Origin of the sequence: Alistipes sp. HGB5 (assembly GCF_000183485.2) — a bacterium.
Taxonomy (GTDB): Bacteria; Bacteroidota; Bacteroidia; order Bacteroidales; family Rikenellaceae; genus Alistipes; species Alistipes finegoldii.
In genome coordinates this window covers 1-51464 of sequence record NZ_AENZ01000064.1, presented here as the reverse complement: position 1 = coordinate 51464, position 51464 = coordinate 1, and the positions used below count along the sequence as shown (strand labels likewise).

The following is a 51464-nucleotide window of genomic DNA, read 5'->3' as shown; positions in this document are numbered from 1 at the left end:
CACGGGGGCCGCTTTTCGTATCGGATTGCGGAACAGCGTCCGCGCAGGTTCAGTTCACCGGTTTGCGGTGCGGTCTCAACGCAGTTCCAGCTTATAGGGGTAGTACATGACGACTCCCTGCTGTTTGGTCGCCTCCTGCACCTGCTTGTACTCCTTCATCAGCAGTCCCAGTTCCGAACGGGTCATGGCCTCGCGGACGCTGACGTTGAGCGACGCGATGAAGGCGGCGAATCCCGTCGGTTCCTCGATCACCTCGGTCACCCGGTAGCTGTCGCCCAGACCGGCCTTGTCCACGGCGATGGCGATGGCCGTTTTCAGACCTCCGTAGGTGTCGATCAGACCGATGCCCAGCGCATCTTCGCCCGACCAGACGCGGCCCCCGGCGATGTCGAGCACCTTTTCGACCGGCAGGTTGCGCCCTTCGGCCACATGGGTCGTGAAGGTCGTGTAGACCTTGTCCACGCCGCGCATGATCGAAGCCCGCTCGGCGGCGGTCAGCGGCGAGGTCGCCCCCATTCCGGCCGAGGTGTTGCTCTTCACGGCGTCGAACGTGATTCCCAGCTTGTTTTTAAAGGCGTCGATGGTGTTGAGGTACATGCCGAAGACACCGATCGAACCCGTAAGGGTCAGTTTGTCGGCCACGATGACGTCGGCGGGACACGAAATGTAATAACCTCCGCTGGCGGCATAGGAGCCCATCGAAACGACCACCGGTTTCTCGGCTTTCAGCAGCTCCATTTCGCGCCAGATGACGTCCGAAGCCAGTGCACTGCCGCCGGGGGAGTTCACGCGCAGCACCACGGCCTTGACCTTCTCGTCGTCGCGCACGCCGGCCAGCGTCGCAGCCAGCGTATTGCCGTAAATCTCCTTTCCGAAGCCTTCGCCGTCGACGATCGCGCCGTCGGCATAGACGACGGCCACCTGATCGGCCGAGATGTTTTTGAGGTCGGCGCCTACCTGCGAAGCGTATTCGCCCAGCGTGATGAAATTATACTCTCCGTCGGAATCGGACGCTACGCCCAGTTCGGCGAATATGTCCTTCATCTGGTCCTCGTAGATCAGGCTGTCCACGAAGCCGTGTTCGAGGGCATCCTCAGGCAGCGAAACCTCCAGTTTGTCGGTGATGCGGTTCAGCTCCTTCAGGTCGATGCCGCGGGCTTCGGCGACCGAGCCGGCGATGGTGTTCCACATCGAATTCACGAGCGCCTGCATCTGCTCGCGGTTGGCGTCCGACATTTTGGGAAGGATATACGGCTCGACGGCGCTCTTGTATTTGCAGGCCGTGGGGCGGAAGACTTCGGCCTTGATGTCGAGTTTGTCGAGCAGGCCCTTGTAGAACATCAGGTTGAACGCGAGACCCGACCAGTCCATGGCGCCTTCGGGCTGCATGTAGATTTTGTCGGCCGCCGAAGCGAGGTAATATTTCCCCTGCGAATAGGTCTCGTCGTAAGCGACGACGAATTTGCCGCTCTGCTTGAAATCGACGACCGCTTCGCGCAGCTCTTCCAGCAGGGCCGCGCCCATCACGCCGCCGTTGCCGTTCATCCGCAGGTAAATGCCCTTGATGCGGCTGTCGTCCTTGGCGGCTTCGAGCGCGCGCAGAGCCTTCATCAGCGGAAGCTGGCGCGTGGAGCGCAGCGTGGCGAAGTCGATCCCGGCGAAGGGATCGCTCGACGGAGCGTCGGTCAGCACATCCGAAAAGTCGATCTTGAGGATCGACTCCGCATGCACGGCCACCGTCTTCTCCATCGAGCCGGCTATGCCCAGCAGAATGAATATCCAGAGAAAAAACACCAGAAACGACCCCACGACGAAGGCGAGGATAGCAGCCAGAAAAGTCTTGATAAAATTCATAACGTATCGTTTATTGTTTGTCCTGTTTCGTTCCGAGTCCGGATTTCCTTTGCAAATATAAGGAAATTTTACGAAAAACAAATAAAATTTATCGTTTTTCGATAAAATAATAGGCCCTGCTATATTTATTCTGCAAAATATACGTTATCTTTGCGATTGTAGTCACAACACGAATCATGGAAGAAAAAATCAGACATCTGCTGACGTCCGTCGTCCATCCCGAAACGGGACAGGACATCGTCGGCAGCGGCTTTATCGAGCATATCGCCTCCGGAGCCGGCAAGATCACCGTCGTACTCCGTTTCGCCAAGGCCCGCGACCCATTCGCGGTGAAAATCAAAAACCAAGCCGAGGAGATTCTCCGGCGTGAATTCCCGCAGCAAAACGTCATGGTCGTCATCAAGGAGGGCGGCGCCGCGCCGCGGCCCGAACCCAAGCTCAAGACGACCACCGGCGGCATCGCCAAAGTGATCGCCGTGGCATCGGGCAAAGGCGGGGTAGGAAAGTCCACCGTGACGGCCAACCTCGCCGTCGCACTGCGCAACATGGGTTACCGCGTCGGAATTCTCGACGCCGATATTTACGGTCCCTCGCAGCCCAAGATGTTCGGCGTGGAGGGGTACCTGCCCGATGCGGTGCAGGAGGAGGGAACGGACCGCATCGTTCCGGCCGAGTCGATGGACATACGCCTCATGTCGATCGGATTCTTCATCAAACCGACCGACGCCCTTTTGTGGCGCGGCGCCATGGCGGTCAGCGCCCTCAAGCAGATGATCCACCAGACCAAATGGGGAACGCTCGATTTCCTGCTCGCGGACCTGCCCCCCGGAACGGGCGACGTACACCTCTCTATTATAGGCGAACTGAAAATCGACGCCGCGGTGATCGTCTCGACGCCCCAGCAGGTGGCGGTCGCCGACGTGGTGCGCGGTGTGGAGATGTTCCGCAACGAAAACGTGAACATCCCGGTAGCGGGCGTGATAGAAAACATGGCGTGGTTCACGCCCGAAGAACTGCCCGAAAACCGGTACTATATCTTCGGGAAAGGCGGCGCGCGCCGTTACGCCGAAGAGAACGGCGTGGATTTTCTGGGCGAAATACCCATCGTACAGTCCATCATGGAGGGTTCCGACGAGGGACGCCCTGCGGCGGGGATCGATCCGAGGGTCGAAAAATGGTACCGCGAAATCGCCGAAAAGACTGTCGAAAAGGTGATGAAATCGTGTTAGAAACCCTGTTGATAACCGGCGATAAATAATGAAAACTTCCAGCCCCGAAGAGTTGCAATTCCCAAAACGGGAAGGGTATATACAAGTTTTCGCCGAAACCAAAAAAAGTTTTGCCGAATTATAGTCAGCGGCCGACTCCCAAAAGAGCAACAGAATGTTCACAAAAAAGGGATGTCGAAATGTTGAAAACAGTTGTGAACAATTGTCGATTATTATTTTTATAATTTGATAATTAAATAATTACAGTAAAAATAAACGTAAAAGAAGAGGATAAAATGTTGAGAGAAAAATTACGGGAAAACTTGTGAACAGTATCAACAGCTATTATTTCTATTCTTATATCTTTATTTAAAATTAATAAATAATAAAAATAAAAAATGAAGGTCAATAACTCCGCGGAGATCCGCCGCCGGATCGACGAGCTGAAGCGCCGGAAGCGCGCCGTCATACTGGCCCATTACTACACCACGCCCGAAGTGCAGGCGGCGGCCGACTTTCTGGGCGACTCGCTGGCCCTCTCGGTCAAGGCGCAGTCGGTAGACGCCGACATCATCCTGTTCGCCGGCGTGCACTTCATGGCCGAGACCGCCAAGGTGCTCTGCCCCGACAAGAAGGTGCTGATTCCCTGCCCCGAAGCGGGATGTTCGCTGGCCGAGTCGTGCGATGAGAAGGATTTTGCGGTCTTCAAGGCGAAATATCCCGGCCATACGGTCGTTTCGTACGTCAATACCACGGTCGGCGTCAAGGCCCTGACCGATATCTGCTGCACTTCGTCCAATGCGCTGAAGGTCGTGCAGTCGATTCCGGCCGACCGACCGATCATCTTCGCGCCCGACCGCAATCTGGGAGGGTATATCAAAAAGCTGACGGGACGCGAGAATATCGTGTTGTGGGACGGCGCATGTCATGTGCACGAGGAATTTTCGCTGGAGAAGCTGCTGCAGCTCAAAAAGGAGCATCCGGCCGCCAAGGTCGTCGTGCATCCCGAATGCCGGGCCTATATCGTCGAAGTGGCCGACTTCGTAGGGTCCACGGCGGCGATCCTCGACTACTGCGGCCGCAGCGGCGCCGACGAGTTCATCGTGGTGACCGAATCGGGCATCCTCGCCGAGATGAAGAAGCGTTACCCCGGCAAGACGTTTATACCGGCACCCCCCGACGACGAGACCTGCGGATGCAACAACTGCAAGTACATGAAGATGGTGACGCTCGAAAACATCTGCGCGTGTCTCGAAAACGAATCGCCCGAAATCGTGCTCGATGAAGAGGTGCGACGCAGGGCCGAGCGTTCGATCCTGAACATGATAAATATCAAATAACAATCCTGTATGAAGAAACTCTTTTTACTGATCGCCGCGGCGTGCGCCTCTTTGACCGCTGCGGCCGACGAGGGAATGTGGCTGCTGCCCTACCTTCAGAAAATGAATATCAAGGAGATGAAGGCCCGCGGGTGCAAACTTTCGGCTGAGGAGATTTACAGCGTCAACAAATCCTCGCTCAAGGACGCCATCGTGATCTTCGGTCCCGGATGTACGGGCGAGATCGTTTCGGCCGACGGCCTGCTGTTTACCAACCACCACTGCGGCTACGGTTCGATTCAGGCGCTGTCGTCCGTCGAACACGACTACCTGAAAAACGGTTTCTGGGCCATGTCGCGCGAAGAGGAGATCCCGGCTCCGGGACTCAAGGTGCGTTTTATCCGCAAGATTTCGGACGTCACTTCCGACATTCTGGGATATGTGCCCGACGTGGCTTCGGGCGAAGAGCGGGCGCGCATCGTGGCCGAACATGCTGCGGCCGTGCGCAGCCGCATTGCTCAGGACAATCCCGGCATGGAGGTGCTGGTGAAGGATTTCTTCGGCGGAAACCAGTTTTTCGCCTTCGTGATCGAGGTTTTCAGCGACGTGCGTCTGGTGGGAACTCCCCCCACTTCGATCGGCAAGTTCGGCGGAGACACCGACAACTGGATGTGGCCGCGTCATACGGGCGATTTCTCGGTCTTTCGCGTCTATGCCGGACCCGACAACAAGCCGGCCGATTACGCGCCCGAAAACCGCCCTTACAAGGCCGACAAGTTTCTGAAGGTTTCGGTGGACGGATACAAGGAGGGAGATTTCGCGATGATCATGGGTTTCCCCGGTTCGACGTCGCGTTACATGACTTCGTTCGAGATCGACCGCATGCTGGATATCGAGAATCCGCAGCGCATCTTCATCCGCGGCGAGCGTCAGGCTATTCTCAAGGAGGATATGGCCGCAAGCGATAAGGTGCGGATTCAGTACGCTTCGAAATACGCCCAGTCGTCGAACTACTGGAAGAATTCGATCGGCATGTCGCGCGGCATCCGCAAACTGAACGTCAAGGCGCAGAAAGAGGCGCAGGAGGCGGCTTTCCGGAAATGGGCCGAAGCCAATACGCTGCCGACCGAAGGCTATATGGATGCGCTGGACCGCATCCGCGAAGCGGTGGAAGGCAACGCTTCCGCTTTTGCGGCCGAGCAGGTGCTCAGGGAGGCGCTTTACCGTGCCGTGGAGATTCTGACGCCGGCGCGTTCGTTCCTCGCCGTGGAGAAGATCACCGACCCGGCGCGTTCGAAGGAGGCCATGAGGGCCTTCTACAAGGATTACAACCCGGCGACGGACCGACGTGTAGCCAAGCGCATGATGCAGATCGTCAAGGAGAAATGCGGAGACCTTCCGACGGTGTTCGCCGAAGTGATCGACAAGCGGTTCGGCGGCGATACGGATGCTTATGTCGATTATCTGTACGATAACTCGATTTTTGCCACCGAGGAAGGCACGCTGGCCTTCGTGGATGATTTTTCGGTGGAAAAACGCGATGCCGATCCGGCGGTCGTATTCGTGCGTTCGCTCGATGCGAAACTGCTCGAACTGGCGGATGCCCAGCGGGAGAATAACCGCAGGTTCAAGGACGGGCACCGTCTCTACATCGCCGGTCTGATGCGTATGCAGCCCGACAAGGCGTGGGCTTCGGATGCGAACTTTACGATCCGCCTGACTTACGGCCGCGTTCTGCCCTACGATCCGGCGGACGGTATTCGCTACAACTATTATACGACGCTCAAGGGCGTGATGGAGAAGGAAGATCCCAAGAATCCTACGGAGTTTACGGTTCCCGACAAGCTCAAGGAGCTGTACGCCGCGAAGGATTTCGGGCGGTATGCCAACGCCGAGGGCGAACTTCCGGTAGCTTTCTTGGCCGACTGCGATATTACGGGCGGCAATTCGGGTTCGCCGGTGATGAACGCCAAGGGCGAGCTGATCGGTCTGGCGTTCGACGGCAACTGGGAAGCGATGTCGGGCGACGTGGCTTTCGAGCCGCAGCTGCAGCGCACGATCGCCGTGGATGTCCGCTACGTGCTCTTCGTCATCGACAAGTTCGCCGGCGCGAAATGGCTGATCGACGAGTTGTCGATCGACTGATCGGTGCGGAATCGACCGTTGAACCGGGGCCTGATTTCAGGTTCCGGTTTTTGTTTATTACCATCTGTAAACAAATAATGGCGCTTTGCTTTTTTTTAGCCTAAAAATTACTAATTTTGACAGAAATTAGTAATACTGTATCTGTTTTTATGGCAAAAGAATTCAAGCGTTATCTCGTTACCTCGGCTCTTCCCTATGCCAACGGGCCGGTGCATATCGGCCATCTGGCGGGAGTTTACATACCTTCGGACATTTATACCCGTTACCTGCGGCTCAGGGGCCGCGACGTGATTTCGGTCTGCGGAAGCGACGAACATGGCGTGCCCATCACCATCAAGGCCCGCAAGGAGGGAGTGACGCCGCAGCAGATCGTGGACCGTTACCACAGCATGATCAAAAAGTCGTTCGAGGGGCTGGGAATGTCGTTCGACATCTATTCGCGGACTTCGTCGGCGACGCATGCCAAGACCGCTTCGGAATTTTTCCGCAAGTTGTACGACGAGGGGAAGTTCATCGAGCAGACTTCGATGCAGTATTACGACGAGGAGACGCAGACGTTCCTCGCAGACCGTTATATCGTCGGCACCTGTCCTAAGTGCGGCAATGACCGCGCTTACGGCGACCAGTGCGAGAAGTGCGGCTCTACCCTCTCGCCCGACGAGTTGATCGATCCGCACAGCGCCGTGTCGGGTTCCGTGCCCGTGAAGCGTGAGACGAAACACTGGTATCTGCCGCTGGATCAGTACGAAGGATTCTTGCGCGAGTGGATTCTCGAAGGGCACAAAGAGTGGAAAAGCAATGTTTACGGACAGTGCAAGAGCTGGCTGGACGGAGGTTTGCAGCCCCGTGCCGTGAGCCGCGACCTCGATTGGGGCATTCCCGTACCGGTGGAGGGCGCCGAAGGGAAGGTGCTTTATGTCTGGTTCGACGCTCCGATCGGTTATATATCTGCTACAAAGGACCTTACACCCGATTGGGAGACCTATTGGAAGTCGGAGGACACCAAGATGGTCCATTTTATCGGCAAAGACAATATCGTTTTCCACTGCATCGTCTTCCCGTCGATGCTCAAGGCGCACGGCGGCTATATCCTGCCCGAAAACGTGCCGGCGAATGAGTTCCTGAATCTCGAAGGCGACAAGATTTCGACCTCGCGCAACTGGGCCGTGTGGCTGCACGAATACCTCGAAGAGTTTCCGGGCAAGGAGGATGTGCTTCGTTACGTACTCTGCGCCAATGCGCCCGAAACCAAGGACAACGACTTTACGTGGAAGGATTTTCAGGCCCGCAACAACAACGAGCTGGTTGCTGTTCTGGGCAATTTCGTGAATCGCGCGCTGGTGCTGACCCGGAAATATTATGACGGGGAGGTTCCGGCCTGCGGCGAGCTGAATGACTATGACCGCCAGACTGTCGGCGAGGTGGCTGCGGTGAAGGCGTCGCTGGAGTCCAATATCGAACATTACCATTTCCGCGAAGCGCTGAAAGACGCCATGAATATCGCCCGCATCGGTAACAAATACCTTGCGGATACCGAGCCGTGGAAAGTCGTCAAGACCGATCCCCAACGTGTCGGGACGATTCTCAACATCGCACTGCAGATCACGGCCAATACGGCCATTGCTATCGAACCTTTCATGCCCTTCTCCGCAGCGAAGATACTGAAGATGCTCTCTGTCGAGAAGTTCGGATGGGAACAGCTGGGGACGATGGATCTGATTGCGGCCGGGCATAAGATCGGAGAACCGGTTTTGCTGTTCGAGAAGATCGAGGACGACGTGATTCAGCGCCAGCTGGACAAACTTGCGGCGACCAAAGAGGCCAATGCAGCGGCTGAAGCTGCTCAACAGGTTGAACCTCAGAAAGATGCGGTAAGTTTCGACGATTTCCAGAAAATGGATATCCGGGTTTCGACGATTCTTGCGGCTGAAAAGGTGGCGAAAACGAAGAAACTGTTGAAATTGACGGTCGATACGGGTATAGATCAGCGCGAAATAGTATCGGGAATTGCCGAATACTTCACGCCTGAGGAGTTGGTCGGACGTCAGGTCCTCGTGCTGGTCAATCTGCAACCCCGCGAATTGAAGGGGATTTTGTCGCGCGGCATGATTCTGATGGCCGAGGATGCGTCCGGAAAACTGCGTCTGCTGAGTCCGAATGAGGCGACTAACAGCGGCGCCGTCGTGGGATAATGTTGTAAAACCTTTAAAACTTATTATAATGGAAAATATGGATTGGGGCGCCTTGGGATTCGATTATCGCAAGACCGACGCAAACGTTCGCTATTATTATACGGACGGCAAATGGAGTGAGATGGAGATCACGGGCGACGAGTATATCAAGATACATATGTCGGCGTCGTGTCTGCATTACGGTATCGAGCTGTTCGAAGGGCTGAAAGCCTTTCGGGGCGTTGATGGGAAAGTCCGTCTTTTCCGTGTAGAGGAGAACGCCAAGCGGTTGCAGTCTTCTGCAGAACGTCTTTGCCTTCCTGTTCCGACGATCGAAATGATCGTAAAGGCCTGCGTCGAAGTGGTAAAACGCAATGAAAAATATATTCCTCCCTATGGTACCGGCGCATCGCTCTATCTGCGTCCCGTCATGTTCGGTACGACTGCCGGATTGGGTGTCAAGCCTGCCAAGGATGCTTTGCTGATCGTTTATTGCTCTCCCGTGGGCGCTTATTTCAAGGACGGCATTAAGCCTATCTCCGTTGCCATAGACCGTGAACAGGACCGCGCTGCTCCACGTGGAACAGGCGACGTGAAGGTCGGCGGCAACTATGCCTCCAGCCTGCTGTCGGGTGAAAACGGTCATAAATTGGGCTATTCGAATATCATGTATCTCGATGCCGCAGAGCATAAGTACATCGAAGAATGCGGAGCCTGCAATTTCTTCGGTATTAAGGAGGGTAAATATATTACGCCAAAATCCTCTTCTGTATTGCCTTCCATCACCAACAAGAGTCTGCGGCAGTTGGCGCGAGATATGGGGCTTGAGGTCGAAGACCGTCTGATTCCTGTAGAGGAGCTTCCTACCTTCGAGGAGTGCGGCGGCTGCGGAACGGCGGCTGTTATCTCCCCTATCGGGAAGATTTTCGATATGCAGACGAATGATATTTATGAATATGGCACTGAAGTAGGTAAGGTTTGTATGGAACTTTACACACGTCTTCAGGATATTCAATACGGTCGTGCCGAGGATAAGTATAATTGGTGTACAATTGTAGAGTGATATTCTCTTTATTTGAATCAAAAAGGCCGCTCATTCGAGCGGCCTTTTAAGTTTGTTCCACGTGGAACTATGTGTTGTGGTTTGTGATCATATAGGGGTTTGTGTTCACTAAATTGCTCCACGTGGAACTGTGTTGAGCACTTTTGGTTTTATCTTCCGAATTTCACCAACAATACATTGACGTCAGCCGGGGAAACTCCCGGAATCCGGGACGCCTGCCCTATTGTTGCCGGGCGTATCCGGGTCAGTTTCTGACGGGCTTCTATCGTCAGCGAGTTCATCGAATGAAAGTCGAAATCTTCGGGAATGCGAATGTTTTCGAGTCTGTGAAGCTTTTCTGCGATGAATTTTTCACGTTCTATATAGCCTTTGTATTTTATTTGAATTTCGGCTTCTTCGATTGCTTCGGCTGAAATGTTGTTGTCCGAGATGAATTTTCGGAGTTTTAGAAGTGCTTCCGAGAGGGATTCGAACGTAACATTATTGCGCATCAGTATGTCGTATAGCTTCCTTCCCTGAGTTAAAGGTTCCGAATTTACCGATTCTAAATAGTCGTTAATTTCGGCTGCTTTGATGCTCTGCCGGCGGGCGAAGGAAATAAGCGATTCTACGGATGCTTTTTTTTCGGTGAAATGGGCGTATCTTTTTTGTGAAATCAGCCCTATTTTATATCCGATCGGAGTAAGTCTGAGATCCGCATTGTCCTGCCGGAGCAAAATACGGTATTCGGCACGCGAGGTAAACATGCGGTAGGGTTCGTCCACGCCTTTGGTAACGAGATCGTCGATCAGTACTCCGATGTAGGCTTCGTCGCGCTGCAATACCACGGCTTCTTCCCCTTTCAGCGCCCGGTGTGCGTTGATTCCGGCTATGAGTCCCTGCGCCGCGGCCTCTTCGTATCCGGTCGTTCCGTTGACCTGACCTGCGAAATACAAGCCGGAAACGAGTTTCGTTTCGAGCGAATGGTGCAGTTGCGTAGGCGGAAAATAGTCGTATTCGATGGCGTAACCGGGGCGGAATATGTGCAAATCTTCGAATCCCCGGATTTTGTGCAGCGCTTCCCACTGTATGTCCCAAGGCAGCGACGATGAAAATCCGTTGAGATAATATTCGTTGGTCGACTCGCCTTCGGGCTCCAGAAAGAGCTGGTGCTGATCCTTGTCGGCAAAGGTCCGGAGCTTGTCTTCGATGCTGGGACAGTAGCGGGGACCTATTCCTTTGATCGTTCCGTTGAACAGAGGCGAACGGTCGAAACCGGTGCGCAGCAGGTCGTGCACCTCGGCCGAAGTGTAGACCAGAAAACAAGGCAGTTGATGCTTAACAGGTTGTGTATCAGGTGAAAAAGAGAACTTGTCCGGATTTTCGTCGCCGTATTGCGGTTCGAGCGATTCGAAGTCGATCGTGCGTGCGTCGAGACGCGCCGGAGTGCCTGTTTTCATGCGTCCCGTTTCGAATCCTATGGCGCGCAGGGATTCCGTGATTCCGTGCGAAGCGGCATCCCCCGCCCTGCCCCCTTCGGCGTGCGAAGTGCCGCAGTGCATCATTCCTCCGAGAAAGGTTCCCGAAGTCAGCACGACGGCGCGGCAGGCGAACTCGATGCCCATTTGGGTCCTTACTCCCTTTATGCGGGGTTTGACCCCGGCGGTGTCGAAGAGGAGCTCCGTCGCCGCATCCTGCCAGATGTAGAGGTTCACGGTGTTTTCGAGCGTGTGCCGCCATTGGGCCGAGAAGCGCGATTTGTCGCACTGGGCGCGCGGACTCCACATGGCGGCGCCCTTCGAACGGTTGAGCATCCGGAACTGGATGGTCGTGAGGTCCGTGATGCGGCCCATTTGTCCGCCCAAAGCGTCTATCTCTCTGACAATCTGACCTTTGGCGACTCCGCCGACTGCCGGGTTGCAGGACATCGAGGCCATTTTGGTCATATCCATCGTAAGCAGCAGCGTGCGCGAGCCGAGACGCGCGGCGGCCGAGGCCGCTTCGCATCCGGCGTGTCCGCCGCCGATGACGATAATATCGTATTCTAAAATCATTGCTCTGTTCTCAATTCTTGTTTGGTTCTCCGGCTGGGGGCGTTTTTTCGGCCCTGCCCTGCCGGAATCGCACGCAAAAGACGGCTGTTATTGCTCCTCCCAGAACTTCAGGTATTTGTCCTCTTTGCGGTGCATCTGCGCGTTGGTGCGGGGGGTTTTGTCGCCCTGACCGCAGAGGTGCAGTACGCCGTGGACCACTACCCTGCGCATCTCCTGAAGCGTCGAGAATCCGTACAGCCGGGCGTTGTCGGCGACGGTTTCGACGTCGATGAAGATGTCGCCCGAAATCACGCGGGCGCCTTTGCGGTCGCTGTAGTCGAACGTGATGACGTCGGTGAAATAGTCGTGCCCCAAGTACTGGCGGTTCATCTCCAGCAGCCGCTGCGCCGAACAGAAGATATAACTCACATCGCCCAGTTCATACCCTTCCGCTTCGGCGACCCGGCGGAGCCACTCCGCGGTCAGCCGTTTTTGGGGCAGCCGGTAGCTGCAATCGTCCGTATAATATTTGACAGCCATTTTTTCGTATTTTTCAGATTTTACGTCCTTCCTCCTTCGTCCGGGGTGTTTCGCTGCTGAGGACGCGGATTTCCGGCGCTGGACGGAGATTTTCGGCGTTGGGGACACGGATTTCCGGTGCTGGACGGAGATCCGGCCACTGCCGGAATCGGGTGTCTGCCTGCGGATGCCGGCAGCAGGTTTCGGGAAACCGCACCGTCGCATGTCGTCCTCATGTTATTTCTTGAAACAGTTCTCGGCACGGAGCTTCTGGCCCGGATTCGGCGGATAGATGCCGAAGACGAGTTTGTACTCCGTTTCCATGGTCATGATGTTCACCGCCGAACCGATGGTGCCCAACTGTGCGTTTCTGGCCACTTTCTGGCCCTTCTCGACGCAGATCGACCCCATGTTGGCATAGGAGGTTATATATTCGCCGTGAGCCACGTAAACGTCGTATTTGTTGGTTATGCGGTTGCGCTTGACGTCCACGACCTTGCCGTCGTAGATCGAAATGACGTGCGCCCCCTTGGGACCCGTGATTTCGGCCATGTTCTCCTTGTAGCGCTTCACGCGGCCCGCCGTGACGGGAAGCCGCAGGCCCGTGGTCTTGGTCGAGAACGAATCGCCCTCCTTGTTGCCCTTGGTCAGTTTGCGCAGTTCGCCGATGGCCACGTCGAGCTGCTGCTCCTGCGATATTTTGCGCTGGAGGGCCGTTTTCTCCTTCTGGGAGAGCTGCCGGATGCTGGTGCGGGCGTTGCGGGCGTCGCGTTCGAGCTTCTGTTTCTGGGCTTTCAGTTTGAGCGTTACCGAGTCGAGCGACCGTTTGCGGCGGTCGAGCAGCTCCTTCTCCTCGGCGACCTGCTTCGAGAGCGCCGCGATGTCCTGCAGTTTGCGTTCGCGCATCGACGCCACTTCCCGCAGGTTGGTGAGCTTGCGGGCCATGTCGGCGAAGTCGCGCGACGAGAAGATATAGGTCAGATAATTGTTGTGCCGGTAGTTGCGATAGGCTTCGCGCACCATTTCGGCGTATTGGGTACGGTTGCGGTCCAGCGATCTGCCGAGGTCTCCGGCGACGCTGTCCGTGCGGTCGATCTCCCCGCGCAGCAGGCGGGCCTGCTTCTCGGTCTCTTCGAGCAGCTGGTTCCGCGAATCTATCTGGCGTGCCAGACGCCGTATGCGCTCCTCGGTGGCGGCGCGGCCCTCCTTGAGCTTCGAAATCTCCCGCTCCTCGGCGGCGATTTTCTGCTCCAGTGCCGCGATAACCCGCTTCTGCTGTTCGATCTTGCGGTCGGCCTGAGCGGAGGCCGCAAGGGCGGCGAACAGCAGGAAAAGGGTCAGTATGCAGCTTTTCGTCGGCTTCATCGCATTTGCAGGGTTACTCTTTTTTCGCTTTGCTTTCCGTTATCCGGCGTTCGATGCGCCCGGCGTCGTAGCCCTTTTCGAGGGCTTTGCGCCAGTATATCTCGGCCATGAAATTCTCGCCCAGCGCCTTCAGTATGTCGCCGTAGTGGACCAGCAGCGCGGCGCTTTCCTGTGCGTCGAGGGCGACGGCCTGCTGCATGATTTTCCGGGCTTCGTCCACACGTCCCAGTTTGAAGAGCACCCAAGCGTGGGTGTCGAGGTAGGTGGGGTTGTTGTCCGTGAGGGCCGTGGCGCGGCTGGCCATGGCGAGCGCCTTTTCCAGATCGCGCTCCTCAAGCGAGAGGAAATAGGCGTAGTTGTTCAGCACCATGGCGTTGTCGGGATCGTAGCGCAGGCTCCTGTCATAGGCTTTGTAGCACTGCTTCATGGCCGAACGGAACGAACCCTTGCGGCTGATGAGCACGAAATCCTCTTCGTCGCCGGACTCCCCCGCCGCGGCTTTCTGGTGCCATGTGTCGCCGATCAGCCCCCAGATCGCGCCGCGCAGCGAATCGGTGCGGGCGTAACGGAGCGACTGCTGATAGGCTTTTATCGCTTTGTCGTACTCTTTGGTGTAATTCAGCACGTGGCCTTTCGAGAGCTGGAAGTCGATCTCTCCGGGGAAAAGCTCCAGCGCCCGGTTGATGTAGAGGGCCGCCGAGTCGGGATGCTGGAGATAGCTCTCGATGTCGATCACCGACCGGTAGTAGCTTTCGACGGGCGGCTGGTCGTCGAGGTGGAGTTTGTAGAGCGCCAGCGCCTGCTCCAGTTCGCCTGAGGCGATCAGGTGCTTGGCGTAGAGTTCCACCACGCGCCGGTCCTGCGGATAGCGCACGGCCAGCGTCGAGGCCAGCGCGTTGAGCTGGATGTAGTATTCGCGGTAGAACCGCATGTCGGAGGTGAGCTGCTCGAAGCGTTTGATCTTGGCGTCGAGCGGCATCTGGTCCGAGTCGAAGAGCCGCTGGGTGACGTTGAGTACCGACCGGTAATCGCGGCGGCCGTTGTAGTAGTCGGCCAGCGACATCAGCGTGGCGACGTCGGTCGAGTCGATCTGCATGGCGCGGTCGTACTCCGCCATGGCCAGCGAGTCCTTGTTCAGAATCGCATAGAGGTCGGCCAGCACCACATGGTGCTGCGCTTCGTAGGGGGCGGCTTCGACCATGGCCTTGGCCTCGTCGACGGCTTTGTCCAGCTGCCGCGTGGAGATCAGCAGTTGGCGTTTCATCGCGCTCAGCATCGGGATGCGCCCGAAGCGGAGTTCCGCCGAGTCGAGCGTGGCGATGGCCGAATAGGGCTGCTGGACCTGCTCGTAGAGCGCCGCCAGAAGCCGGTAGTTGTCGGGGTTCTGCGGATCTGCGGCGCGCAGGCGCTTGTAGACGCCGAGGGCTTCGGGGTAACGCTGGGCGAAGATCAGGGCCTGTCCGAGGAACTGGTGATACCATTTGTTCGTCGTGTCGAGCCGGTAGGCGCGGCGGGCCAGCTCCACCGCCTCGTCGGGCGTGGAGTACATGCCGTTGGTCGCCATTTCGTAATAGGCCGGCGCGTAGGTCGAATCAGCGCGGATCGCTTCGGTGAGAAATTCCCGCGCCCGGACCGTATCGTGAAAAATGGTATTCTGTTTGATGCCCTCGGTATAGAGCCAGACGCTGCGCAGCGAATCGGGGTAACCGCCGAGTACGGTCGCGGCGGGACCCTTCCCCGCGGCGAAAGCCGTGCAGAAGAGTACGCAGAGTGCCGTTGTCGCTGTCAGACGTTTCATGGATCGCGGTTTTAGAGTGCCGTGTCGAACTGGTGGAGGAACCGCACGTCGTTTTCGAAATAGAGACGCAGGTCCTTCACGCCGTATTTGAGCATTGCGATGCGCTCAATACCCATGCCGAAGGCGAATCCCGAATATTTTTCGGGGTCTATATTGTTTGCTTTCAGTACGTTGGGATCGACCATGCCGCAGCCCATGATTTCGAGCCAGCCCGTGCCCTTGCAGACCGGACAGCCCTTGCCGCCGCAGAGGTTGCACGACACGTCCACCTCGGCCGAAGGCTCGGTGAAGGGGAAGTACGAGGGACGCATGCGGATGACGGTCTGTTCGCCGAAGACCTCCTTGGCGAAGTAGAGCAGCGACTGCTTCATGTCGGCGAACGAGACTCCTTCGTCGATGTAGAGTCCTTCGATCTGGTGGAAGATGCAGTGCGCGCGGTAGGAGATGGCTTCGTTGCGGAAGACGCGGCCGGGGCAGATGACGCGGATGGGCGGCTTCTGGTGCTCCATGGTGCGCACCTGAATCGACGAGGTGTGCGTGCGCAGCAGGATGTCGGGATTCTTCTCGATGAAGAAGGTGTCCTGCATGTCGCGCGCCGGGTGTTCGGGCGGGAAGTTTAGCGCCGAGAAGACGTGCCAGTCGTCCTCGATTTCGGGACCGTCGGCGACGGTGTAGCCCAGCCGCGAGAAGACCTCGACGATCTGGTTCTTGACCAGCGAAATCGGATGGCGCGAACCGAGTTGTTCGGCCGAGCCGGGGCGGGTCATGTCTTCGGTTGCGGCGCCGTCGTCGGAGGCTGCTTCCTGCAGCTGTTCGCGCAGGCTGTTGATGCGGTCGAGCGCCGTGGTTTTGAGTTTGTTGAGCTGCTGGCCGAGCTCGCGTTTGAGTTCCGGAGCCACCGTTTTGAAATCTTCCATCAGGGCGTTCAGTTCGCCTTTCTTGCCGAGGATTTTGATGCGGAATTCCTCGATCTCGGCCGCTGCCTTGGGTTTGAACTCTTCGACACGTCGGAGGAGTTCATTGATTTTGTCGGTCATATTTTGTTTGTTTACGCTTTTTCCCTACTTTTACCAGTCGTATAACGTGCAAAGTTATAAAAAAATTGAGATATGTTGCGTAAAACCCTCTCATTTATCTCGGTGCTGCTGCTGGTCGCAGGGGCTGCCGGGGCGCAGAATCCGGAGACTCCGGCTGCGCGGCCCCGTACGGTGGGCGTCGTGATGAGCGGCGGTGGCGCAAAGGGGCTTTACCATATCGGCGTTTTGGAGGCGCTCGAAGAGAACGGCGTGCCGATCGACTACGTGGCCGGAACCTCGATGGGTTCGATCATCGCCGCGATGTACGCCGCGGGCTATTCGCCCGCCGAGATGCGCGAGATCGTCGCGTCGGGTGTGGTCAAGGACTGGGTTTCGGGGCGCATCGACCCCCGCTATACTCCCTATTACCGGCAGATCGGGCACAATCCGGCGTTTCTGAGCGTGCGTATGAACGTGGGAGGCGCCGGCAAGCGGTTCCGGGTGACGAACCTGCTCTCCTCGACGCCGATCGACATGGCGCTGACGGAGCTTTTCGCGCCGGCGACGGCAGCCGCCGAGGGCGATTTCGACCGCCTGATGGTGCCTTTCCTGTGCGTTTCGAGCGACATGAACGCCCGCGAACCCGTGGTGATGCGCAACGGCGACCTGAGCGAAGCGGTGCGTTCGTCGATGTCCATTCCGCTGGTTTTCAAACCGATGAAGAAGGATTCGATGCTGCTCTACGACGGCGGCATCTACGATAACTTTCCGTGGCGGCCCCTCGACGTGGGATTCCGCCCCGATCTGATCGTGGGCAGTATCTGCACCGCGGGAAACGCCCCGCCGAGCGAAAACAGCAGCATCCTCGATCAGGCTTTCATGCTGGCGATGCACGACACCGACTACGACCTGCCCAAAGGGCGCAGCGTGACGGTGCGCCGCGCCGTGGATGTCAACATGCTCGATTTCAACAGCGCCGTGGCGATCATGGACGCCGGCTATGCCGATGCGACGGCGGCCATGCCGCAGATACTGGAACGCGTTTCCGAACGCTGGTCGCCCGAACGTTACGCCGAGCGACGCGAGGAGTTCCGTGCCAAATGGCCGCCGCTGTGGTTCAGCGACTATAAGCTGGAGGGACTGGCCGAAGCGCCGGAGTCTTACATTCGCGACTTCGTGAAGGTGGACCGGCGCACGCCCGGACGCCAGCGTCCGATGGGATTCGAAGAGCTGCGCGACAACTTGTATGCGGTGCTCGCCGGCGGCGATTTCACGATGGATTTCCCGCATGTGCGCTACGACTCGCTCCGGGGGAGCTATTCGTTCGCCGCGCAGTTCCACACCAAGCCAAACTTCAAACTGACCATCGGCGGCAACATCTCCTCCACGGCCTTCAACCAAGCCTATATCGGCGTCAACTACGAGACGATCGGCCGCGTGGGCCAGCAGCTGGGCGCCGATCTCTATCTGGGGCCGATCTATACGTGGGGCGCGATCGGCGGACGTACGGATTTCTACATGTGGAAGCCGGTGTTCCTCGACTACTCCTATAATTTCGCGGTGCGCAACTTCCGGCACGGCGCCTTCGGCAACCTCACCAAGATCGACAACACCCAGCAGGTCAAGAACAGCGAGAGCTTCTTCTCGGTGGCCGCCGGCATGCCCCTCGCCCACCGCGGGGTCTTCCTGCTCCGCGCCAACGGCGGACACATCAATTACAGATACGATTCCGACGTGCTTTTCGCCGACGACACCGACCATTCGCGCTATTCGTTCTTCGGTCTCAAGGCCGAGCTGGCCCGCAACACCCTCGACAAGTTCCTCTATCCGCGCAAAGGCTCCGACATGCGGCTTTCGGGCATTTTCGTGACGGGCCGCGACAAGTACGAGCCTTTCAATGCCGACCGGTTCCTGTCGCGGACCACCCGCCAGTGGGTCGGGGCGCGTTTCACGTGGGACAAGTATTTCGACATGCCCGGCACGGGGTGGTTCTCGCTGGGTGTCAACGTCGACGGCGTGATTACCAACCATCCCGAATTCACCACGGGAGGCGCGACGCTGATGTCGATGCCTGCCTATACGCCGGTTTCGCATGCGCAGATGATCTACATGCCCGACTTCCGGGGCAAGCGTTTCGTCGCGGGCGGCGTGATGCCGACCTTCGACCTGATGCCCAACTTCTTCTTCCGCACGGGTTTCTATGCGATGTTCCGCGCCAAACGCGCCTATGTGCCCGGATCGCGGAGCACGACCGCGGACGAACGCTGGCACTATATCGCCGAGGCGTCGCTGGTCTATCACACCCCGATCGGTCCGGTGAGTCTCGCGCTCACCAAATACGACCTGCGCAACTGGAAGAACATGTACCTGACGTTCAACTTCGGCTATGCGATCTTCGCCCCGAAAGGAACCTTCTATTGACGGCCCGCGGGGTGGAGCGGCCCCTGCCGGCGAAGCGCCGGCGGAAGGATTTCCGGCCTTCCGGACCCGGTTCCGCATCATTTTTTCTGTTATCGGAATAACAGATTTCTAAAATATTTTCATAAATTTGCCCCGGAATAAGGAACTGAAAGATCAATTCATCAAAATAATTCAAAATCAAAGAGCTATGTTCGCAATCGACAATTACGATTTCAAAGGCAAGCGCGCAATCATCCGCGTGGATTTCAATGTGCCCCTCAACGAAAAGGGCGAGGTGACGGACGACACCCGTATCCGTGCGGCGATCCCCACGATCAAGAAAGTGCTTGAAAAGGGCGGTTCGGTGATCCTGATGTCGCATCTGGGACGTCCCAAGAAGAATCCCGATCCCAAGTTCTCGCTGGAGCAGATCGTTCCCGCCATCGAGAAGCGTCTGGGCGTGAAGGTGATGTTCGCCGGCGACTGCATGGGCGAGAAGGCCGCCGAGATGGCCAAGAACCTCAAGCCCGGCGAGGTGATGCTGCTGGAGAACCTGCGTTTCTACGCCGAGGAGGAGGGCAAGCCCCGCGGTCTGGCCGAAGACGCCACCGACGAGGAGAAGAAGGCCGCCAAGAAGGCGCTGAAGGAGGGTCCGCAGAAGGAGTTCGTCAAGAAGCTCGCATCGTATGCCGACTGCTACATCAACGACGCGTTCGGCACGGCGCACCGCGCACACGCTTCGACGGCCCTGATCGCCGACTATTTCCCCAACGACAAGATGTTCGGCTACGTGATGGAGAACGAGCTGAAGGCCATCGACGGCATCATGCTCAATCCGGAGCGTCCGTTCTGCGCCATTCTGGGCGGTTCGAAGGTTTCGACCAAGATCACCATCATCGAGAACCTGCTCGAAAAGGTCGACGTGCTGGTGCTGGGCGGCGGCATGACCTATACCTTCGCGGCTGCGGAGGGCGGCAAGGTCGGCAACTCGATCTGCGAGCCGGATCAGTTCCAGACGGCGCTCGACATTCTGGCCAAGGCCAAGGAGAAGGGCGTGAAGGTCGTGATGTCGCCCGACGCGCTGATCGCCGACGCATTCTCGGCCGACGCCAATACGAACGTCGCTCCGGCCAACAACATTCCCGACGGCTGGGAAGGCGTGGACATCGCCGACGAGGGCAAGAAGGTCTTCCGCGAGGAGATTCTCAAGTGCAAGACGATCCTCTGGAACGGTCCCGTGGGCGTGTTCGAGATCGACAAATTCGCGACCGGTTCGCGCGCCGTGGCCGAAGCGATCGCCGAAGCCACTTCGAAGGGCGCCTACTCGCTCATCGGCGGCGGCGACTCGGTAGCCTGCATCAACAAGTTCGGGCTGGCCGACAAGGTTTCCTATGTCTCGACGGGCGGCGGCGCCCTGCTGGAGTACATGGAGGGCAAAGAGCTTCCGGGCGTTGCGGCCATCCGCAAATAAGCCGGGCTTCCGAACAAGATACGAACAGACAGGGGTGCTCCGGCAAGTACGGACACCCCTGTCGTCACTAAAAACCCGAACCTATGAAAAAGATTTTCATTTTTGCAGCAACAGTAGCTTGTATGGCAAGTTGTCAGAATACATCCAAGACGCCGGCTATCGACATGGCCAATTTCGACCTTTCGGTCGCTCCCGACGCCGATTTTTATCAGTACGCCACGGGCGGCTGGCAGAAGAACAACCCGCTGAAGCCCGAATATTCGCGTTACGGCTCGTTCGACGTGCTGCGCGACAACAACGAGAAGCGCATCAACGAGCTTTTCTCGGAGATGACCAAGATCAGCGCCGCGCCGGGAAGCGTCGAGCAGAAGATTTCGGACCTCTACAAGATGGGTCTCGATTCGACGCGTCTGAACGCCGAGGGCGCCGCGCCGCTGAAGAGCGCCGTCGGGGAGATTCTCTCCGTCGGGGACCGCGGGCAACTGACCGGCATCGTGGCCAAACTCCACACGACGGTAGCCAATCCGTTCTTCGGCGTGGGCGTGCAGGCCGATCTGATGAACAGCGACATCAACGCCCTCTATATCTCGCAGTCGGGGCTGACGATGGGCAACCGCGACTACTACCTCGATCCTGAGAATGAGCATATCCGCAAGGGCTACAAGGAGTATCTGGGCAGGATATTCCGTTTTGCGGGCATTCCCGAAGCCGACGTCGAAAAGGCGGTCGCCGGCGTGATGAACGTCGAGACGAAGCTGGCCGAGAAGTCGTGGTCGAACGTCGAGCTGCGCAATATTCCCGCGCAGTACAACCCCACGGCGAAGGCCGATTTCGAGAAGACTTACGACGCCATAGACTGGGAGGCCTACTATAAGGCCATGGGCATCGGCGACTTCGAGACGATCATCGTCACCACGCCGTCGGCCGTCGCCAACGCCAACGACCTGCTGAAAAACGCCCCGCTGGAGGATATCCGCTACTACCTCGCGGCGCAGTATATCGACGCTGCGGCACCCTACCTGAGCGACGACTTCCAGCAGGCGTCGTTCGACTTCTACGGCAAGGTGATGTCGGGCCAGCAGGAGATGAAACCCCGCTGGAAGCGCGCGATGTCGGTGCCCAACGGCACGCTGTCGGAGGCTGTCGGCGAGATGTACGTCGCCAAATACTTCCCCGCCAAGGACAAGGAGCGCATGCTGACGCTGGTGAAGAACCTGCAGACGGCGCTCGGCCAGCACATCGCGGCGCTCGACTGGATGTCGGACGCCACCAAGGCCAAGGCGCAGGAGAAGCTGGCCGCCTTTACGGTGAAGATCGGCTATCCCGACAAGTGGAAGGACTATTCGACGCTGGAGATCGACCCCTCGAAGAGCTATTGGGAGAACATCGTCAATGCCAACCGCTGGTATACGGCCGACAATATCTCGGAACTCGGCAAGCCCGTGGATAAGGAGAAATGGCACATGTCGCCCCAGACGGTGAACGCCTACTACAACCCCACGACCAACGAAATCTGCTTCCCGGCCGCCATTCTCCAGCCGCCGTTCTACAACCCCGACGCCGACGACGCGGTGAATTACGGTGCCATCGGCGTGGTCATCGGCCACGAGATGACCCACGGATTCGACGATCAGGGCCGCAACTTCGACAAGGACGGCAACATGAACAACTGGTGGACCGAGGCGGATGCCGAGGCGTTCAAGGCCAAGACCGATATTCTCGTGAAACAGTTCGACGCGATCGAGGTGCTGCCCGCCAAGGAGGGCCAGCCCGCCGTCATGGCCAACGGTTCGCTCAGTCTGGGCGAGAACATCGCCGATCAGGGCGGCCTGCGCGTGGCGTACACGGCGTTCCACAACTCGCTGAACGGCACGGAGCCTGCGCCGATCGACAACTTCACGGCCGACCAGCGTTTCTATCTGGCCTATGCGGCCTTGTGGGCACAGAACATCCGCGACGAGGAGATCGCCCGTCTCACCAAGATCGACGTGCACTCGCTGGGCAAGTGGCGCGTGAACGCCACGTTGCGCAACCTGCAGACGTTCTACGATGCGTTCGACATTACCGACGGGGCCATGTTCATGCCCGAACAGGAGCGCGTGATCGTCTGGTAGGGTATCGTCCGGCGGGATGAAACATCCTGCGATCGAAGGCGGCCGGGACTCCCGGCCGCCTTTTTTTATAGGGATTTCTTTTACAGAGGGGACGGCCGGTCTCTCCGGTCCGCCGCCTTGTGGCGGTCGGATATGCGGCGGATGTGAATTATCGAAAAACGATAAATATTTTTTGATATTCAAAATTTGTTGTTATATTTGTCGCCGAACAAACCCCAAAAATAACTCGCAGCGACTATGGATTTACTTACAGTAGAACATGTCACCAAGCAGTACGCCGGGCACAAGGCCCTCGACGACGTATCGCTTGCCATTCCCAAGGGTTCGGTATACGGCCTGCTCGGTCCCAACGGCGCCGGAAAGACGACCCTGATCCGCATCATCAACCGCATTACGGCGCCCGACAGCGGTCGTGTGATGTTCGGCGGCCGCGAAATTTCGCCTGAGGACGTTTATCGCATCGGCTACCTGCCTGAGGAGCGCGGACTTTACAAGAAGATGAAGGTCGGCGAACAGGCCGTCTTTTTCGCCCGGCTGAAGGGCCTTTCGCGCCGCGAGGCCGTCGTACGGCTCAAGCAGTGGTTCGTGAAGTTCGGCATTCAGGACTGGTGGGACAAAAAGATCGAGGAGTTGTCGAAGGGCATGGCCCAGAAGGTGCAGTTCATCGTCACGGTGCTGCACGAACCCGAACTGCTGATCTTCGACGAGCCTTTTTCGGGTTTCGACCCGATCAACGCCAACCTGCTGAAGGACGAGATACTGGCGCTGCGCGACAAGGGGGCGACGATCATCTTCTCGACGCACAACATGTCGTCCGTCGAGGAGATCTGCGACCATATCACGCTGATAAACAAGTCTCGCAATATCCTTTCGGGCCGTGTGGACGACATTCGCCGCCGTCATGGAAGCAACATCTTCGAAGTGTTCTACCGCGGCGACGAACAGGCGCTGCGCAATGCCGTCGACGGTCGTTGCGAGATTCTGGAAGGCTCGCAGGCGCAGGCGGTCTACACCTCGCTCAAACTGCACGTCGAGCGCGACGAAGAGGTGCGCGGAGTGATCGCCGCGGTGAACGACGCCGTCGAACTGCGCTCGTTTCAGGAGATCATTCCCTCGATGAACGATATTTTCATCCGCGCCGTAAACGGAAACCTTTAAAACGATACGATCATGTCACAAGTCAGCATTATCATAGGGCGCGAATTCAACGAGCGCGTCCGCAAAAAATCCTTCATCATCACCACGCTGCTCATGCCCCTGCTGATGATCGGCCTGATGTTCGCCCCGATGCTCATCATGAAGTATTCGCGCGGCGACGAGAAGCAGATCGCCGTCATCGACGAAAGCGGGCTGGTCGCTCCGAAGCTGCAGAGCGGCGAAGAGCTGGTCTTCCAGACTACGGACCTCTCGACCGATGCGGCCCGCAAGGAGCTGACCGACAAGTTCGGCGTGCTCTATATCGGCTCGGACATCCTCACCAACCCCAACAACGTGAAGCTTTACGTCAATTCGTCGTCGTCGCTGACGGTCGAGAGCAATATCACGGGGCAGCTCGAAGAGATCATCGAGGCCGAAAAACTCAAGTCGTACAACATCGAGAACCTCTCGCAGATCCTGCAGGAGGTGAAGACCACGGTCGGCATGCAGACCTTCCGCAACGACGAGTCGCAGGAGGAGGAGTCGCAGGCCAAGTCGTCGGTCATCGCCACCGGCGTCGGGTTCGTGCTGGGCATGATCCTCTACATGTTCCTGCTCATTTACGGTTCGATGGTCATGCAGTCGGTCATCGAGGAGAAGAACAGCCGCGTGCTGGAGGTGATGGTGTCGTCGGTGCGGCCCTTCGACCTGATGCTGGGCAAGATACTCGGCGTGGCTTCGGTGGCCGTGGTGCAGGTGCTGATCTGGGGCGTGCTCTGCGCCGTCGGCGCGGCCGTGGCGGTGCACATGATGCCGGCCGACGTGCTGGCCGGGGTGCAGGCCATGCAGCACGGGGTTCCCGACGCCGCGGCGTCGATAGACATGAATCCGGAGATGCTGCAGGTGATGGCCGCCGTGACCGATTTCGGCTATATCCTCCGTATCTTCGCCTACCTGCTGCTGTTCGTCTTCGGCGGATACCTCTTCTACTCGGCGATGTTCGCCGCCGTGGGTTCGGCCGTGGACAGCATTCAGGACGCCCAGCAGCTGCAGACGCCGATCACCATTCCGATCATCCTCGCCCTGCTGGTGATGATAACCGTCATCAACGACCCCAATTCACAGATGGCCTTCTGGTTCTCGATGATCCCTTTCACCTCGCCCGTGGTGATGATGGCGCGTATTCCGTACGGCATTCCCCTCTGGGAGGTGATCCTTTCGCTGGCGATCCTTTACGCCTCGTTTACCGCGATGGTGTGGCTGGCGGCCAAGATCTACCGCGTGGGAATCTTCATGTACGGCAAAAAGCCGACGTTCAAGGAGCTTTACAAGTGGATTCGGTACAAGTACTAGTCCGCACCGCGATCGCTGAAAATACCGGGCCGTACGACGTCGTACGGCCCGGTTTGTTTTCGGGGCGGGACGGATTTGCGATCCGGGAACGAAAGAGATTCCGGATTCGCGGGTTTTTCGTATCTTTGTCCGGAAGGGTCCGGCGATCGGGGAGTGTGCAAACGTAGATTTCCGCCGAATGTCGCTCCGCATCCTTTGTCTTTGAAGGCATGAAAGAGTCGAAATTCGTCAAAACCAAGATTTTCGCGGGATATGCGATCCTGATCGCGGTCTGCGTCCTTTCGGTAGGCTATGTCTACCGGACGGTGGTGCGTTTTTCGACTCCCGACGGCAGCTATTCCCTGCTCCATACCAAACGCAGCGTCGCGGGACAGGCGCTCTACCATCTTTATCAGGCCGAGAGTTACGGCCAGCTGATGATCGCCGGATACCAGTCCTACGAGTCCCGCTACAAACGCGAACTGCGCACCGTGCGCGGCCTGATCGACTCGCTGCGGGGGCTGACCGCTGCGGAGGATTCGCTGCAGACGATGCGTCTGGACAGCATCGTGCGTCTTTTGGCCGACAAGGAGCGGCGGACGATGAGCCTGCGGCGGACGATCCGTTCGGCCGCCACGTCCAGCCTGCTGGACAAGAATATCCGCGAGCTGATCGGTCCGGCGGACAGCGCGGCGCACGGGGACAGCGTCGTCGTACGGGCGGCGGACACCGTCGCTTCGCGCGTGGTCGTGCAGGATACGGTGACCGTCCCGCGGCGCAAGCGCAAGTTCTTCCGCCGCTTCGCCGACCTGTTCAGCCCGCCGAAGGAGGAGGCCGGGATGATCATTTCCCGTCACGAACGGGTCGTGGATTCGCTGCCTGCGCCGGAGGTGAAGGATACGATCGCGGTGGTGCTGCGGACGCTGCAGGACCGGGTGACCAGCGACCGCATCGGCATCTACGACCGGGCGTGGAACGAAGGGATGCGCCTGCGGTACAGCAACGAGCTGGTGAACACGAAGATATACCGCCTTATCATGGATTTCGAAGCCGAGGATACGGCTTTTCTGATGAACCGCTTCGAGCAGACGGAGGCCATCCGCCGCCGTTCGTCGCTGACGCTGGGCGTGATCGCCGTCGCGGCCGTGGTGCTCATGCTGCTGTTCGTCGGCATCCTGTGGCGCGACATCAACCGCAGCAACCGCTACCGGCGGGCGCTGGAGCGGGCCAACCGCGACAACGAAGCGCTGCTGGCGGCGCGCGAGAAGCTGATGCTGGCCATCACGCACGACATCAAGGCGCCGCTGGGTTCGGTGATGGGCTATATCGACCTGCTTTCGCGCCTGACCGGCGACAAGCGCGAGGAGCTGTACCTGCATAACATGAAGGAGTCGTCGGAACATCTGCTGGCGCTGGTGAACAGCCTGCTGGACTTCTACCGCCTCGATATCAACAAGGTGGACGTCGATAAGGTCGCGTTCTGCCCGGCGCAGCTGTTCGAAACGATCCGCGCCGGATTTGCGGCGCAGGCCGGGGCGAAGGGCATCGGGCTGACGCTCGACGTCGAACCGGCGGCCGGGCGCGAGGTGGCGGGCGATCCGTTCCGTATCCGGCAGATCGCCGACAACCTGATCTCCAACGCGCTGAAATTTACTGACGAAGGCTCGGTGACGATCCGTGTCGATGTGGTGCAGGGCCGGCTCGTCTTCTCGGTCCGCGATACGGGACGCGGCATCGGACGCGAAGAGAAGGAGCGGATTTTTCAGGAATTCGTGCGTCTGCGCTCGGCGCAGGGCGTCGATGGATTCGGACTGGGGCTGTCGATCGTCGATCGGCTCGTGAAACTGCTGAAGGGGACCATATCGCTCGAAAGCCGTTTGGGCGAAGGGAGCAAATTCATCGTTTCGATCCCGGTGGGACCCGTTTCGGGCGGAGAGGGCCGCAAACTGCGGCCTGCGGAAGCGTGCGTGCCGGCGGTGCGTGGCGGCGTGAAGGCGCTGCTGATCGACGACGATCCTCTGCAGCTCGAAATGACCGCCGCGATGTGCCGTCAGGCGGGTGTCGGAGCCGAGTGCTGTCAGTACCCCGAATATGCCGCGAAACTGGTCGCGGACGGCGGCTTCGACGTGGTGCTGACCGATATACAGATGCCGTCGGCCGACGGTTTCAGCGTCCTTGCGGCGGTGCGCGGCGTGAATCCCGCGCTTCCCGTGGTGGCGGTTTCGGCACGCGGGGAGTTGGAAGCCGGGGATTTCTCGGACCGCGGCTTCGCGGGGTGCCTGCGCAAGCCGTTTACGGCCAACGAGCTGATTGCCGTGCTGGACGCCGTTTGCGGCGCGGGAAAGGCCCGAAGCGCAGAGGATGCGGAAGGCGCGGAGAAGAGCGGCGCTGCGGGAATTGTCGTCGGCGCGGGAGAACCCGTCAGTGCGGGGAGGCATGTCGGCAAGAGGGGAGCGGACGGTGCGGCGGACAATGCGCCGGAGGTTTCGGAGGGCGGTGTGAATTTCGGCCCCCTGACGGCCTATGCGGGCGACGATGCGGAAGCGGCGCGCGGGATTCTGGAATCCTTCGCCGAACAGAGCGCCGCGAATTGCCGGCTGCTCGAACGGGCGCTCGAAAGCGGCGACGTCGCCGCGCTGAAAGCCGTGGCGCACAAGATGCTGCCGATCTTCACGATGCTGGGGGCGGCCGGAGTCGCTGCGACGCTGCGCACGGCCGAGAGCTGGGAGGGGCCGCTGACCGACGCCCTGCGCGGCGAGATCGGCGCGGCGGCGGAAAATATCCGCGCGATTGTCGCGGAAGCGCAAAAAAAGGTATCTTTGCCCTGAGTATGGAACGGATTTTAATCATAGACGACGATATCACCTTCGCCCTGATGCTCAAGACGTGGCTCTCGAAAAAGGGCTTCCGGACCGAGACGGCGGCGAGCGTCGCGGCGGCCCGTACGGCGCTCGCGGAGGGCGGATTCTCGCTCGTGCTGAGCGATATGCGCCTGCCCGACGAGGACGGCATTGCCCTGCTGCAGTGGATGTCCGGGCAGCATATGGAGATTCCGGTGATCGTGATGACGAGCTACGCCGAGATACAGAACGCCGTGCGCTGCATGAAGCTGGGCGCGCGGGATTACGTGGCCAAGCCGGTCAATCCCGACGAACTGCTGAAAAAGATCCGCGAAGCGCTCGACGTCCCGGCTGCCGGCAGTGAGAAGCCTCCCGTTCCCGCCGCTTCGGCGAAGAAACCGCGGGAGGAGCGTCCCAATTACATCGAGGGCCGCAGCGATGCCGCGCAGCGGCTTTACGAATATGTCCGGCTCGTTGCGCCGACCAATATGTCGGTGCTGGTGAACGGCGCCAGCGGCACGGGCAAGGAGCATGTGGCCCAGCTGATTCACCGCGAAAGCAGGCGTGCCGGGAAGCCTTTCGTGGCCGTGGACTGCGGCGCCGTTCCGCGCGAACTGGCCGCCTCGGAGTTTTTCGGCCACGTCAAGGGTTCGTTTACGGGAGCCGTGGGCGACAAGACGGGCGCCTTCGAAGCCGCGAACGGCGGCACGCTCTTTTTGGACGAGGTCGGCAACCTGACCTATGAAACGCAGGTGCAGCTGCTCCGCGCCCTGCAGGAGCGGCGCATCCGTCCCGTGGGCGGCAGCCGCGAAATTCCGGTCGATATCCGGCTGATCGCCGCGACGAACGAGGACCTCGAAGCCGCCATCGCGCGCGGCGCGTTCCGCGCCGATCTCTATCACCGCATCAACGAATTCACGCTCCGCATGCCCGAACTGCGGCAGATGCGCGGGGACATCATGCTTTTCGCCGACTTCTTTCTCGATGCGGCGAACCGGGAGCTGGACAAGCGGATCGTGGGCTTCGACCCGCAGGCCGCCGCGGCCATGACCCGCTACGACTGGCCCGGAAACCTGCGGCAGATGAAGAACGCGGTGATGTCCGCGACGCTGCTCTGCACGGGGGATTACATCACCTGCCGCGAACTGCCCGCCGAGTTGTCCGAGGCCCCCGAAACTCCTGCGGTGCCGCTGCGCAATCCGGCCGGCGAGGAGGAGCAGATCCGGCGCGCGCTGGCGATGGCCGGGGGCAACAAGTCGCAGGCAGCCAAACTGCTCGGCATCGACCGCAAGACCCTCTACAACAAGTTGCATCTTTACGGCATCGAATAGCCGCCGGGTGTGGATTATTTCCACACTTTGTAGCGCGATTCCACACCTTTCCACACTCCGGACGATTCCGGCGTGCCTTGCCGACCGCTGTCTATCAGCGGTTTGCCGTTTTTTATCCGGATGGCACGCCGCTTGAACTCCATTTTATCAGAACGGTTGGCGAGACATATCCGAACCGAAGAAGTGAAAAGGAACCTTTTAATTTTAAAAGCGATGAAAAAGACAATTGTAACGATGGCAGCTTTGCTGCTGATGGCTGGCGGAGCGATGGCTTGCGCCCAGCAGCCCGAAAAGAGAGAGGCGACCGAAGCTGCGGCTCCGGCTGCCGACACGCAGGAGAAATCGGCGGCTGACGATGCGGAAAAGACGGATTCGACTGCCGGAGAATCCGCAAAGGAGGAGAGTAAGGTTGAGAGTGAAGGGTCAAGTGAGGGTAACTCCTCCTCCGCATCGGAAGCACCGGCTTCGTCCGCCGAATAGGCTTCCGGGATAATCATCAGTTAAACAATTGTTTGCCGGGGTGCCCCGCCTGTTTTCAGGCGGGGCGCTTTCCTTTTGTGCCGGCAGGTTAGGCGTTTGGCTGGAGGCGGGCGGTTTTCGGGGTATATTGCAGGGTGTCGGTTCTGGTGCCCGGCAGGTCCGGAAGATCAGGGACCGGCGGGTTTTTCCGGGATGTGATAACGAATCGGGTTGCACCCTTTCCCTCGCAGGCATGAAAAAACGGAGACCCCATCGGGTCTCCGTCGTGCGGGGAGGGCGGATGATTCTCCGCCGGATGCTATTCCTCGATAAAATCGATGTTCACCTGCCGCTGGAACGCTTCCTGCAGCGAGATCTGGGTCTCGGTCGAGGAGACGCCCTGAATGCGCAGGATGCCGTCGAAAATCGTGCGCATGAGGTGCTCGTTGTCCACGCAGTAGAGCTTCACGAGGATATTGCCCGAACCGGTGATGAAGTGCGCCTCCACGATTTCGGGAATCTCCTTGAGCTGTTCCACGGTTTGCTTGAGCAGCTGCGGGTCCTTGAGCGTGATGCTGATGTGGGCGCAGACGTCGAAGCCCATCATTTTGGGATCGACGATCAGCCGGCTGCCCAGAATCACGCCCGAATCGTCGAGCTTGCGGATGCGCTGATGGATCGCGGCGCCTGAGATGCCGCATTCGCGGGCGATCTCAAGAAAGGGCATGCGGGCGTTCTTGATCAGGTATTTGAGGATTTTGCGGTCGATCGCGTCTAAGGATGTTTTCGGCATAGGCTTGAGGGTTTTATTTGATGACATTCAATTCTTTGCCGACCTTGATGAAGGCGGCGATGCAGCGGTCGAGCTGTTCGGTCGTGTGGCCTGCGGAGACCTGCACGCGGATGCGGGCCTGACCCTTCGGCACGACCGGATAGTAGAAGCCCGTCACGAAAACCCCTTCGTCCTGCAACCGGGCGGCGAAGTCCTGCGACAGCTTGGCGTCGTAGAGCATCACGGCGCAGATGGCCGACTGCGTGGGTTTGATGTCGAAACCTGCGGCCATCATGCCTTCGCGGAAGTGCTCCACGTTGGCCACCAGACGGTCGTGCAGTTCGTTGCTTTCGCCCAGCATGCGGAACATTTCGATTCCGGCGCCGACGACGGCAGGGGGCAGCGAGTTGGAGAAGAGGTAGGGGCGCGAACGCTGGCGGAGCATCTCGATAATCTCCCTGCGGCCCGTCGTGAAGCCGCCTACGGCGCCGCCGAAGGCTTTGCCGAGCGTGCCGGTGAGGATGTCCACCTGACCGCGCAGGTCGTAGAGTTCGGTGATGCCGCGGCCGGTTTTGCCCAGCACGCCCGCCGAGTGGCACTCGTCCACCATCACCAGTGCGTCGTATTTCTCGGCCAGCGCGCAGATCTTGTCCAGCGGCGCGGCATTGCCGTCCATCGAGAAGACCCCGTCGGTGCAGATGATGCGGAAACGCTGCGCCTGCGCTTGCTTGAGACACTCCTCCAGCTCGGCCATGTCGGCGTTGGCGTAGCGGTAGCGCACGGCCTTGCACAAACGCACGCCGTCGATGATCGACGCATGGTTCAGCGAGTCGGAGATAATGGCGTCCTCCTGACCGAAAATCGGCTCGAAGACGCCTCCGTTGGCGTCGAAGCAGGCGGCATAGAGGATCGTGTCCTCGGTGCCGAAGTAGTCGGCTATGGCTTTTTCGAGCTGTTTGTGGATGTCCTGACAGCCGCAGATGAAACGCACCGACGACATGCCGTAGCCGCGGTTGTCCATGGCCCGTTTCGCGGCTTCGATCAGCCGCGGGTTGTCCGAAAGTCCGAGGTAGTTGTTGGCGCAGAAATTAAGTACCTTACGACCTGCAACTTCGATCTCCGCGCGCTGCGGCGATTCGATGACCCGTTCGCTCTTGTAGAGCCCTGCAGCCTTGATTTCGGCAAGTTCCTGCTGCAGATGTTCTTTGATTTTTCCGTACATATCCGTTTATGGTTTGATGAATTTCCGGTGCGGGAGGTGTCAATCTGTTAGCAAATATACGATTAATTTCTGAAAACAGACATTCTTCCGCGCTCTTTTTCACGATTGGGGTTACGAATTGTTAGTCCGCCTCGTCTTGCGGCCTCCGCCGGGCCTGCGCAGCCCCTCGGTTCGCTCCCTCCGTACGGCGGGGCGGAGATTTTTTATGCGGCGGGTCACCCGTTTCCCCAATCGGGGTGTCTATATGAACGAAGGGGGAATCAAACGATGGGACGATGGTGAAAAAACAGCCGCCCGGCTTGTCCGGATAAGAGCAATGCAGTATATTTGTACATAACCATACTCCATTGTAAGGGTGAACGAGGATTTTCATATTTCCGGGACCGCCGCGGACGAGTGCGAACTCTTCGAACGGATCCGAGGCGGCGACGAGCAGGCTTTCACGCTGGTTTACGAGCGTTACCACGGCATGCTCTATTCGCTGGCGCTGCGGATGATCAAGCAGACCGGGGCGGCCGAAGACGCCGTGCAGTACGTCTTCGTCAGGCTTTGGGAGCTGCGCGGCGGATTGTCCGTGACGGTCAGCCTGCGCAATTACCTCTATACGATGACCAAAAACTACCTCCTGAACTATATCCGCCACAACGGCCGGGTGCTGGAGCAGAGCTACGTCATCGCCCAGCTCCGCCAGCAGCAGGACGACACGCTGGCCCAGTATATCGAAAGCCGCGATATCGACCGGCGTCTGGGCGAGGCCATCGACCGTCTGCCCCGCCAGCAGCGGGCCGTGATAATGATGAAGCGCGACGGCTGTTCGAACCGGGAGATCGCCGAAAAACTGCATGTTTCGATAAACACCGTGAAGACCCATTACGCCGACGGACTCCGGTCGCTCCGGCTTTCGATCGGCCCGATAATAAAGATGATAACCCTGCTTGTAATGATTCGCAGCCTATGAAACGACCTGACAGAGATACGATCCGCAGAGTCCTCGACGAACGGGCTACGCCGCAGGAGGCGCGCGAGGTGGCCCGCTGGTTCTCCTCGGCCGAAGGCGCCGCCGAATTGTCGCGGCTTATCGACGAGGAGGCCCGCATGCTCGAAACCGGAGAGCGGATGCCTGCTTCAGGGATTCCCTCCGAGGCGATTTACCGCCGTATCCGTGCGGCGCTGGTCCGGCGCCGCCGCCGGCGCATTGCGCTGCGTGTCGCTGCGGTGCTGATTCCCTGCCTGCTGGTGCTCGGCGTCGGCATCCGTCTCGACCGGCAGGTCGGCGGCATTTTTTCAGCGCCGGAGTATGCCGAAATCTACGTTCCGAAAGGCGAGCGGATGCAGATGGTCTTTCAGGACGGCACGCGCGTCTGGCTGAATGCCGACACGCGGCTGCGGTATCCCGAAAAATTCGGTTTTTCGATGCGGCGGGTCGAGCTGGACGGCGAAGCCTATTTCAGCGTCAGCCACAATCCGGCGCGGCCCTTCGTCGTCGGACTCGGCGGCGCGCAGATCGAAGTGCTCGGAACGGAGTTCAACGTGCAGGCCTACGACGACAGTCCGCTGATCGCCGTATCGCTCGATGCGGGCAGCGTGTCGATGTCCGACGGCCGGAATTCGTTCCTGCTGGCGCCCTCCGACCGTCTGCTTTACGACCGGACGACCCGTCAGGGCCGTCTGGACCATGTCGATACGTCGGGAGCTTCGCTGTGGCGCAAGTCGATCATCTCCTTTAGGGACACGCCGCTCGAAGAGGTGCTGCGCACGCTCGGCCGCTGGTACGACGTGACGTTCAGGGTGACCGATCCGCGGGCGTACGACTATTATTTTACGCTGACGACCCACGATTCGTCGCTTCGGGAGATTCTTTCAGAGCTGCAGCGCATCGCTCCCATGCACTTTACACGGGAGGGCGATACGATCGTTATCGGCATGTAGACGATTTTTTTCACCTCCGGACTCATTCTTTTCGCCCGTTCGCGTGTCAATTATTCAGAGGACACGGGAACGGGTTTTCCGATTCCTCCCGAAAAACTATTAACAACAACCTTAAACTACCATTCATGAAACATTTTAGACTACTGTTTCTGACAGTCGTTCTGTCGGCGGTTTGCGCGACGGCTTCGGCCCAGCGCGTGACGCTCGACATGCAGAACGCCAAGTTGGAGAAAGTGCTCGGACAGATCACGCAGCAGACCGGTCTGGTGTTCAATTACACCCGGCCGACGATCAATCCCGACAAGCGGGTTTCGGTCAGCGTGAAACAGGCCGAACTGGAGAGCGTGCTCCGTCAGCTGTTCGATGCGGACGGCATCGTGTACGAGATCAAGGACGGAAAGGTCTATCTGGCCGACCGGAAGGGCGGCGTCAACCCCCCCCGGCCTTATCGGCGGCCAGACAGCGGTATGCCGGACGCATCGTCGATGCTGCGGGGAATCCGGTGGTCGGCGCGAGCGTCGTCATACGGGGATCGACTACGGGCGTCAGTTCCGATATCGACGGCCGTTTTGCCATCGAGGCCCGCGAAGGAGAGGTGCTGAGCGTGTCGTTCGTCGGCTATACGCCCCAGACCATCACGCTCGGAGCCAAGACGATGCTGACCCTGACGCTCCGCGAGGACACATCCGAGCTGGAAGAGGTCGTGGTCGTCGGCTACGGCACCCAGCGCCGTTCGCTGGTGACCAGCGCCATCAGCAAGGTGCAGATGAACGAGTCGAACATGCGGCAGGTCGCCAGCCCGACGCAGCTGCTCAGCGGCCGTGTGGCCGGTGTGACGACTTCGACCGGTTCGGGTAACTTGGGCAGCGGCGAGCGGATGGTGATCCGCGGATCGTCGTCGCTGAGCGCGGGCAACGAACCCCTCTATGTGATCGACGGCATTCCGATCACCAACACGAACGCCAATCTGGTCGATTTCGGCGAGGACATGTCTTCGCTGGCGACGCTCAACATCAGCGACATCGAGTCGATCGAGGTGCTGAAAGACGCCGCTTCGGCGGCCATTTACGGTTCGCGCGCCAACAACGGCGTGATCGTTATCACCACCAAGTCGGGCAAGGAGGGCAAATCGGAGGTGCATCTCAACTTCAACACCGGAGTCACCCGCTTCGCCAACGTGGGGAAGATCAAAATGGCCGATTCGGGGCTTTATGTCCGCGATTTCAACGAAGGCGTCGACAACTACAACCGCCAGTACGGCTACAAACCGGGGGATTCGGGTTTCAAGAAGCATATTCAGAATCCGTTCGGCACGCTGCCCGACACGGACTGGATGGATCTGATTCTCCAGACCGGAACGTTCTATAACGGCGACGTGTCGTTTTCGGGCGGCAACGTCAAGACCAGATATTATGTCGGCGCCAATTACAACCACCAGACGGGCGTGATCCGCACCAACAAGATGGAGAAGATGAACTTCAAGGTGAAGATCAGCCATGAATTCACGCCGTGGCTCGAAGTCGGCGCCAACGTTTCGGGCAACTATATCAAGAACCACCAGATTCCGGGAGCCAACTCCGGCACGACCATTATCGGGCGCAGCATCCAGCAGCGGCCCTTCGACCGTCCCTACAAACCCAACGGCGACTATTACGTGGGCGGCACCGACGAGCTGGTGTTTCACAACCCGATGCAGATTCTCGACGAGGAGACGGCCTATATCGAGAACATGCGTTATCTGGGGAATTTTTACGCTACGTTCAAGTACAAGGACAAGTTCGCCTTCAAATCTTCGGTCAATACCGACATCACGCAGATTTACGACTACACCTACTACAACGAAAACCACCCTTACGGCAAGGGCGTGGGCCGTATCGTCGATTACAACCGGACGATCAAGAATATCCTCGTGGAGAATTTCGCGACTTACAACGACAAGTTCGGCGACTTCTCGCTCAGCGCCATGCTGGGTCATTCGTTCCAGAAGGTGACCACTCGGTCGGCCAAACTCGACGGCAGCGGATTTCCCTCGCCTTCGTTCGACGTGGTGGGCGTGGCCTCTTCGCTCGACGCCTATTCGGGATCGCTCTCCAATTACGCCATGGAGTCCTATTTCGGCCGTGCGACGTTTTCCTACAAGGACCGTTATGTGCTGACGGCCACGCTGCGCACCGACGGTTCGTCGAAATTCGCGCGCGACAACCGCTGGGGCTGGTTCCCGTCGGTGTCGCTGGGCTGGAATATCTCCAAGGAGAATTTCATGAAGGACAGCGATACGGAGCTTAAGTTCCGCGTCAGCTACGGCAAGACCGGCAATCAGGAGGGTATCGGCTCCTACGCCTATCAGGCGCTCATGTCGGGCGGCTACAACTACGGCAACGGCAGCGGCATCGCCGTTTCGACCTTCGGCAACCGCGACCTGACGTGGGAGAAGGCCGACCAGTTTGACGCCGGATTCGACATCACGCTGTTCAAGGGGCGCGTGAACATCATGGCGGACGCCTATTACAAGAAGACCAAGGACCTGCTCTACAGCACGCCGATCCACAGTACGACGGGCGTGACGAGCATCATTAGCAACATCGGGTCGATGCGCAACATCGGCGCCGAGCTGACGATCAACACCCATTTCAATTTCGGTCCCCTGTCATGGCTGTCGCAGTTCAACATCGCCACCAACCGCAACAAGCTCACCGAACTGCTGGGCGACGACAAGCCGATCTCGATCGGCGCCAACCGTGCGCTGCAGGTCGGCAAGGAGGTCGGCGCGTTCTACCTCTTCATCATGGACGGCATCTACCAATACGACGGCGAAGTGCCCGCCGAGCAGTATGCGCAGGGAATCCGTGCCGGCGACGTGAAGTGGCGCGACGTGGACGACAACAACCTGATCAACGACAACGACCGTCAGGTGATCGGCTCCTCGAATCCCTACTTTTCGGGCGGCTGGAACAACACCTTCCGTTACAAGGGCGTCTCGCTCGACGTCTTCTTTACCTACATGTACGGCAACGACGTCTATGCGGCGTGGAAGATCAACACCTCCAAACTGGGACACAAGAACGGCGTGCTGGCTGAGGAGGCCCGCAACCGCTGGACGGGACCCGGTTCGACCGATCTCCATCCGCGCTCGGTGAGCGGCGACACGAACAACACCCGCAACTCCGACCGCTGGCTCGAAGACGGTTCGTTCCTGCGGCTGCGTTCGCTGACGCTTTCCTACACCTTCCCCGAAAAGATCAGCCGCAGGCTGGCCATGAAGTCGCTGCGCGTCTATTTTCAGGGAGACAACCTCTGGCTGGCGACCCGCTATTCGGGCTGGGACCCTGAGGTGAGCAACAACCTCGATCCGCGCTTTATGGGCGTCGACAACTTCTCCGTACCCCAGCCGCGCATGTTCTGCTTCGGCCTTAATGTGACATTCTAAAAAGCTGACAACCATGAAATATATAACCGTATTACTGTTCTGCGCCCTCGGCTTCGCAAGCTCCTGCTCGAATATGCTCGACCAGTATTCGCATTCGGCCATTCCGCCTGAGGCCGTAACCGAAAAGGATCTGCCGGCGCTGCGTCTGGGCATGTATAACCGTGTGCAGAACGAGCCGCAGACCCGCTCGTTCATCATGTGCGACATTCTGGGCGGCGACATCACCCAATCCAACTACAATCCGATCGACGTCATCAATTCGACGCTCAGCCCGCTGAATTCGGCAATCGTCAACGGCTGGAACGGCTATTACAGCGCGCTCTATCAGGTCAACAACCTGCTGGCCGTGACGGCGCAGTTCCCCGATTCGGAAATCAGCGTCCGCGCCAGAGGCGAAGCGCACTATTTCCGGGCCTATATCTATTTCTGCCTCGTGTCGCGCTGGGGCGGCGTGCCGCTGCTGCGCGAAAACACGCTCGACAAGCTGCCCCGCAGCCCGGCCGCCGATGTCTGGGCGCTGATCGAGGAGGACCTCGACACGGCGGCTTCGCTGCTCGACACCAGCGAAAGCTACTACTACGTGTCGCGCAACGCCGCACTGGCGCTCAAGGCCCGCGTGATGCTTTCGCAGGGCAAGATGACCGAGGCGGCGCGTCTGGCCGAGGATCTCATTACGTCGGGGCCTTACAAGCTCGATTCGTTCGACAAGATTTTCCGGAAGAAGGCCAACACCGAAATTATTTTCGCCTTCGAGAATATCTCCGAAGAGTCGTCGATCAATATCAGCGACCTGTTCTACACCTACGGCCATCCCAACAAGGGGCAGGGCGTATACCGGCTGCCCGCCTCTACCGTGGAGCTGTTCGGCGCCAACGATACGCGCAAGGAGATGAGCGTCATCAATATCGCCGGTACGGACTGCCTGAACAAGTACCCCAGCGGCCAGACCGGCAAGGACCCCGTGATCGTGTCGCGCATCGCCGAGCTTTATCTGATCAGCGCCGAAGCGCAGGGCCGCGCCAAGGGCGTCGGACGCCTGAACGAACTGCGCCGCGAACGCGGACTCGACGACATTTATCCGGCTTCCGACGCCGCCTATGTCGACGCCGTCCTCGACGAACGCCGCCGCGAACTGCTGGGCGAGAACTTCATCTATCACGATATGGTGCGTACGGGCAGGGCCGTCGAGCGTCTCGGAATTCAGAAATTCCAGCTGCTGCTGCCCATCCCCGGCAAGGAACTGCAGCTGAATCCGCTGCTGGAACCCAATCCCGGCTATTAAATCCTAAAATGACCGAACCATGAAAAACAACTGTTATATCAAACTGCTTTTTTCCGGGCTTTTCGTGCTGGCGGGCTTCGCGTTCTGCGGCTGCAACGACGATCCCGAATATACCCGATACGAAGCCGTTCCCCGAAGCGAGATCGGCCGCAAACTGGTCGAAGGGACGAATCTGATCGCCCACATCTCGGTCGATTCGACCTATGTGCTGGCCAACGGCGCCTCCGTGACGGAACTGCGCTACCTGTCGGCGTCGGGACTCGCCATGGCGGCGTTCTTTTTCGAAATAGACCTCACTTCGCCCGACATCGCACTCGAAGTCTGCACCCCTCAGAACAAGCCGATCGGCGTCGGTTTCGAACCGGTGACGCAGCAGGCGATGCACGTCGACGCCGAGGGACACCGGGTGCTGGGCGGTACGAATGCCGATTTCGGCAGCGAGACGCAAAAAGGCCCGCAGGGAATCTTCTGGAAGGACGGCGTCGCGCAAAAGACCGTGTTCAACACGACGCCTGCGCGGCCGCGTAGCTTCTTCGCGATCCGGACCGATAAAAGGGCCGTTGCCGCGGCCGCGGCCGATTACGACGAAATCGCCGCGTCGAAGGTCATCTACGAAGCCGTGGGCGGCGGTCCGGTGCTGGTCGACGACGGGGTGGTTCCCATCCCGCTCGATCCCAACGACCTGTCGGTCGAGCCGCGTACCTGCATCGGGGTCTCCGAGGACGGGACGAAGGTCTGGATCATGGTCGTGGACGGCCGCAACTTCTACTACTCGAACGGCATGTCGTTCGTCGAGCTGGGGCAGTTCATGAAAGCCGTCGGTTCGTACGACGCCATCAATCTCGACGGCGGAGGTTCCTCGACCTTCTTCGTGCGCAGCGCGCCCGGCTTCTCGGCCGACGACCGTTTCGAAATCCGCAACTGGCCGACCGACGGCGGAGGCGTCGAGCGCGCCGTGTGCAACGGCCTGCTGATCGTTTCCAACAAATAACCGATTTAACACATGCAATCAATTATGAAGAAGATCAGAAAATACGGAATAATCCTGTTTGCGGGGCTTTGCGCGTGTGCGGCGTGGTCCTGCGAGGAGGATAAGACCGACCGGAAATTCACGCCGAAGGATCCCGTCATCAAGCTGGGCGGCGATGTCGAGGTCGGAAAGGCGGGCGGAAGCTATACCGTCCCCATCGAGTCGAACCTGCCGTGGCGGGTCAGGTCCGAAGTGGACTGGATTCTGCTCGGCGAGGTGGAGAACGGCATGGGAGACGGCGAATTCACCTTTACCGTAAGCCCGAACAAGACGCTTTTCGAGCGCGAAGGGCGGGTTACGGCGTGGATCACCGACGAATATGCGCAGTCGATCCGTGTCGTGCAGGCGCCCAGCTCCCCCGAAGACCTCGAAGTGCATTGGTACGTCAAGACCGACGGCAGTGCCGACAACGACGGCATGACGTGGGAGACGGCGACCACGCTGCACAATGCGCTGTCGAAGAGCATCAACGGCAACTTCATCCACGTGGCGGCCGGCACCTACGTCCCTGAGCAGAGTCTGGCGGGAAGCAAGGGCGCGGCGGAGGACGCCACGTTCGAGATTTCGGCCAACGTCTCGCTGATCGGCGGTTATCCGGCCGGTGCCGTGACGGGCGCCGTCGCCGATCCGGACGCCAATCCGACCGTTCTGAGCGGCCGTCTCTCCGGCGGCAGACATGCCTACCATGTGGTCTGCGTCACGGCGGCCAAGGCCGACGGCCGGCGGGTGCTGATGAAGGGGCTGACCATTACCGAGGGCCTTTGTTCGGGGACGGCTTCGTATTATACGCTCAACGGGGCGCGTTTCTACATCTCGCGCGGCGGAGGCGTCACGGTCGGCAATGCGGCGGTCGATATCGCGGACTGCAAGATCACGCAGAACAAATCCGCCAAGGACTGCGCCGGCATCTGCATCGTGGCCGGGGCCGACGTGTCGCTGACGGACACCGAAATCTCGGAGAACGAATGCAGCAACGGCAACGGCGCCGGCCTGCACAACGAAGCTTCGGTCGTCCGTATGGATCGCTGCACCGTGCGGGGCAACTCCGCGTCGGGTGTCTGCGGCGGCGTTTATACTTTCAGCAGCAGCGCCCCGTCCTATACGTACATCTACAACAGTACGCTTTGCGACAACCGTACGGATGGGAGCAAGAACTCCCGCCGCGGAGGGGCCGTTTACAGCCGCGAGTATTCGGAGACCGTGCTGGTGAACTGCACCGTGCACGGCAATACGGGCGGCAACGGCGGCGGCATCGCCCTGTACGGGGCTTCGGGCAAGGAGTCCAAGATGACGCTCGTAAGCTGTACGGTGACCGGAAATACGTCGCTGTTCGTAGGCGGCGGCGTGGAATTCACGCCCTATACGACGATGAACGTCTACAATACGGTCGTTTCGGGCAATACCGCAGCCAACGGCGGCGACGATCTGGTGGGAACCAATACCGCTTTGGCGGCTACGGCCAACCTGCCTGCGGTGCTCTCGTACGCCGTGAACGGAAGCGTGGTGTACGGGGCCGGCAAGGCCGTGGTGGCGGGCAGCAGTTTCGATCCGGCGACGATGCTCGGCCCGCTGGCCGGCAACGGAGGCCCGACGCAGACCTGCCTGCTGCTGGGGGCGGACAGTCCCGCCCGGACGCTGGGCATGCCCTATGTCGATTTGTCGGCGCTTGGGCAGGATTTCGATCCGCAGATCGGTCCCGAAATCACGGGCTTCGACCAGACGGGGCTTTCGCGCGAGGGAACCTCGGCGATGGGAGCCTGCGTGAAGTAACGAGACGGACGGAGGGCGGCCGGATTTCTGTAGGCCGCTCCTCCGCCCGATATTCGGCGGCGCTCTTTTGCGGAGCGCCTTCCGCCCGGTCGCCGGGGTGCGGACTCCCTTTTGCGGGCGGACCGTTCCCCGGCGATTTTCGGGTCCGGATTTGCTTATTTCTTCGTATCCTTTCCCATTTTCTTGTTTTTTCGTACCTTTACTACCGTTTTTGCCCGACAGGCCGATTCCAACGATGCGAGACACCTTTGCCGTCGTTCGCCCTCCGGTGCAACGCCCGTAAAAACCGCAATGGATTATGATGAAAAAAAGTGCAATTCTGCTGCTTCTGCTCTTCGCCGCGCTGGCGGCCGGGGCGCAGCCCTTCTACCGCAAACCCGTCGCCCCGGTGCGCAACGTCATCGTGATGATTCCAGACGGAACCTCTACGAGCGTCCTCGCCGCGGCGCGCTGGTATAAATTCTACAACGACCCTTCGCAGCGGATGCTCAACCTCGATTCCTGTCTCTGCGGGCTGGTCGGGACGTTCTCGTCCGATTCGCCGATCCCCTGCTCGGCCCCGGCCATGTCGGCCTACATGACGGGCATGCCCCAGCAGGCGGGCAACGTTTCGGTCTATCCGGCGGCCAATCCCGCGCAGGATATCGTCGAGGTCGAATCCGGACGGGCCTGTCAGCCGCTGGCGACGCTGCTCGAAGCGGCCAAGCACGACCGGGGGAAGGCTACGGGACTCGTCGTGACGGCCGATTTCTGTCATGCGACGCCCGCCGCCTGTGCGGCGCATCACTACTCCCGCCACGCCTATCCCGCGCTGGCGGCCCAGATGGCGGGCAACGACTTGGACGTGATGTTCGGCGGCGGCCGCAAGCAGGTCACGGACGCCATGCGGGCGTATCTGCGCGGCAGCGGCGCGACGCTTATCGAGCAGGATGCCGCGGCGTTCCGCGCCTACGAGGGCAAAGGCCCCGTGTGGTCGCTTTTCGCGCAGGGGAACATGAGTTACGACCTCGACCGGAACGATGCCGAACAGCCGTCGCTGGCCGAGATGACGGCCAAGGCACTGGAGGTGCTGGACAGGCATAAAAACGGCTTTTTCCTGATGGTCGAGGGCAGCCGCATCGATATGGCGGCGCATGCCAAGGACCCCGTGGGGGTGATTACCGAGATGCTGGCCTTCGACAAGGCCGTGGGCGTGGCGCTCGATTTCGCCCGCCGCGACGGGCGGACGGCCGTTGTCATCATGCCCGACCACGGCACTTCGGGGCTAAGTTTCGGCGACGGGGCCTATAAGGATTACGCCTCCAAGGGACTCGATTCGACCTATATGAATATCTCGAAGGTGCGCCGCACGGCTTCGGGGCTGGAAAAAATACTGCTCAAGGCGCGGCCGGAACAGATCCGGCCCCTGTTCCGCGAATACACGGGCATTGAGCTTACGGACGATGAACTGGCCCTGCTCCGGAGTTCGCGCAACTATACCGAGGCCGACTACATGAAGGTCGCCAACAGCGTGAACATGGTGTCGAGCATCGCCCGCATCGTGACCTCCCGGACCCATTTCGGGTTCCTCAGCGGCAGCCATACCGCCGAAGACGTCTTTCTGGCGGCTTACCACCCGGAGGGCAACCTGCCCGTGGGGCGCAATACCAATACGGAGATCCATGCCTACATGGCCGACCTGCTCGGTTTGGAGCGTCCGTTGGCTGAATTGACCGGCGAACTGTTCGCACCGCATACCGAGGTGTTCCGCGGCGCGAAGTGCTCGATTTCGGCGGCCGAAGGGCAGATGCCCTGCCTGACGGTCCGCAAGGGGCGCCGTACGCTGCGCGTGCCGGCCAACGGTTCGGTCGCCTACCTCGACGGCAAGCCCCTGAAACTGCGCTCGGCAGTGGTCTATATCGACCGCAACGACACGTTCTACCTGCCGCGCGAGCTGGGCGAAAAATTCTGACCCGGCAAACTCTTCCGGCGGTCGGCGCGCATTGGGACGGCGTCCGGCACACATTGGGGCGGCGTCTGGCAAATTTTTCCGGCGGCTTTCGGGACCCCTTCCGGATTTATACGGCCCGCTCCGGACTTCGGTGAGAAGTCCCGGAGCGGGTTTTTTCGGGCCGGAGGTTCAGGATTTCGGGCGGTTTTGAGGGATAACCGCTTTTTCTTGTTATATTTGTGACTCAAATAAAAACCTCAACTTATGAAAAAATCGTGTGTTTTGGTCAGCGGCGGCGCCGGTTATATCGGTTCGCATACCGCCGTGGAACTGATAGGCGCCGGTTACGACGTGGTGATCGTCGATAATCTTTCGAACAGCGACATGAACGCCGTCGAGGGAGTCCGCAGGATCACGGGCGTCGAAGTGCCGTTCGAAAAGGCGGACTGCTGCGACCGCGACGCTTTCCGCAAAGTGTTCGAAAAGTACGACTTCGACTCGGTGATTCATTTCGCGGCGTCGAAGGCCGTGGGCGAGTCGGTCGGCAAGCCGCTGGAATACTACCGCAACAACCTCGTTTCGTTTATGAACGTCATCGACCTCATGCGTGAGTTCGGACGTCACAACATCGTCTTCTCGTCGTCGTGTACGGTTTACGGCGAGGCCGACAAGCTGCCCGTGACGGAGCAGACGCCCCGCAAGCCTGCGACCTCGCCCTACGGCAACACCAAGCAGATGTGCGAGGACATCCTGCGCGATTCGCTGGCGGCCTACGACGGTATGAAGGGCATCGCCCTGCGCTATTTCAACCCCATCGGCGCGCATCCTTCGGCCCTGATCGGCGAACTGCCGCGCGGCGTGCCGCAGAATCTGGTCCCCTACATCACGCAGACGGCCGCGGGACTCCGCGAGTGCCTTTCGGTCTTCGGCAACGACTATCCGACGCCCGACGGCTCGAACATCCGCGACTATATCGACGTGGTGGACCTCGCCAAAGCCCATGTGACGGCGATCGCGCGCATGATCGAGGGCAAGAACAGGGAGAAGTACGAAATCTTCAACATCGGCACGGGACGCGGCGTTTCGGTGCTCGAACTGGTGCGTAAGTTCGAAGAGGTGAACAACCTGAAACTCAACTACAAGATCGTGGGCCGCCGTGCGGGCGACATCGTGGCGATCTGGGCCGATCCGTCGTATGCCAACGACGAACTGGGTTGGAAGGCCGAACGTTCGCTCGACCAGACGCTGGCTGCGGCGTGGAAATGGGAGAAGCATATCCGCGGCATCGAATAACCGCCTCCGGCGTGCCGGACCGCGGCGCTGCGTTTCGGCGGCGAAAGCTGCCGGGAGTACTTCGGAAGCATGCATTCGGATAAACTTAGGGAGGCCCCGGATTCCGGGGCCTCCCTCTGCTTAAAACATGCTGAAGTTTTCGGAAGGTTCGGTCGGTGAAGTGTTTTAAGCGTATGCGGTGCTAACTGTGCGTCAGGTCGGTGTTGTGGACGCCCAGCACGGCGCGGCCCGACGGGTCGTTCCTGTCGCGGAAGGCCGCGTCCCAAGCCAGCGCCTCGGCGGTGCTGCACGCCACGGAGGGCACCGAAGGAACGCATTGGGCCGCGGTCTGCGACGGGAAGTGCTCTTCGAAGATCGTGCGGTAATAGTACTCCTCCTTGTTGCGGGGCGGATTGATCGGGAACCGCTCGGCGGCGTGTTCCATTTCGCGGTCGGAGACCGCTTCGGAGGTGATTCGTTTCAGGGTGTCGATCCAGCCGTAGCCCACGCCGTCGGAGAACTGCTCCTTCTGCCGCCAGACGATCTCTTCGGGAAGCAGCTCCTCGAAAGCCTTGCGCAGAATCCACTTTTCGATGCGTCCGTCCTTGGCCATCTTCGCTTCGGGATTGATGCGCATGGCCACGTCCAGAAACTCCTTGTCGAGGAACGGCACGCGTCCCTCGACGCCCCATGCGGAGAGCGATTTGTTGGCCCGCAGGCAGTCGTAGAGGTGGAGCTTGCCGACCTTGCGCACGGTCTCCTCGTGGAATGCGCGGGCGTTCGGGGCCTTGTGGAAATAGAGGTAGCCGCCGAAGACCTCGTCGGCGCCCTCGCCCGAAAGCACCATCTTGATGCCCATGGATTTGATGACACGTGCCAGCAGGTACATCGGCGTAGACGCCCGCACGGTGGTCACGTCGTACGTCTCGATGAAGTAGATCACGTCGCGCAAGGCGTCCAGACCCTCCTGAATGGTATAGTGGATTTCGTGGTGCACGGTGCCGATCCGGTCGGCCACCTTGCGGGCCGCCGCGAGGTCGGGGGAGCCTTCGAGTCCGATGGCGAAGGAGTGGAGCCGGGGCCACCACGCCCGGTCGCGGTCGTGCGATTCGACGCGCCGGTCGGCGAATTTCCGCGCCACGGCCGAGATGATCGACGAGTCGAGACCTCCCGACAGCAGCACGCCGTAGGGCACGTCGGACATCAGCTGCCGCTTGACGGCCGCTTCGAGGGCGGCGCGCAGGGCCGGAATGTCGGCGCCGGTCTCTTTCACGGCGTCGTATTCGAACCAGTCGCGGTCGTACCAGCGGACCATTTTTCCCTCTTTGCTCGACCAGTAGTGGCCCGGCAGGAAGGGCTGGATCGTGGTGCAGACCCCTTCGAGGGCTTTCAGCTCCGAGGCCACGTAGAACTGCTCGTCGCGGTCCCAGCCGATGTAGAGCGGGATGACGCCGATCGGATCGCGGGCGATCAGGTATTCGTCGTTTTCGATGTCGTACAGCGCGAAAGCGAAGATGCCGCTGATCTTTTCGAGCAGTCCGACGCCCATTTTTTGGTAAAGGGGCAGGATCACCTCGCAGTCCGAGCCTGTCCGGAAATCGTACTCCCCGGCCAGCTCGTCGCGGATTTCCCGATGGTTGTATATCTCGCCGTTGACAGCCAGCACCAGTTTCCCGTCGCGGCTGAAAAGGGGCTGTCCGCCCGACTGGGGATCGACGATCGAAAGCCGCTCGTGGGAGAGAATCGCCCGTTCGCCGCAGTAGACGCCCGACCAGTCGGGTCCCCGGTGGCGGATATTTTTCGACATTTTCAGCACCTGCGTGCGCAGCGCATCCGATTTCTGCCGGATGTCAAACAGTCCTACGAATCCACACATTTTCTGTTCGTTTGTTGTCATGGAACCCTCCCTTGGAATAGGCGGTTCCGGGGTTTGTCAATAGGATAAGCCGGGCGTGCGGCGTGCGCCGCCGGCGGGCAGGCCGATGCCGGGGACGTACTTTGTGCCGCACCTCCCCGGCGTCGCCCGCATTGCGTCAGTTGTTTTCGGGGCGCAGCTTGCGCACCACGGCGCCGGTCTGCCACATCTCGCTCTCGCGCATCTGACGCAGCTCTTCGTCGAGCTTCTCGCGGTAGTCGGGCTTGCTGTTGAGGTCGATCGAACGCTGGGCCTCGTTGCCGGCGGCGACTTCGCGGTAAAGCTCCTCGAAGACGGGTTTCGTGGCGTCGCGGAAACGTTTCCACCAATCCAGCGCGCCGCGCTGGGCCGTGGTCGAGCAGTTGGCGTACATCCAGTCCATGCCGTTCTCGGCGACCAGCGGCATGAGCGACTGCGTCAGCTCCTCGACCGTCTCGTTGAAGGCTTCCGAGGGGGTGTGGCCGTTGGCGCGGAGCGTTTCGTACTGGGCGGCGAAAATGCCCTGAATGGCGCCCATCAGCGTGCCGCGCTCGCCCGTCAGGTCGGAGTAGACTTCGCGTTTGAAGTCGGTTTCGAACAGGTATCCCGAACCCACGCCGATGCCCAGCGCCACCACGCGCTCGAAGGCGCGGCCCGTGGCGTCTTGGAAAACCGCATAGCTCGAATTCAGTCCCCGGCCCTGCAGGAACATGCGCCGCAGCGAGGTGCCCGAACCTTTGGGGGCGATCAGGATCACGTCCACGCCGGCCGGGGGCACGATGCCTGTGCGTTCCTTGTAGGTGATGCCGAAGCCGTGCGAGAAGTAGAGCGCCTTGCCCGGCGTGAGGTGTTTTTCGATGGTGGGCCATACGGCGATCTGGCCCGCGTCGGACAGCAGGTACTGGATGATCGTTGCGCGCTCGGCGGCCTCTTCGATGCCGAAGAGCGTCTTGCCCGGCTCCCAGCCGTCGGCGACGGCCTTCTCCCAGCTCTTGCTGCCCTCGCGCTGGCCGACGATGACGTTCAGGCCGTTGTCCCTGAGGTTGAGCGACTGCCCCGGACCCTGCACGCCGTAGCCGATGACGGCGATGGTTTCGTTTTTCAGGACTTCGCGGGCCTTCTCCAAGGGGAACTCCTCGCGCGTAACAACATTTTCTTCGACTCCGCCGAAATTGATCTTTGCCATAATTAGTATGATTTAAAAGTGATTTGAATTCGTCTGCCGTCGGCTGCGTTCCAGCTCTTCGAGGTACTCGTTGAGCAGTTCGCGCCGCGATTTGATGATGGCCACGATGCCGCTGCGCACGAACTGCTGCACGCCGTAGGGCTGCAGCAGGCGGAACAGCTCCTTGGTCTCGGCCTTGTGGCCCGTCTTCTCGACCACGATGTAGTCGTCGTCGATTTCGAGGATGCGGACGTTGTGCTGGCGCACGAGGCGCTCGACGCTGCGGCTGCGCGTCACCTTGTAGAGGGCGATCTCCTGCTGCACCACTTCGTCGGAGGTGTAGACGAAGGTCTTCAGCACGTCGATCTTCTTTTCGATCTGCCGCACCAGCTTTTCGACCCGTTCCGGTCCGGTGCGGACGACGATCGTGAACTTATGGATGCCCGCCAGCGCCGACTCGGAGGTCGTGAGGCTCTCGATATTGACGTCGCGGCTGGTGAAAACCGTGGTGATCTGGTTCAGCAGACCCACTTTGTTTTCCGAAAATACGGTGATGATATACTCCTGTTCTTCCATTGCTCGTTCGGATTTTACTCCAGCCGGATCGCCGCGACGGGCGCGCCGGCCGGCACCATGGGAAATACGTTGTCTTCGCCCTCGACGCGCACTTCGAGCAGGTATGCACCCCGGCAGGCCTGCATCTCGGCGATGGCTTCGGAGAGCTCCCCGCGCCGCTCGACGCAGCGGTAGGCGATGCCGTTGCCGCGGGCGATCAGCCCGAAATCGGGGTTTGCCAGCTCGGTGAACGAATAGCGGCGGTCGTAGAAAAGTTCCTGCCACTGGCGGACCATGCCCAGAAACGAGTTGTTCAGCAGGACGATCTTCACGGCCACCTGCGACTGGAAGATCGTGCCCAACTCCTGAATGGTCATCTGCAGGCCGCCGTCGCCCGCGAAAAGGCACACTTCGCGGTCGGGGGCGCCCAGCTTGGCCCCGATGGCCGCGGGAAGCCCGAAGCCCATCGTTCCCAGCCCGCCCGAAGTCACCATGCTCCGGCTGCGGCGGAACCCGAAATAGCGGGCCGCGAACATCTGCTGCTGACCCACGTCGGTCACCAGCACCGCGTCGTTGTCGTAGGCGCGGGCCACGGCGGCGACCGCTTCGCCCATGCGGATACGGCCTTCGGCGGGATGGACCGCCCGGCGGATCACCTTCTCGTATTCGATCTTGTCGCAGGCGCGGAATTCGTCGATCCATGCCCGGTGGCTGCGGGCTTGTATGCGCCCGGTGAGCAGCGGAAGGGTCTGTTTCACGTCGCCGACCAGCGGCACGTCGGCCGGGACGATCTTGCCGATCTCGGCGGGGTCGATTTCGAGGTGGATGATCTTGGCGTTCGCCCCGAAACAGCCCGGATTGCCCGTCACGCGGTCGTCGAAGCGCATGCCCACGGCGAGGAGCAGGTCGCAGTCCCGGTTTTTGATGTTGGGACCGTAGTTGCCGTGCATGCCCAGCATGCCGACGTACTGCGGCGAGTCGGTCGGCAGGGCCGAAAGCCCCAGCAGGGTCGATGCGGCGGGCATGCCGCTCTTGTCGAGGAAGGCGCGCAGCTCCGCTTCGCCGCCGCTCAGGATCACGCCCTGTCCGATCATCGCCAGAGGCCGTTGTGCGGCGTCGATCAGCTTTGCCGCTTCGTCGATGCGCTCTTCGGAGGGTACCGATGCGGGGACATAGCTGCGGATCGAAGCCACTTTCTCGTAGCTGAACGGGGCCGTTCCGCACTGGGCGTCCTTGGTGATGTCCACGACCACGGGGCCGGGGCGGCCCGAACGGGCGATGTAGAACGCCTTGGCGATGGCGCCCGGAATCTCTTCGGTGCGCTTGACCTGACAGTTCCATTTGGTGACGGCCTGCGTGATGCCCACGAAATTGGTCTCCTGAAAGGCGTCGGTGCCCAGCAGCGACGAACCGACCTGCCCGGTCACGAGCACCAGCGGCGTGGAGTCCATCAGCGCGTCGGCGAGTCCCGTCACGGTATTGGTGGCGCCGGGGCCGGAGGTGACCAGACAGACCCCCACGCGGCCGCTGACGCGGGCGTAGCCCTGCGCGGCGTGTACGGCGCCCTGTTCGTGCCGCACGAGGATGTGGCGCAGGCGGTCGCGGTAGTCGTAGAGTGCGTCGTAGACGGGGATGATCGCCCCGCCGGGGTAGCCGAAAATCGTATCGACGCCCTCGCGCAGGAACGATTCGATCAGGGCCTGCGCTCCCGTGACGGAGGGACCGGGCTGCGGTTCGGACATGTTTGTTTGCGTCGTATCCATGATTGCTGCTGTTTTACTTATTCTTCATCGACGATGCGTACGGCGCCCTTGTCGGCCGAGCTGACCAGCTTGGCGTAGGCGCGCAGCGACGCGGGGACTTTGCGGTCGCGTGTGGCGGGGCGGAAATACTCCTGAGCGGCCATCCGCGCGGCGATTTCGGCGTCGTCTGCCAGAAGGCGTATCGAGCGACGCGGGATGTCGATCTCGATTTCATCGCCCGTCCGGACGACGGCGATTTCGCCCCCGGACGCGGCTTCGGGCGAGACGTGGCCGATCGACAGCCCCGACGTGCCGCCCGAAAAGCGGCCGTCGGTAATCAGCGCGCAGGCTTTGTCGAGGTGCTTGGATTTGAGGTACGACGTGGGGTAGAGCATCTCCTGCATGCCGGGGCCTCCCTTGGGGCCTTCGTAGCGGATGACGACCACGTCGCCCGCCTGCACCTCGTCGCCGAGAATGCCCTCGATAGCCTGTTCCTGCGATTCGTAGACCCGTGCGCGGCCGCGGAAAACGTGCAGCGACTCATCGACGCCCGCCGTCTTGACGATGCAGCCGTTGCGGGCGATGTTGCCCGTCAGCACGGCCAGTCCCCCGTCGCGGGAGTAGGCGTGTTCGACGTCGCGGATACAGCCCGTCGTGCGGTCTGCGTCGGGGGCGTCGTAATAGGAGTGCTGCGCCCCCAGTTCGCGGCTGTAAAGCCCCGCAGGGGCGCTTAGCCAGCGGCGCAGGGCCGCGTCGGTCAGCGTCTCGCTGCGCAGGTCGCAGGCGTCGATCGCTTCGCGGAGCGTCCGCCCGTCGATGCGCGGGACCGAGGTGTCGAGCAGGCCGGCGCGCGCCAGTTCGCCCAGAATGGAGAGGATGCCGCCGGCGCGGTTGACGTCCTGTATGTGATACTGCGAGTTGGGAGCCACCTTGCAGAGCACCGGAACCCGGCGCGAAAGGCGGTCGATGTCCTGCATCGTGAAATCCACGCCGGCTTCGCGGGCCACGGCCAGCAGGTGCAGCACCGTGTTGGTCGAGCCGCCCATGGCGATGTCGAGCGACATGGCGTTTTCGAAGGAGGCCTTGGTCGCGACCGAACGCGGGAGCACCGATTCGTCGCCCAGAAAATAGTAGCGTTCGGCGTTGCGGACGATCAGCGCCGCGGCGTCTTCGAACAGCCGGCGTCGGTTGGCGTGCGTGGCGACGATCGTGCCGTTGCCCGGCAGCGAGAGTCCCAGCGCTTCGGTCAGGCAGTTCATCGAATTGGCCGTGAACATGCCCGAACACGAGCCGCAGCCGGGGCAGGCGCAGCGTTCGACGCGCGCGATCTGCTCGTCGCTGCAGGCTTCGTCGGCCGCCATGACCATCGCGTCGATCAGGTCGATGTCCCTCCCGTCGAATTTGCCCGCCTCCATCGGCCCTCCCGACACGAAGACCGTCGGGATGTTGAGCCGCATGGCGGCCATCAGCATTCCGGGGGTGATTTTGTCGCAGTTCGAGATGCAGACCAGCGCATCGACCTTGTGGGCGTTGGCCATGTATTCGACGCTGTCGGCAATGATCTCGCGCGAGGGCAGCGAGTAGAGCATGCCGTCGTGGCCCATGGCGATGCCGTCGTCTACGGCGATGGTGTTGAATTCCGCGGCGAAACATCCGCAGGCTTCGATGCGCTGCTTGACATACTGCCCGATTTCGTGCAGGTGGACGTGTCCCGGCACCAGCTGGGTGAACGAATTGGCGATGCCGACGACCGGCCGCCCGAACTGTTCTTCGCGCATGCCGTTGGCGCGCCAGAGGCTTCTGGCGCCGGCCATGCGGCGGCCCGTCGTCGTGACGGCGCTTCTGAGTGTGTGTTTCATCTTCTCTCGTTTTTCGGCATGTCCGCTTCCGGCGGCGGGGCCGGATGTCAAAAAAGCTCTC

35 protein-coding genes are annotated in these 51464 nt (G+C 60.0%); 21 read left to right on the top strand and 14 right to left on the bottom strand.

Annotation, left to right across the window (positions count from 1 at the left end):
- Positions 1–75 precede the first annotated feature (75 nt).
- Positions 76–1854: a signal peptide peptidase SppA gene (sppA, locus tag HMPREF9720_RS11190; protein ID WP_039940540.1), complete on the bottom strand. Its 1779-nt coding sequence runs from the start codon at positions 1852–1854 to the stop codon at positions 76–78.
- Positions 1855–2030: 176 nt separating this feature from the next.
- Between sppA and HMPREF9720_RS11185 the strand changes: the two genes are divergently transcribed.
- From HMPREF9720_RS11185 to HMPREF9720_RS11165, 5 genes are all read left to right on the top strand, one after another.
- The gene (locus tag HMPREF9720_RS11185; protein WP_009598444.1) at positions 2031–3083 is read left to right on the top strand and encodes an Mrp/NBP35 family ATP-binding protein; all 1053 of its coding nucleotides are present in this window, start codon (positions 2031–2033) and stop codon (positions 3081–3083) included.
- A gap of 377 nt (positions 3084–3460) precedes the next feature.
- Positions 3461–4402, top strand: a complete 942-nt coding sequence (nadA, locus tag HMPREF9720_RS11180) for a quinolinate synthase NadA (RefSeq protein WP_009598433.1) — start codon at positions 3461–3463, stop codon at positions 4400–4402.
- Between the two features lie 9 nt (positions 4403–4411).
- Positions 4412–6526 (top strand): S46 family peptidase, encoded by a 2115-nt coding sequence (locus HMPREF9720_RS11175; RefSeq protein ID WP_009598446.1) that lies wholly within the window; start codon positions 4412–4414, stop codon positions 6524–6526.
- Positions 6527–6675: 149 nt separating this feature from the next.
- Entirely contained in the window at positions 6676–8718 is a 2043-nt protein-coding gene (metG, locus tag HMPREF9720_RS11170) for a methionine--tRNA ligase (RefSeq protein ID WP_039940539.1), read from the top strand.
- A 28-nt stretch (positions 8719–8746) separates the two neighbouring features.
- On the top strand, positions 8747–9760 hold the full coding sequence (locus HMPREF9720_RS11165; protein WP_009598424.1) for a branched-chain amino acid aminotransferase: 1014 nt from the start codon (positions 8747–8749) through the stop codon (positions 9758–9760).
- Positions 9761–9909: 149 nt separating this feature from the next.
- Here the strand turns inward: HMPREF9720_RS11165 and mnmG are convergent, their stop codons facing one another.
- The 5 genes from mnmG to pheS all read right to left on the bottom strand — a co-directional run bounded on the left by mnmG (position 9910) and on the right by pheS (position 16491).
- A complete protein-coding gene (gene mnmG / locus HMPREF9720_RS11160; RefSeq protein ID WP_009598461.1) occupies positions 9910–11793 on the bottom strand; it encodes a tRNA uridine-5-carboxymethylaminomethyl(34) synthesis enzyme MnmG in 1884 nt (627 codons plus the stop codon).
- Between the two features lie 87 nt (positions 11794–11880).
- On the bottom strand, positions 11881–12312 hold the full coding sequence (gene ybeY / locus HMPREF9720_RS11155) for an rRNA maturation RNase YbeY (protein ID WP_009598419.1): 432 nt from the start codon (positions 12310–12312) through the stop codon (positions 11881–11883).
- 216 nt (positions 12313–12528) lie between these two features.
- Complete coding sequence (locus HMPREF9720_RS11150; RefSeq protein WP_009598441.1) at positions 12529–13656, bottom strand: murein hydrolase activator EnvC family protein; 1128 nt, start codon at positions 13654–13656, stop codon at positions 12529–12531.
- Between the two features lie 13 nt (positions 13657–13669).
- Positions 13670–15454 carry a tetratricopeptide repeat protein gene (locus HMPREF9720_RS11145; RefSeq protein ID WP_009598458.1) on the bottom strand — a complete coding sequence of 595 codons (1785 nt, stop codon included), beginning with the start codon at positions 15452–15454 and terminating at the stop codon, positions 13670–13672.
- 11 nt (positions 15455–15465) lie between these two features.
- The gene (gene pheS / locus HMPREF9720_RS11140) at positions 15466–16491 is read right to left on the bottom strand and encodes a phenylalanine--tRNA ligase subunit alpha (RefSeq protein ID WP_009598447.1); all 1026 of its coding nucleotides are present in this window, start codon (positions 16489–16491) and stop codon (positions 15466–15468) included.
- A gap of 72 nt (positions 16492–16563) precedes the next feature.
- On the opposite strand from pheS, the gene HMPREF9720_RS11135 reads away from it, so the two are divergent.
- The 7 genes from HMPREF9720_RS11135 to HMPREF9720_RS11105 all read left to right on the top strand — a co-directional run bounded on the left by HMPREF9720_RS11135 (position 16564) and on the right by HMPREF9720_RS11105 (position 29095).
- Complete coding sequence (locus HMPREF9720_RS11135) at positions 16564–18891, top strand: patatin-like phospholipase family protein (RefSeq protein WP_009598445.1); 2328 nt, start codon at positions 16564–16566, stop codon at positions 18889–18891.
- 187 nt (positions 18892–19078) lie between these two features.
- Positions 19079–20341 carry a phosphoglycerate kinase gene (locus HMPREF9720_RS11130; protein ID WP_009598440.1) on the top strand — a complete coding sequence of 421 codons (1263 nt, stop codon included), beginning with the start codon at positions 19079–19081 and terminating at the stop codon, positions 20339–20341.
- Between the two features lie 83 nt (positions 20342–20424).
- A complete protein-coding gene (locus HMPREF9720_RS11125; RefSeq protein WP_009598420.1) occupies positions 20425–22455 on the top strand; it encodes a M13 family metallopeptidase in 2031 nt (676 codons plus the stop codon).
- Positions 22456–22692: 237 nt separating this feature from the next.
- A complete protein-coding gene (locus HMPREF9720_RS11120) occupies positions 22693–23613 on the top strand; it encodes an ABC transporter ATP-binding protein (protein ID WP_009598430.1) in 921 nt (306 codons plus the stop codon).
- Positions 23614–23625: 12 nt separating this feature from the next.
- Positions 23626–24945 (top strand): ABC transporter permease, encoded by a 1320-nt coding sequence (locus HMPREF9720_RS11115; protein WP_009598437.1) that lies wholly within the window; start codon positions 23626–23628, stop codon positions 24943–24945.
- 209 nt (positions 24946–25154) lie between these two features.
- Positions 25155–27752, top strand: a complete 2598-nt coding sequence (locus tag HMPREF9720_RS11110) for a hybrid sensor histidine kinase/response regulator (protein ID WP_009598439.1) — start codon at positions 25155–25157, stop codon at positions 27750–27752.
- A gap of 2 nt (positions 27753–27754) precedes the next feature.
- On the top strand, positions 27755–29095 hold the full coding sequence (locus HMPREF9720_RS11105) for a sigma-54-dependent transcriptional regulator (RefSeq protein ID WP_009598427.1): 1341 nt from the start codon (positions 27755–27757) through the stop codon (positions 29093–29095).
- Positions 29096–29109: 14 nt separating this feature from the next.
- Here HMPREF9720_RS11105 and HMPREF9720_RS15680 read toward each other — a convergent pair whose 3' ends face one another.
- From HMPREF9720_RS15680 to kbl, 3 genes are all read right to left on the bottom strand, one after another.
- The gene (locus tag HMPREF9720_RS15680) at positions 29110–29592 is read right to left on the bottom strand and encodes a hypothetical protein (RefSeq protein WP_014775332.1); all 483 of its coding nucleotides are present in this window, start codon (positions 29590–29592) and stop codon (positions 29110–29112) included.
- Positions 29593–29873: 281 nt separating this feature from the next.
- On the bottom strand, positions 29874–30347 hold the full coding sequence (locus tag HMPREF9720_RS11095) for an Lrp/AsnC family transcriptional regulator (protein WP_009598456.1): 474 nt from the start codon (positions 30345–30347) through the stop codon (positions 29874–29876).
- 13 nt (positions 30348–30360) lie between these two features.
- Entirely contained in the window at positions 30361–31548 is a 1188-nt protein-coding gene (gene kbl, locus HMPREF9720_RS11090) for a glycine C-acetyltransferase (protein WP_009598459.1), read from the bottom strand.
- 355 nt (positions 31549–31903) lie between these two features.
- Here kbl and HMPREF9720_RS11085 point away from each other — a divergent pair, with 355 nt between their 5' ends.
- The 9 genes from HMPREF9720_RS11085 (at position 31904) to galE (ending at position 44209) form a co-directional block, all read left to right on the top strand.
- The gene (locus HMPREF9720_RS11085) at positions 31904–32506 is read left to right on the top strand and encodes an RNA polymerase sigma factor (RefSeq protein ID WP_009598428.1); all 603 of its coding nucleotides are present in this window, start codon (positions 31904–31906) and stop codon (positions 32504–32506) included.
- Complete coding sequence (locus HMPREF9720_RS11080; protein ID WP_009598452.1) at positions 32503–33477, top strand: FecR family protein; 975 nt, start codon at positions 32503–32505, stop codon at positions 33475–33477. The genes HMPREF9720_RS11085 and HMPREF9720_RS11080 overlap by 4 nt, the downstream gene beginning before the upstream one ends.
- Before the next feature lie 125 nt (positions 33478–33602).
- The gene (locus tag HMPREF9720_RS15935; protein WP_009598429.1) at positions 33603–34079 is read left to right on the top strand and encodes an STN domain-containing protein; all 477 of its coding nucleotides are present in this window, start codon (positions 33603–33605) and stop codon (positions 34077–34079) included.
- Positions 33980–36904 (top strand): SusC/RagA family TonB-linked outer membrane protein, encoded by a 2925-nt coding sequence (locus tag HMPREF9720_RS11075; protein WP_254654389.1) that lies wholly within the window; start codon positions 33980–33982, stop codon positions 36902–36904. Before HMPREF9720_RS15935 ends, HMPREF9720_RS11075 begins: the two co-directional genes overlap by 100 nt.
- A 13-nt stretch (positions 36905–36917) precedes the next feature.
- Entirely contained in the window at positions 36918–38186 is a 1269-nt protein-coding gene (locus HMPREF9720_RS11070) for a RagB/SusD family nutrient uptake outer membrane protein (RefSeq protein WP_009598453.1), read from the top strand.
- A gap of 19 nt (positions 38187–38205) precedes the next feature.
- Positions 38206–39177: a phosphodiester glycosidase family protein gene (locus tag HMPREF9720_RS11065; RefSeq protein ID WP_009598426.1), complete on the top strand. Its 972-nt coding sequence runs from the start codon at positions 38206–38208 to the stop codon at positions 39175–39177.
- Between the two features lie 24 nt (positions 39178–39201).
- Complete coding sequence (locus HMPREF9720_RS11060; protein WP_009598463.1) at positions 39202–40986, top strand: lipoprotein; 1785 nt, start codon at positions 39202–39204, stop codon at positions 40984–40986.
- A gap of 298 nt (positions 40987–41284) precedes the next feature.
- Positions 41285–42937 carry an alkaline phosphatase gene (locus HMPREF9720_RS11055; RefSeq protein ID WP_009598457.1) on the top strand — a complete coding sequence of 551 codons (1653 nt, stop codon included), beginning with the start codon at positions 41285–41287 and terminating at the stop codon, positions 42935–42937.
- Positions 42938–43180: 243 nt separating this feature from the next.
- Positions 43181–44209, top strand: coding sequence for a UDP-glucose 4-epimerase GalE (gene galE, locus HMPREF9720_RS11050; protein WP_009598423.1), 1029 nt, complete (start codon positions 43181–43183; stop codon positions 44207–44209).
- A gap of 181 nt (positions 44210–44390) precedes the next feature.
- On the opposite strand, the gene asnB is transcribed toward galE, so the two are convergent.
- The 5 genes from asnB to ilvD form a co-directional block, all read right to left on the bottom strand.
- Entirely contained in the window at positions 44391–46064 is a 1674-nt protein-coding gene (asnB, locus tag HMPREF9720_RS11045; RefSeq protein WP_009598448.1) for an asparagine synthase B, read from the bottom strand.
- Between the two features lie 157 nt (positions 46065–46221).
- Entirely contained in the window at positions 46222–47268 is a 1047-nt protein-coding gene (gene ilvC, locus HMPREF9720_RS11040; protein ID WP_009598425.1) for a ketol-acid reductoisomerase, read from the bottom strand.
- Between the two features lie 12 nt (positions 47269–47280).
- On the bottom strand, positions 47281–47823 hold the full coding sequence (gene ilvN / locus HMPREF9720_RS11035) for an acetolactate synthase small subunit (RefSeq protein WP_009598443.1): 543 nt from the start codon (positions 47821–47823) through the stop codon (positions 47281–47283).
- 14 nt (positions 47824–47837) lie between these two features.
- Positions 47838–49565 carry a biosynthetic-type acetolactate synthase large subunit gene (ilvB, locus tag HMPREF9720_RS11030; protein ID WP_009598455.1) on the bottom strand — a complete coding sequence of 576 codons (1728 nt, stop codon included), beginning with the start codon at positions 49563–49565 and terminating at the stop codon, positions 47838–47840.
- A gap of 17 nt (positions 49566–49582) precedes the next feature.
- Complete coding sequence (gene ilvD / locus HMPREF9720_RS11025; protein WP_009598438.1) at positions 49583–51403, bottom strand: dihydroxy-acid dehydratase; 1821 nt, start codon at positions 51401–51403, stop codon at positions 49583–49585.
- Positions 51404–51464 lie beyond the last annotated feature (61 nt).

What these genes read in the sequence shown, in the direction of transcription:
- sppA (WP_039940540.1), bottom strand. Translation starts at nt 1,854, where the DNA reads ATGAATTTTATCAAGACTTTTCTGGCTGCTATCCTCGCCTTCGTCGTG.
- HMPREF9720_RS11185 (WP_009598444.1), top strand. Translation starts at nt 2,031, where the DNA reads ATGGAAGAAAAAATCAGACATCTGCTGACGTCCGTCGTCCATCCCGAA.
- nadA (WP_009598433.1), top strand. Translation starts at nt 3,461, where the DNA reads ATGAAGGTCAATAACTCCGCGGAGATCCGCCGCCGGATCGACGAGCTG.
- HMPREF9720_RS11175 (WP_009598446.1), top strand. Translation starts at nt 4,412, where the DNA reads ATGAAGAAACTCTTTTTACTGATCGCCGCGGCGTGCGCCTCTTTGACC.
- metG (WP_039940539.1), top strand. Translation starts at nt 6,676, where the DNA reads ATGGCAAAAGAATTCAAGCGTTATCTCGTTACCTCGGCTCTTCCCTAT.
- HMPREF9720_RS11165 (WP_009598424.1), top strand. Translation starts at nt 8,747, where the DNA reads ATGGAAAATATGGATTGGGGCGCCTTGGGATTCGATTATCGCAAGACC.
- mnmG (WP_009598461.1), bottom strand. Translation starts at nt 11,793, where the DNA reads ATGATTTTAGAATACGATATTATCGTCATCGGCGGCGGACACGCCGGA.
- ybeY (WP_009598419.1), bottom strand. Translation starts at nt 12,312, where the DNA reads ATGGCTGTCAAATATTATACGGACGATTGCAGCTACCGGCTGCCCCAA.
- HMPREF9720_RS11150 (WP_009598441.1), bottom strand. Translation starts at nt 13,656, where the DNA reads ATGAAGCCGACGAAAAGCTGCATACTGACCCTTTTCCTGCTGTTCGCC.
- HMPREF9720_RS11145 (WP_009598458.1), bottom strand. Translation starts at nt 15,454, where the DNA reads ATGAAACGTCTGACAGCGACAACGGCACTCTGCGTACTCTTCTGCACG.
- pheS (WP_009598447.1), bottom strand. Translation starts at nt 16,491, where the DNA reads ATGACCGACAAAATCAATGAACTCCTCCGACGTGTCGAAGAGTTCAAA.
- HMPREF9720_RS11135 (WP_009598445.1), top strand. Translation starts at nt 16,564, where the DNA reads ATGTTGCGTAAAACCCTCTCATTTATCTCGGTGCTGCTGCTGGTCGCA.
- HMPREF9720_RS11130 (WP_009598440.1), top strand. Translation starts at nt 19,079, where the DNA reads ATGTTCGCAATCGACAATTACGATTTCAAAGGCAAGCGCGCAATCATC.
- HMPREF9720_RS11125 (WP_009598420.1), top strand. Translation starts at nt 20,425, where the DNA reads ATGAAAAAGATTTTCATTTTTGCAGCAACAGTAGCTTGTATGGCAAGT.
- HMPREF9720_RS11120 (WP_009598430.1), top strand. Translation starts at nt 22,693, where the DNA reads ATGGATTTACTTACAGTAGAACATGTCACCAAGCAGTACGCCGGGCAC.
- HMPREF9720_RS11115 (WP_009598437.1), top strand. Translation starts at nt 23,626, where the DNA reads ATGTCACAAGTCAGCATTATCATAGGGCGCGAATTCAACGAGCGCGTC.
- HMPREF9720_RS11110 (WP_009598439.1), top strand. Translation starts at nt 25,155, where the DNA reads ATGAAAGAGTCGAAATTCGTCAAAACCAAGATTTTCGCGGGATATGCG.
- HMPREF9720_RS11105 (WP_009598427.1), top strand. Translation starts at nt 27,755, where the DNA reads ATGGAACGGATTTTAATCATAGACGACGATATCACCTTCGCCCTGATG.
- HMPREF9720_RS15680 (WP_014775332.1), bottom strand. Translation starts at nt 29,592, where the DNA reads ATGATTATCCCGGAAGCCTATTCGGCGGACGAAGCCGGTGCTTCCGAT.
- HMPREF9720_RS11095 (WP_009598456.1), bottom strand. Translation starts at nt 30,347, where the DNA reads ATGCCGAAAACATCCTTAGACGCGATCGACCGCAAAATCCTCAAATAC.
- kbl (WP_009598459.1), bottom strand. Translation starts at nt 31,548, where the DNA reads ATGTACGGAAAAATCAAAGAACATCTGCAGCAGGAACTTGCCGAAATC.
- HMPREF9720_RS11080 (WP_009598452.1), top strand. Translation starts at nt 32,503, where the DNA reads ATGAAACGACCTGACAGAGATACGATCCGCAGAGTCCTCGACGAACGG.
- HMPREF9720_RS15935 (WP_009598429.1), top strand. Translation starts at nt 33,603, where the DNA reads ATGAAACATTTTAGACTACTGTTTCTGACAGTCGTTCTGTCGGCGGTT.
- HMPREF9720_RS11070 (WP_009598453.1), top strand. Translation starts at nt 36,918, where the DNA reads ATGAAATATATAACCGTATTACTGTTCTGCGCCCTCGGCTTCGCAAGC.
- HMPREF9720_RS11065 (WP_009598426.1), top strand. Translation starts at nt 38,206, where the DNA reads ATGAAAAACAACTGTTATATCAAACTGCTTTTTTCCGGGCTTTTCGTG.
- HMPREF9720_RS11060 (WP_009598463.1), top strand. Translation starts at nt 39,202, where the DNA reads ATGAAGAAGATCAGAAAATACGGAATAATCCTGTTTGCGGGGCTTTGC.
- HMPREF9720_RS11055 (WP_009598457.1), top strand. Translation starts at nt 41,285, where the DNA reads ATGATGAAAAAAAGTGCAATTCTGCTGCTTCTGCTCTTCGCCGCGCTG.
- galE (WP_009598423.1), top strand. Translation starts at nt 43,181, where the DNA reads ATGAAAAAATCGTGTGTTTTGGTCAGCGGCGGCGCCGGTTATATCGGT.
- asnB (WP_009598448.1), bottom strand. Translation starts at nt 46,064, where the DNA reads ATGTGTGGATTCGTAGGACTGTTTGACATCCGGCAGAAATCGGATGCG.
- ilvC (WP_009598425.1), bottom strand. Translation starts at nt 47,268, where the DNA reads ATGGCAAAGATCAATTTCGGCGGAGTCGAAGAAAATGTTGTTACGCGC.
- ilvN (WP_009598443.1), bottom strand. Translation starts at nt 47,823, where the DNA reads ATGGAAGAACAGGAGTATATCATCACCGTATTTTCGGAAAACAAAGTG.
- ilvB (WP_009598455.1), bottom strand. Translation starts at nt 49,565, where the DNA reads ATGGATACGACGCAAACAAACATGTCCGAACCGCAGCCCGGTCCCTCC.
- ilvD (WP_009598438.1), bottom strand. Translation starts at nt 51,403, where the DNA reads ATGAAACACACACTCAGAAGCGCCGTCACGACGACGGGCCGCCGCATG.